The organism is Sphingomonas sp. GW821-FHT09E03 (assembly GCF_059416225.1).
On record NZ_JBWKOS010000011.1, the window covers coordinates 1 to 57,671 of the forward strand.

The 57,671-nt window shown below is 63.7% G+C and carries 50 protein-coding genes and 1 pseudogene; 21 read left to right on the forward strand and 30 right to left on the reverse strand.

Going from position 1 to position 57,671, the window contains the following annotated elements; translation table 11 throughout:
• Positions 1–28: 28 nt before the first annotated feature.
• Both AC07M8_RS16880 and AC07M8_RS16885 read right to left on the reverse strand, forming a co-directional pair.
• Entirely contained in the window at positions 29–271 is a 243-nt protein-coding gene (locus AC07M8_RS16880; protein ID WP_495175393.1) for a hypothetical protein, read from the reverse strand.
• A 257-nt stretch (positions 272–528) separates the two neighbouring features.
• Positions 529–1,527: a GDP-mannose 4,6-dehydratase gene (locus AC07M8_RS16885; protein WP_495175394.1), complete on the reverse strand. Its 999-nt coding sequence runs from the start codon at positions 1,525–1,527 to the stop codon at positions 529–531.
• A 119-nt stretch (positions 1,528–1,646) separates the two neighbouring features.
• On the opposite strand from AC07M8_RS16885, the gene AC07M8_RS16890 reads away from it, so the two are divergent.
• The 5 genes from AC07M8_RS16890 to AC07M8_RS16910 are packed head-to-tail and all read left to right on the forward strand — an operon-like array spanning position 1,647 to position 7,150.
• Positions 1,647–2,783: an EpsG family protein gene (locus AC07M8_RS16890; protein ID WP_495175395.1), complete on the forward strand. Its 1,137-nt coding sequence runs from the start codon at positions 1,647–1,649 to the stop codon at positions 2,781–2,783.
• Positions 2,780–4,015, forward strand: coding sequence for a glycosyltransferase (locus AC07M8_RS16895; protein WP_495175396.1), 1,236 nt, complete (start codon positions 2,780–2,782; stop codon positions 4,013–4,015). Before AC07M8_RS16890 ends, AC07M8_RS16895 begins: the two co-directional genes overlap by 4 nt.
• A complete protein-coding gene (locus AC07M8_RS16900) occupies positions 4,015–5,094 on the forward strand; it encodes a glycosyltransferase family 4 protein (protein ID WP_495175397.1) in 1,080 nt (359 codons plus the stop codon). Before AC07M8_RS16895 ends, AC07M8_RS16900 begins: the two co-directional genes overlap by 1 nt.
• Positions 5,095–5,135: 41 nt before the next feature.
• Positions 5,136–6,206, forward strand: coding sequence for a glycosyltransferase (locus AC07M8_RS16905; protein ID WP_495175398.1), 1,071 nt, complete (start codon positions 5,136–5,138; stop codon positions 6,204–6,206).
• Entirely contained in the window at positions 6,203–7,150 is a 948-nt protein-coding gene (locus AC07M8_RS16910; protein WP_495175399.1) for a glycosyltransferase family 2 protein, read from the forward strand. The genes AC07M8_RS16905 and AC07M8_RS16910 overlap by 4 nt, the downstream gene beginning before the upstream one ends.
• 10 nt (positions 7,151–7,160) lie before the next feature.
• Here AC07M8_RS16910 and AC07M8_RS16915 read toward each other — a convergent pair whose 3' ends face one another.
• The 6 genes from AC07M8_RS16915 to AC07M8_RS16940 all read right to left on the reverse strand — a co-directional run bounded on the left by AC07M8_RS16915 (position 7,161) and on the right by AC07M8_RS16940 (position 13,187).
• Positions 7,161–8,174 carry a glycosyltransferase gene (locus tag AC07M8_RS16915; RefSeq protein WP_495175400.1) on the reverse strand — a complete coding sequence of 338 codons (1,014 nt, stop codon included), beginning with the start codon at positions 8,172–8,174 and terminating at the stop codon, positions 7,161–7,163.
• A 51-nt stretch (positions 8,175–8,225) separates the two neighbouring features.
• Complete coding sequence (locus AC07M8_RS16920) at positions 8,226–9,665, reverse strand: O-antigen translocase (protein WP_495175401.1); 1,440 nt, start codon at positions 9,663–9,665, stop codon at positions 8,226–8,228.
• Positions 9,666–9,682: 17 nt separating this feature from the next.
• Entirely contained in the window at positions 9,683–10,147 is a 465-nt protein-coding gene (locus tag AC07M8_RS16925; RefSeq protein ID WP_495175402.1) for an acyltransferase, read from the reverse strand.
• Positions 10,144–11,253: a DegT/DnrJ/EryC1/StrS family aminotransferase gene (locus tag AC07M8_RS16930; protein WP_495175403.1), complete on the reverse strand. Its 1,110-nt coding sequence runs from the start codon at positions 11,251–11,253 to the stop codon at positions 10,144–10,146. The genes AC07M8_RS16925 and AC07M8_RS16930 overlap by 4 nt, the downstream gene beginning before the upstream one ends.
• Positions 11,250–11,666 carry a sugar 3,4-ketoisomerase gene (locus AC07M8_RS16935; protein ID WP_495175404.1) on the reverse strand — a complete coding sequence of 139 codons (417 nt, stop codon included), beginning with the start codon at positions 11,664–11,666 and terminating at the stop codon, positions 11,250–11,252. The genes AC07M8_RS16930 and AC07M8_RS16935 overlap by 4 nt, the downstream gene beginning before the upstream one ends.
• A gap of 198 nt (positions 11,667–11,864) precedes the next feature.
• A complete protein-coding gene (locus AC07M8_RS16940) occupies positions 11,865–13,187 on the reverse strand; it encodes a glycoside hydrolase family protein (RefSeq protein WP_495175405.1) in 1,323 nt (440 codons plus the stop codon).
• 241 nt (positions 13,188–13,428) lie between these two features.
• Here AC07M8_RS16940 and asnB point away from each other — a divergent pair, with 241 nt between their 5' ends.
• Genes asnB through AC07M8_RS16955 form a run of 3 tightly spaced genes read left to right on the forward strand, consistent with a single transcriptional unit; the run spans position 13,429 to position 16,972 of the window.
• Positions 13,429–15,414 carry an asparagine synthase (glutamine-hydrolyzing) gene (asnB, locus tag AC07M8_RS16945; protein ID WP_495175406.1) on the forward strand — a complete coding sequence of 662 codons (1,986 nt, stop codon included), beginning with the start codon at positions 13,429–13,431 and terminating at the stop codon, positions 15,412–15,414.
• A gap of 19 nt (positions 15,415–15,433) precedes the next feature.
• On the forward strand, positions 15,434–16,555 hold the full coding sequence (locus tag AC07M8_RS16950; RefSeq protein WP_495175407.1) for a glycosyltransferase family 4 protein: 1,122 nt from the start codon (positions 15,434–15,436) through the stop codon (positions 16,553–16,555).
• 39 nt (positions 16,556–16,594) lie between these two features.
• Entirely contained in the window at positions 16,595–16,972 is a 378-nt protein-coding gene (locus AC07M8_RS16955; RefSeq protein ID WP_495175408.1) for a hypothetical protein, read from the forward strand.
• A 6-nt stretch (positions 16,973–16,978) separates the two neighbouring features.
• Here the strand turns inward: AC07M8_RS16955 and AC07M8_RS16960 are convergent, their stop codons facing one another.
• From AC07M8_RS16960 to AC07M8_RS16990, 7 genes are all read right to left on the reverse strand, one after another.
• Positions 16,979–18,328, reverse strand: a complete 1,350-nt coding sequence (locus AC07M8_RS16960) for an O-antigen ligase family protein (protein WP_495175409.1) — start codon at positions 18,326–18,328, stop codon at positions 16,979–16,981.
• Entirely contained in the window at positions 18,325–19,548 is a 1,224-nt protein-coding gene (locus AC07M8_RS16965) for a hypothetical protein (protein WP_495175410.1), read from the reverse strand. Before AC07M8_RS16965 ends, AC07M8_RS16960 begins: the two co-directional genes overlap by 4 nt.
• A complete protein-coding gene (locus AC07M8_RS16970) occupies positions 19,538–21,772 on the reverse strand; it encodes a GumC family protein (RefSeq protein WP_495175411.1) in 2,235 nt (744 codons plus the stop codon). The genes AC07M8_RS16965 and AC07M8_RS16970 overlap by 11 nt, the downstream gene beginning before the upstream one ends.
• Positions 21,773–21,808: 36 nt before the next feature.
• Positions 21,809–22,507, reverse strand: coding sequence for a polysaccharide biosynthesis/export family protein (locus AC07M8_RS16975; protein ID WP_495175412.1), 699 nt, complete (start codon positions 22,505–22,507; stop codon positions 21,809–21,811).
• An 82-nt stretch (positions 22,508–22,589) separates the two neighbouring features.
• Positions 22,590–23,360: a metallophosphoesterase gene (locus tag AC07M8_RS16980; protein ID WP_495175413.1), complete on the reverse strand. Its 771-nt coding sequence runs from the start codon at positions 23,358–23,360 to the stop codon at positions 22,590–22,592.
• Between the two features lie 60 nt (positions 23,361–23,420).
• Positions 23,421–24,707, reverse strand: coding sequence for a nucleotide sugar dehydrogenase (locus tag AC07M8_RS16985; RefSeq protein ID WP_495175414.1), 1,287 nt, complete (start codon positions 24,705–24,707; stop codon positions 23,421–23,423).
• Between the two features lie 804 nt (positions 24,708–25,511).
• A complete protein-coding gene (locus AC07M8_RS16990) occupies positions 25,512–25,742 on the reverse strand; it encodes an antitoxin VbhA family protein (protein WP_495175415.1) in 231 nt (76 codons plus the stop codon).
• Positions 25,743–26,121: 379 nt separating this feature from the next.
• On the opposite strand from AC07M8_RS16990, the gene AC07M8_RS16995 reads away from it, so the two are divergent.
• From AC07M8_RS16995 to AC07M8_RS17010, 4 genes and pseudogenes are all read left to right on the forward strand, one after another.
• Positions 26,122–26,703: a ribbon-helix-helix domain-containing protein gene (locus AC07M8_RS16995; RefSeq protein ID WP_495175416.1), complete on the forward strand. Its 582-nt coding sequence runs from the start codon at positions 26,122–26,124 to the stop codon at positions 26,701–26,703.
• A 284-nt stretch (positions 26,704–26,987) separates the two neighbouring features.
• Entirely contained in the window at positions 26,988–28,817 is a 1,830-nt protein-coding gene (locus tag AC07M8_RS17000) for a relaxase/mobilization nuclease domain-containing protein (protein ID WP_495175417.1), read from the forward strand.
• On the forward strand, positions 28,774–29,367 hold the full coding sequence (locus tag AC07M8_RS17005; protein ID WP_495175418.1) for a hypothetical protein: 594 nt from the start codon (positions 28,774–28,776) through the stop codon (positions 29,365–29,367). Before AC07M8_RS17000 ends, AC07M8_RS17005 begins: the two co-directional genes overlap by 44 nt.
• Positions 29,368–29,470: 103 nt before the next feature.
• Positions 29,471–29,680, forward strand: a pseudogene (locus AC07M8_RS17010) (TonB-dependent receptor plug domain-containing protein); the annotation flags it as partial.
• Between the two features lie 201 nt (positions 29,681–29,881).
• Here AC07M8_RS17010 and AC07M8_RS17015 read toward each other — a convergent pair.
• Positions 29,882–30,334, reverse strand: coding sequence for a hypothetical protein (locus AC07M8_RS17015; protein ID WP_495175419.1), 453 nt, complete (start codon positions 30,332–30,334; stop codon positions 29,882–29,884).
• Between the two features lie 103 nt (positions 30,335–30,437).
• Positions 30,438–31,190, reverse strand: a complete 753-nt coding sequence (locus AC07M8_RS17020) for a metallophosphoesterase family protein (protein WP_495175420.1) — start codon at positions 31,188–31,190, stop codon at positions 30,438–30,440.
• Positions 31,191–31,412: 222 nt separating this feature from the next.
• Between AC07M8_RS17020 and AC07M8_RS17025 the strand changes: the two genes are divergently transcribed.
• Positions 31,413–31,544, forward strand: a complete 132-nt coding sequence (locus AC07M8_RS17025) for a hypothetical protein (RefSeq protein ID WP_495175421.1) — start codon at positions 31,413–31,415, stop codon at positions 31,542–31,544.
• Positions 31,545–31,585: 41 nt separating this feature from the next.
• Here the strand turns inward: AC07M8_RS17025 and AC07M8_RS17030 are convergent, their stop codons facing one another.
• Complete coding sequence (locus AC07M8_RS17030; RefSeq protein ID WP_495175422.1) at positions 31,586–34,219, reverse strand: AMP-binding protein; 2,634 nt, start codon at positions 34,217–34,219, stop codon at positions 31,586–31,588.
• Positions 34,220–34,463: 244 nt separating this feature from the next.
• Between AC07M8_RS17030 and AC07M8_RS17035 the strand changes: the two genes are divergently transcribed.
• On the forward strand, positions 34,464–36,326 hold the full coding sequence (locus AC07M8_RS17035) for a lipopolysaccharide biosynthesis protein (RefSeq protein WP_495175423.1): 1,863 nt from the start codon (positions 34,464–34,466) through the stop codon (positions 36,324–36,326).
• A 27-nt stretch (positions 36,327–36,353) separates the two neighbouring features.
• On the opposite strand, the gene AC07M8_RS17040 is transcribed toward AC07M8_RS17035, so the two are convergent.
• The 4 genes from AC07M8_RS17040 to AC07M8_RS17055 form a co-directional block, all read right to left on the reverse strand.
• Positions 36,354–37,295: a beta-1,6-N-acetylglucosaminyltransferase gene (locus AC07M8_RS17040; protein WP_495175424.1), complete on the reverse strand. Its 942-nt coding sequence runs from the start codon at positions 37,293–37,295 to the stop codon at positions 36,354–36,356.
• A gap of 104 nt (positions 37,296–37,399) precedes the next feature.
• Positions 37,400–38,950, reverse strand: a complete 1,551-nt coding sequence (locus AC07M8_RS17045) for an oligosaccharide flippase family protein (protein ID WP_495175425.1) — start codon at positions 38,948–38,950, stop codon at positions 37,400–37,402.
• Between the two features lie 131 nt (positions 38,951–39,081).
• Positions 39,082–39,891: a glycoside hydrolase family 16 protein gene (locus AC07M8_RS17050; protein ID WP_495175426.1), complete on the reverse strand. Its 810-nt coding sequence runs from the start codon at positions 39,889–39,891 to the stop codon at positions 39,082–39,084.
• 22 nt (positions 39,892–39,913) lie between these two features.
• On the reverse strand, positions 39,914–41,194 hold the full coding sequence (locus AC07M8_RS17055; RefSeq protein ID WP_495175427.1) for a hypothetical protein: 1,281 nt from the start codon (positions 41,192–41,194) through the stop codon (positions 39,914–39,916).
• Between the two features lie 392 nt (positions 41,195–41,586).
• Between AC07M8_RS17055 and AC07M8_RS17060 the strand changes: the two genes are divergently transcribed.
• From AC07M8_RS17060 to AC07M8_RS17080, 5 genes are all read left to right on the forward strand, one after another.
• Positions 41,587–42,624: a cell wall hydrolase gene (locus AC07M8_RS17060; RefSeq protein ID WP_495175428.1), complete on the forward strand. Its 1,038-nt coding sequence runs from the start codon at positions 41,587–41,589 to the stop codon at positions 42,622–42,624.
• Positions 42,625–42,801: 177 nt separating this feature from the next.
• On the forward strand, positions 42,802–43,458 hold the full coding sequence (locus AC07M8_RS17065) for a sugar transferase (RefSeq protein WP_495175488.1): 657 nt from the start codon (positions 42,802–42,804) through the stop codon (positions 43,456–43,458).
• An 8-nt stretch (positions 43,459–43,466) separates the two neighbouring features.
• Positions 43,467–44,624, forward strand: a complete 1,158-nt coding sequence (locus AC07M8_RS17070) for a glycosyltransferase (protein WP_495175429.1) — start codon at positions 43,467–43,469, stop codon at positions 44,622–44,624.
• A 157-nt stretch (positions 44,625–44,781) separates the two neighbouring features.
• Positions 44,782–45,654, forward strand: coding sequence for a glycosyltransferase family 2 protein (locus AC07M8_RS17075; protein WP_495175430.1), 873 nt, complete (start codon positions 44,782–44,784; stop codon positions 45,652–45,654).
• 110 nt (positions 45,655–45,764) lie between these two features.
• Entirely contained in the window at positions 45,765–46,823 is a 1,059-nt protein-coding gene (locus AC07M8_RS17080; RefSeq protein ID WP_495175431.1) for a glycosyltransferase family 4 protein, read from the forward strand.
• Between the two features lie 29 nt (positions 46,824–46,852).
• Here the strand turns inward: AC07M8_RS17080 and AC07M8_RS17085 are convergent, their stop codons facing one another.
• Positions 46,853–47,452 (reverse strand): acyltransferase, encoded by a 600-nt coding sequence (locus tag AC07M8_RS17085; protein ID WP_495175432.1) that lies wholly within the window; start codon positions 47,450–47,452, stop codon positions 46,853–46,855.
• Positions 47,453–48,206: 754 nt separating this feature from the next.
• Between AC07M8_RS17085 and AC07M8_RS17090 the strand changes: the two genes are divergently transcribed.
• Positions 48,207–49,322 (forward strand): glycosyltransferase family 4 protein, encoded by a 1,116-nt coding sequence (locus AC07M8_RS17090; RefSeq protein ID WP_495175433.1) that lies wholly within the window; start codon positions 48,207–48,209, stop codon positions 49,320–49,322.
• 4 nt (positions 49,323–49,326) lie between these two features.
• Positions 49,327–50,673, forward strand: coding sequence for an O-antigen ligase family protein (locus AC07M8_RS17095; RefSeq protein ID WP_495175434.1), 1,347 nt, complete (start codon positions 49,327–49,329; stop codon positions 50,671–50,673).
• On the opposite strand, the gene AC07M8_RS17100 is transcribed toward AC07M8_RS17095, so the two are convergent.
• From AC07M8_RS17100 to AC07M8_RS17130, 7 genes are all read right to left on the reverse strand, one after another.
• Entirely contained in the window at positions 50,616–51,248 is a 633-nt protein-coding gene (locus AC07M8_RS17100) for a hypothetical protein (RefSeq protein WP_495175435.1), read from the reverse strand. The genes AC07M8_RS17095 and AC07M8_RS17100 overlap by 58 nt on opposite strands.
• Positions 51,249–51,264: 16 nt before the next feature.
• Positions 51,265–53,424, reverse strand: a complete 2,160-nt coding sequence (locus AC07M8_RS17105; protein ID WP_495175436.1) for a GumC family protein — start codon at positions 53,422–53,424, stop codon at positions 51,265–51,267.
• A 25-nt stretch (positions 53,425–53,449) separates the two neighbouring features.
• Complete coding sequence (locus AC07M8_RS17110) at positions 53,450–54,760, reverse strand: outer membrane beta-barrel protein (protein WP_495175437.1); 1,311 nt, start codon at positions 54,758–54,760, stop codon at positions 53,450–53,452.
• 33 nt (positions 54,761–54,793) lie between these two features.
• Positions 54,794–55,273 (reverse strand): hypothetical protein, encoded by a 480-nt coding sequence (locus AC07M8_RS17115; protein ID WP_495175438.1) that lies wholly within the window; start codon positions 55,271–55,273, stop codon positions 54,794–54,796.
• A gap of 155 nt (positions 55,274–55,428) precedes the next feature.
• Entirely contained in the window at positions 55,429–56,031 is a 603-nt protein-coding gene (locus AC07M8_RS17120; RefSeq protein WP_495175439.1) for a polysaccharide biosynthesis/export family protein, read from the reverse strand.
• Between the two features lie 108 nt (positions 56,032–56,139).
• Complete coding sequence (locus tag AC07M8_RS17125; RefSeq protein ID WP_495175440.1) at positions 56,140–56,745, reverse strand: transglutaminase-like cysteine peptidase; 606 nt, start codon at positions 56,743–56,745, stop codon at positions 56,140–56,142.
• Between the two features lie 160 nt (positions 56,746–56,905).
• Positions 56,906–57,373, reverse strand: a complete 468-nt coding sequence (locus AC07M8_RS17130) for a PilZ domain-containing protein (RefSeq protein WP_495175441.1) — start codon at positions 57,371–57,373, stop codon at positions 56,906–56,908.
• Positions 57,374–57,671 lie beyond the last annotated feature (298 nt).

A 57,671-nucleotide genomic window follows, 5' to 3' on the forward strand; every position in this document is an offset into this window, starting at 1 on the left:
CCCTTTTCCCGAAACTTTGACGATCAGCTTACGGGCTGACGGAGCTATCCGCATCGTCGTCGCTGTCGGCAACAACAACGATGCCCGCGGCGACGGCAGCCGCTGCGAGAACCGCGATGAGAATGCCACCGCCAGCAAGAGCGTTGTCACCCTTGACCGACTCGGTAGCCGGCGCGGTGAGCGGCGTGGCGATCGGCGCAGCCGCTGCCACGGTCGGGGCAGCGACGAGCGACAGCGCCGTCATTGCCATAGTGATACCCTTGAACTTCACGTGTGTTCCTCCTTGCAGAGCCGTCCGGTCTCGAACACTTGGTCTGCCTTAAGACGTTTTGCGTCAAAAAGTCTACCATAATCGTTCGGCGACCGCCGGCGCTACCGACTGGGTGTTGCAGAACCGCTAACCCAAGCGGCCTTTTAAGGTTCCCGTTGTAGGCGCCAAGGCCCTAAAAAGGGCAACTTCTACATGAATCGCGCAATAAACTTCCGATATGTGGCACTTATGCCACAGTTGTCGCACCCTGTTTGCTGTCAAAGCCGATGGTAGTCGCGGTACCATTGCACGAATCGCGGCACGCCCTCCGCGATCGTGGTGCGTGGTGTATAGCCAAGATCGCGCTGGATCGCGCTGATGTCGGCAAAGGTGTCGCGGACGTCACCGGGCTGCATCGGCAGCAGGCGGCGCTCGGCTGGCCGGCCGCATGCCTGCTCGATCAGCGAGATCATCTCGCCCAGATCTTCTGAGCGGCTGTTGCCGATGTTGTAGAGCCGGTGCGGGCTGATGCTGCCCCCCGCCTTGATATCGCCGTCGTCGGGCGGCGGATTGTCGAGACAGGCGACGATCCCCGCAACGATGTCGTCGATATAGGTGAAGTCGCGCCGCATCCGGCCTTCGCCGAACACGTCGATCGGGCGACCTTCGTAGATCGCCTTAGTGAACAGCCACATCGCCATGTCGGGGCGGCCCCAAGGGCCGTAGACGGTGAAGAAGCGCAGGCCGGTCTGCGGCAGCCGATAGAGATGGGCATAGGTCTCGCTCATCAGCTCGTCCGCCTTCTTGGTGGCGGCGTAGAGCGATAGCGGCTGATCGACCCGGTCCTCGACCCGGAAGGGTAGATTGGTGTTGCCGCCATAGACGGATGACGACGAGGCGTAGACGAGATGCTCGACCCGGCGGTGCCGCGCGACCTCGAGCAGGTTGAGGTGGCCAGCGAGGTTCGCCTGGAGATAGGCGCGCGGATTCTCAATCGAATAGCGCACGCCCGCCTGCGCGCCGAGATGGACGATGCGCTGGAACTCCTTGCCCGCCAGCGCCCCGTCGAGCGCCTGGTGGTCCGCGAAATCGACCTGCTCGAAGGCGAAGCGCTCGCCGCCGGCCTCGGCGATGCGCGCCAGCCGATCGCGCTTCAATTGCGGGTCGTAATAATCGTTGATGCTGTCGATGCCGACCACATGGTCGCCGCGCGCCAGCAGGCGAAGCACGACGGTGGAACCGATGAACCCGGCGACGCCGGTGACGAGAACGCGCATGGAGTTGCTCCGGATGGGATCGTCTGCGGGGGTGCTGCCTCACAGGAGTGACGCCCCTGTAGAAAAGGATGGCCCTCTGCGGCAAGCGCCTTCGCTTTGCCGCAGAGGCCATGCCTCGCATGCGTTGCACCGGCGTCGTTCCTTGCCTAAGCGGTGCGGCATCCTCTGGTTGGGAATTCGTCCTGCTTCCGTACTGGCTTATTTTCATCATGTGGATGGCGGCCGCGTTGGGATACAATCGCAGGGTCGCGATCGCCAATACGGCCCTGCGACCTCAGTGGCGCGCGACTACGGGGGTCTATATCCTGGCGCTCGCGACCGCGCTGATGGTCGGAATGCGCTACGAGATAGGTGCAGACTGGTTCACCTATCTTAACAATTACAACATGGTCCAGCTGCTGGACTATTCGCAGGCGTTGCAAACCTTTGACGTAGGATATGCGACGTTCGTATTTATAGCCGGTCGCCTTGATGCCGGCGTATGGCTGGCGAACCTAGCCTGTGGCGTCGTCATGACGCTGGGCATCCTGCGGTTCTGTCTACGGCAGGAAAATCCGGCGCTCACCTTCCTGGTTGCGGTGCCTTATCTCGTGATCGTCGTCGGCATGGGCTATACCCGCCAGGGGGTCGCTATCGGGATTGTTCTCGCCGGTCTGGCGGATATCGATGGCCGATCGCCATTCAAGCTGATCGCCTTTGTGCTGGCCGCAGCCCTGTTTCACCGCACCGCGCTGCTGGTACTGCCACTCGCGCTTGCGCCGCTTGCCCGGCGGAATCTGCTGCAAACCATTCTGGGTGGGATCGCGTTCTTGGTCTTGGCGTTCATTCTGCTGAGCCGGCAATCCGATGAGCTGGTGAACACATATATCACGCAGGATTATGAATCGGGCGGTGCGGTGGTTCGCGTGGCAATGAACCTCGTACCTGCCGTGCTAGCTTTGCTGTTGCGCAATCGGCTCGGCTTCAACAGCTATCAACGCGACATGTGGAGCGTGTTTGCATGTGTCGCGCTGGCGACGTTCCCCTTGGTGGTGGCCACTAACTTCACCACGGCCATCGACCGCTTGGCACTATTTCTGATCCCGCTTCAACTCGCGATCCTGCCGCGGCTGCCCTATGCCATGAGCCGCACGAGGCAGACCAACGCCCAGTTGTTCATCGCGGTGTGTGCCTATTCGGCCGCAATCCAGCTGGTCTGGTTGGTGTTCGCAACCCATGCCAGCTACTGGGTGCCTTATAAAATCGGTTTCGCATGACAGTCGCGCGGATGAAGGAGGCCGATCGACCCGCCATGCCGGCGGTCGTCTACATGAGCTACGACGGCATTCTCGAGCCGCTCGGGGAAAGTCAGGTCGTCGCCTATCTCGAGATGCTTGCGGATGAATACGCCATCCATCTCATCAGCTTCGAGAAGCCGGCGGATGTCGCGCAACGGGAACGGGTTGATCGCATGAAGGCGCGCCTCGATGCGGCCGGGATCATTTGGCACTCCCGACACTATCACAAGCATCCCAAGATCGTGTCGACCCTGTGGGACATGGGCACAGCAATGCTACTGGTGGTGTGGCTGGCGTTGCGTTACCGTGCGCGCGTGCTTCATGCGCGCAGCGTGCTGTGTGCGGCGATGCTGTATCCCGCACGGCTGATCGGTCGCGGCAGGTTCCTGGTCGATATCCGCGGCTTCTGGGCCGACGAACGGGTCGATGGCGGCATGATCCGCTCGGGTGGCATCGTCTATCGCGTGCTCAAGATTATCGAAAAGGCGATGCTGCGCGACGCCGATCATATCGTGACGCTTACCCGCGCCTCCGTACCTTTTCTGCGCGACGACCCCCGGCTGGGGCGCACCCAAGCACCGATCAGTGTTATTCCCACCTGTGCCGACCTGGCGCTGTTCTCGCGGGCACCGCGCGAATGCTCAGGTCCGCTGACGATCGGCTACGCCGGACAGATCGGCACGTGGTACATGTTCGACGAAATGCTGGCTTTCTTTCGGGCGGTGCAGCACCATCGGCCCGATGCACGACTCCTGATCGTCAACCAGAATCAGCAGGATGCGGCCCGGGCGGCCGTTGCCAGGGCGGGCATTGATATGGCCTATGTGGACATCGCCGGCACCAATCGGGCAGGAATGCCGGATCAGATGCGCCGCATGGATGCCGGGCTGGCGCTGATCCACCCGTTTTTCTCCAAGATTGCCAGCGCCCCCACCAAGCTCGCCGAATATCTCGGGTGCGGCGTGCCGGTGGTCGGCAATGCCGGCTGCGGCGACATGGTGCAGATCATCGCCGATGACCGCGTCGGCGTGGCGATGGCCGACACCAGCGCGGACGCGATCGAGGCCGCGGCGCTGGCGCTGCTGGAACGGCTGGAGGATCCGGATCTGTCCGCACGCTGCGTCGCCTCGGCGCATCGCCATTTCTCGCTGGCGGATGGCGTGAACGGCTATCGTGCAATCTATCGCTCGCTGACGGAAAAGGCCGCCTAATGCCGAGAATCCTGGTCCTCTGTCCCTATCCGCAGGGCGTGGCCGCGGGGCAGCGGCTCAAATACGAGCAGTATCTTGACGACTGGCGCGCCGCCGGGTTTGAGGTCACCGTCTCCTCGTTCATGGACACGGCGTTGTGGGACCGTGCCTATGTGCCTGGACACCGGCTGGCCAAGGCAATCGGTACGGTACAAGGGCATCTTCGCCGGCTGCGTGACCTGATCCGGCTGCGCAACTACGACCTCGTTTATATCTCGATGTGGGTGACGCCGTTCGGCACCACTTGGATGGAGCGGCTAACGCGCCGTTGGGCACGGCGCATCGTCTATGACATCGAGGACAATCTACTGGCGGAGGACGGCGCGCCTAGTGGTTTGCGCCAACGTCTGAAGGGGCGCGGCAAGCCACGCTTCCTGCTGGAGCAGGCTGACCATGTCATCACCGCCTCGCCCTTCATGGTCGATCGCTACCGGACGCTGAACGCCAAGGGCGGCGTGACGCTGATCTACCCTTCGGTGGATACCGACAGCTTCCTTCCGCGCGCAAATCAGTCGGACGAGACCAGGCCGGTGATCGGCTGGACTGGCACGTTCAGCTCGGCACCTTATCTCGACCTGCTCCGACCAGTGTTTCAAAAGCTGGCGCGGCGCGTTGATTTCAAGCTGATCGTGGTCGGCAATTTTTCCTATGCGCTGCCCGGCGTAGACCTAGAGGTACTGACCTGGTCGCGCGCGGAGGAGGTCGCGCAGATGCAGCGGCTCGACATCGGCGTCTATCCACTGCCCAATGACGATTGGGTGCTGGGCAAGGCCGGCCTCAAGGTGATCCAGTACATGGCGTTCGGCCTGCCGAGCGTGTCCAGCAACATCGGCACCGCGATTCAACAGGTAACGGACGGTGTGAACGGCTTTCTGGTCGATACCGAAGCCGAGTGGCTAGAGGTTTTGGAACGCCTCTGTCGCGATTCCGAACTGCGCCGGAGGGTTGGTGAGGCTGGGCGGAAGGAAGCCGTGGCCCATTATTCGCGACAAGCAACCAGCGCGCGATATCTGACCGTGCTGAATACCACGGTCGGGTAATGTTTATGACGGGCACGCCTGCTGCAACGGAGCGTCTAGCCTTGTTCCTGCCCGATCTTGGAGGGGGCGGAGCCGAACGGGTGGCCTTGGCGCTGCTGCAGGGGTTCATCGACAAGGGCCATCCGGTCGATCTGGTCCTGGCTCGGGCTCAGGGCGCGCTACTGCCGCTGGTGCCTGCCGAGGTGAATATCGTCGATCTTGGCGTGAACAAGCTGCGTCAGATCGTGCTGCCGCTTGCCCGTTACCTGCGTGGACGACGGCCCTATGCGATGCACGCCATGATGTGGCCGCTGCCGTTGCTGGCGATCGCCGCGCGTGCGATCGCGCGGGTCGATACGCGGATAGTCGGCAGCGAGCATACTACCTTGTCGACGATGCCGCACGGTTTGGGCAAGTCGTGGGTCCGGGCGCTCACGCGGCGCGCATACCTGCGAGCGGATGGGCTGATCGCCGTATCGGCCGGGGTAGCCGACGACCTGTCCACATTCGTCGGTTTGCCGCGGGGGCGCATAGCGGTGATCCACAATCCGTTGTTGTTGCCTGCCACCCTGCCCGATCCCGCTGCCGCGGCCGCGCGCTGGCCGGCAAACACGAAGCGTATGCTGGCGGTGGGCGCGCTCAAGGTGGAAAAGAACTATCCGCTGCTGCTGCGCACGCTGGCACGGGTGCGCCAGCGGATGCCGGCGTCGCTGCTGATCCTAGGTGACGGACCGTTGCGTGAAACGCTGGAACGGCAGGTGGCAGACATGGGGCTGGTGGATGCGGTGGTGTTTGCTGGGTTCGAAACCGACCCCTGGGCCTTTTACGCTGCGGCGGATCTTTTCGTGCTGTCGTCGGATTGCGAGGGGTTCGGCAACGTACTGGTGGAGGCCATGCACGCCAGATTGCCGATTGTTAGCACGGATTGTCCCAACGGCCCGCGCGAGGTCCTGGACGGCGGGGCCTATGGAGCATTGGTGCCCTGCGGCGATGAAACAGCTCTTGCACAGGCGCTGGTGGCCGCATGTGGCATGGTGGTTGATCCCGTTCATCTCCGGCGTCGCGCGGCCATGCTGTCCAGCGGGTCGGCCCTCGACGCTCATGTCCAGCTGTTGACGGGAAGGGCGGAATGACCCTCCCAGATGTATCGATTGTCATTTCCTGCTATAATCGTGAGTTCTTCGTCAGCAAGGCAATAGCGAGTGCCCTGGCGCAACAGGGCGTTGCTTTCGAGGTCGTGGTTGTCGACGATGGATCATCGGACGGATCATGGAGCAGCATATGCGCCTTTGGTAGCGCCGTGCGAGCAGTACGCCAACCAAATGGAGGTGTCAGTGCCGCGCGCAATGAAGGTATTAACCAATCCTGCGGTCGTTACATTAAATTCCTAGACTCGGACGATCTTCTTCCGGCCAATGCCGTCACGAACTTGCTCGCTGCAACTGCAAGTGTAGGTCCGCGTGACATCGTCTTCGGCAATGCCGCACTGATCGGGCCCGATGACCTGCCGGCGCAAGGCCCGGATTACGGTTTTCCTGCCACGCCATCGGGGACGGCGCTGGCTTGGCCGGTGCTTCTCTCCGGGACCATGTCCCCATGGTTGCCGTTGTTTCCCCGTAAGGCACTGTTGGATATCGGCGGATTTGACGAGGCGATGAGCGTCGGCGAGGATCAGGAACTTGCCGTTCGCCTAAAAAAGCACGGTTATCAATTCGTCAGAATAAACCCGATCGTGGCGCTAGTCCGCGAACATGATGGCACAAGGCTCAGTCGTGGCATCGACGCGCAGCGCTATGCAAGGGAAATCCTTTTCTTTGAACGGGTCGCGACACAGCTACGCGATGTCACACCCGCACTGTCAACCACCGACTGGCAGGCATTGGGCAGGCTGGCGTGGATCAGAGGCAGGGATGCGGCACGCAGTGGGTTGAGGGATGCGGCCGACAGCCTTTTTGCCTTTGCCTTGGAAGTTGGTGGTCGAAGCGTCCGATCGAATAGTCTCCGGATGTTGTATGCGCTAATGTCCCCCTATGACGTCGAGCAATGGACCGGCAGGATCAAGCGCTTGGTGAAATGACGAATTGCCGTCAGTGACGGCCCAGGACTTTAGTTAGTTTTGACGACAATGCCTTGGAATGGCCAAAGACGGCCAATCCGGGAATGCGCACCAGAGCCGCTTTGGCTTCCCGCCAGCTTCTTGAGGTCAACAGAAGTCCGACGCGTGCGCGTAAATCCGCATCGGCGTATCGTTCGACGCGCGAAAGCGATCGTTTGGCCCTTTCGATGGCGTCAATGTCGATCCTACCAAGGATGTCCGCCCTGTTAGGCGCATGAGGCAGCCATTGGGTCGTGAAATAATTAAGATAGGCATACGAACTTCCCGCAAACCGTGCCAAGCGCCGCTCCATTTCACTGAACTCGGCGGCCATCGTGGGGGAAAATCGATTGTTGCTGAACGATGAATTATGGACTCGATAGTCCAGGGTGACGGTTGGAACCAAATGAACCTCACGTCCAAGCGCGTGAACAATCAACGTCAGCAGCGCATCCTCGTGGAACACTTTTCCGCGCGAGACAGGAACCGATCTCAACAAATCGCCGGTATAGGCCGCCGTGGCGCCGTTGACGAATCTGCTTTCCGACTTGTCCTTGATGTAATCAAAGACGGGATGAAGCGCGGCATTGGGCGTTTGACATCGGTCAACCACCGCTCCATTTTCGTCGATGATATCATAAGCAGAATGCAGGGCATCGGCCTTGGTGTCACGCCACGCCTTTACCATGACGGATACCCTGTCAGGCTTCAACAGGTCGTCACCCCCCCCACACAGAATGACGTCGCCCGTCGCAACCGCTATGCCACTTTGAAAGTTGGCCAAGGTCCCCTGGTTGACGTCATTAAGGACGGTCTTGAAGTGATGCGGGCCGGTGTAAGTGCACGCGATGTCATTGATGATCGATCTGGTGTCATCGGTAGAATTATCGTCAGCGACAATGACTTCGAGTGGCGAATAATCCTGCGCCAGAGCCGATTCAAGCGCGGATCTGATGTACTCCTCCTGGTTATAGCTGAGGATCACAAGACTTGCTGAAATCGTCATAGATGAAATCTTTTCTGTCGATGTCCAATTAATAATGAAGTTAGTTAATAGTTATGTCGCACCGTCTGCGGCGGTATGTTTGCCCATCCACATCTTTGCAAGCGTTATTCCGGAATAGGTTGTGGCTGTAATAGCGAAAACTGCTCCCAGAAGTAATGCTACATTTCCTTCAACATGGTCTAATATCGCAATTGCTGAGGTAGCGATGAAGCCCGCAAGGAACAGCATAATGTATCGGAGGCGGGGTATAAAGCCGATTCGCTTGTAAGCCATGTATCCAACCAGAATGATATATAGCGAATAGCTAATGAGATAACTGATCCCAACCGCCTGCAAGCCGCTCTTGTCTATCAAAATGCTTACAAGCGCCAGGGTCATCAACAGATGAAATGTCTCTACCGCAAGAAACGTCTTGGCGCGAGCTTCGGCGACGATGACGTAGCCCAAAGGCCAGCTTGCGATCTTCACCACATCGGCGAGTATAAGCCATCGAAGAACAAGGGCGGTGCCGCTGAACGCATCAGAGTAGAGGAGCTTGATGATCCAGGGTAACGCCGACTGGGTGAAGATCATGACGGGCAACGCCAGCAGCAGCGCGATCTCCGCCTGGTCATTGACGCTTTCGCAAGCAGCGACCTTGTCTTTGATGACGGCGGTCAACCGGGGCAGGTAATCCGTGCCCATCGCTTGCAGGATGAAGCCTACATAAGTGATCGACAACGTCCATGCCGCCGTGAATTCGCCCAGCGCGACGGGACCTATCCGGGTGCCGATGATCGAGCGGATCATGAGCGCACCCGCTGTTAACGAAATGCCGCTCAACATCATGGGGATGCCCAGGCGCAGGATCGGGGCGATCTCACGGTACCAGTGCGAGGTCGATCCCGTGGGCTTGGGCAGGCGGACCGTGAATATGAGGCCGACCAAAGCGATGCTCAGAGGCGCCGCGATGACGTAAGGAACGATCCCGCCCGCTCCCCAAGCGGCGAGAACGGCAATTCCGATAGTCGTGCCAAAGAACGCCCCTCCGACTTGAGTCATCGCCAGATCGCGCAGACGTCGGACGCCGTTCAGCAACGAGATTTGAATGGACGACCAGATGGTCAGCGCAACGGCCGGTGCAAGCCAGCCTACTTGGTCGGCTAGATGAACATCGCCAAGTACATGATCGGCCAAAGGCGTTCTGAAAAAATAGGTGAAGAGGGCGCCAGCGCCAGCAAGCAACACCGTCAGCCATTGGAGCGACTTGCGGATAGGCGCCAGCCGCTCCGGACAATCCGCAATTTGCCGGACCGCCGATCCTGCGGCGCCCAAGCCGAACACGCTGGCGATCGTGGTGACCAAGCTCAGCAGCAACCCGATCACCCCCAGGCCTGCCGGGCCCAGGAGCAGGGCGGCAGCTTTGTTGCGCACTAGGCCGATAACGATGTTCACTGCGGATGCACCACCGATGATGGAGGTGGCACGTACGATCTGGCGATGACTGGTCACGGTCGACGGCCGAACGATCATGAACTGGATAATGGTCGCGCGGGGTTGCCCACCCAGGTTTCGCCTGCCGGCACGTCCTTGGTCACCACTGCACCCGCGCCGATCATGGCGCTGCGGCCAATCCGAACGCCCGGCAGCAGGACCGCGCCGGCACCGATGCTGGCGCCACGCTCTACCACGGTCTTGGCCCAGGTTGACGGCATCTGGCGCGACCGGGGGTGGCGATCGTTGGTAAAGGTGGCGTTGGGGCCGCAGAACACGTCGTCCTCCAGAACGATCCCGTTCCAGACATACACGCCGCATTTCAGCGTCACCCGGTCGCCGAGCACCGCTTCGCCCTCGACCATGGTGTGCGCGTTGAGGTTGCAGTCTGCGCCGATCCGCGCGCCCGACAGCACCACTGCGAACTGCCAAACTCGCGTGCCCGACCCGATCACGGCATCGGGATGGACGACGGCAAGGGGGTCGATGTGGCCGGTCATGACCCGGCCCAGCGCCGGACCGCGGCGGTCACCCGGTCGACATCCTCAGTCGATAGGTGCGGACCGATGGGCAGGCTCAGCGTCTCCGACGTCAGGCGCTCGGCGATAGGAAAGCTACCTTCGCCCAGCCCAAGCTCGGCATAGGCCTGCTGGCGATGCGGCGGGATCGGGTAATGGATCTGCGTTGCAATCCCGTCCGCCGCCAGCGACGCTCGCAGGTCATCGCGTCGCGGCGTATGCACGGTGAACAGGTGCCATACCGGCTCCGCCCAGTCGGGCACGTACGGCAGAACGAGGCCGCAGTCGCGCAGCTCGTTCAAATAGCGGGTCGCGATGTGCGTCCGGCGGCTGTTCCAGACGTCAAGATGCGGCAGCTTGACGTCCATGATGGCGGCATGGATTGGATCCAGCCGGGAATTGACGCCTTTTTCGACGTTCACGTACCGCTCGGCCGAGCCGTAGTTGCCGAGCGTGCGGATGCGTACCGCCAGCGCCTCATCGTTGGTCGTGACCGCGCCGCCATCACCGGCCGCGCCCAGGTTTTTGGAAGGGTAAAAACTCCAGCAGGCGGCATCACTGTGGCCACCCACGCGGACGCCGCGATAGCGCGCACCATGCGCCTGCGCGGCATCCTCGACCAGTCGCAGCCCGTGCCGGCGCGTGATCGCCAGCAAGGTGTCCAAATCGGCCGGTTGGCCATAAAGATGGGTTGGCAGCACCACCTTGGTACGGTGGGTGATGGCCGCTTCGACCTTGGTGGGATCGAGGTTATAGGTCCTGGGGTCGGGTTCAACCATGACCGGAGTGGCGCCGGTCATCGACACGGCCAGCATGGTGGCGATGAATGAATTACTGGCTACGATCACCTCGTCGCCGGGGCCGACATCCATGGCGCGCAAGGTCAGGTGAAGGGCATCGAGACCATTGCCTACACCGACGGCATGAGCGGTATCGGTAAAGGCGGCGAATGCGGCCTCGAAGCGCTCGTTTTCCGGGCCCCCGACGAACCAGCCCGATTGAAGGACGCGCAGGGCGGCAGCGTCAATTTCGTCGCGCAGCTCTTCATAGATCGGCGCAAGGGCAAGAAAGGGTACAGTGGTGGTCATGAAGCGTGAACCATGGCGAGGAAAGTGTCGTAGTCGCGGATGTAATCCGCTTCGTCGTAATGCCGGTCGGCAAGCACCATCAGCACGGCGTCATCGGAAAAATCGTGCATTTCACGCCAGATCATGGGGCCGATGGTGACGCCCTTGTCGGGGCGATCAAGCACCACGCTGCGGCGTTTTTGACCGTCATCGAGCACTATGGTACAGCTGCCGCTGACGCAGATCGCCAGTTGCCGCAATGCAAGGTGAGCGTGAAATCCTCGCGCGACGCCGGCTTGCGTGCCGAAGATATAATAAACGCGAGCGATGGGAAAATCCGTGTCGCGTTCCGCCTCGATCACGCAAAGGCTACCGCGGTCGTCGCCCATCGGTGGGAGTAAAACAAGCTTTTGATTGTCGACGGAGCCGTGCATATATTTATCCTGCCGTGCAACGGGGGGCGGGCATTATCCCGATCCCAAGGTTCCGCGCGCGGCACGCGGGGCCTACCAGCCGTCCTGCGCGCACGCAAATGGCTTGCCGTGGGCCGCATGGATATTGCCGTCATTTCCCGTGCAACGGCGGCTAGGGCGGGGTTGGCGGCGAATATGCGTGTGACGGGATATCTCGTCTTATTGGTGCATCACCTTTCCGTTGACGCTCAACAGCCCACGAACCTTTGAGCCGTAGAAATCGACATCACCACCTGTTTGAAACGTGCAGGTGCCGGTGAACACCCCGCGGGTATAGGCTACTTTCTTCCCCGTCTGACGGAAGCGACAGTTGTTGTAATGCGTATCGCTGGGCGTCCACGGCAGCGCCCTGTCGGGGCTGTTTGCGACGAAATCGCAATCGTCGAACAGAACGTTGGTGCTGCCCCCGCCCAGATCGGCGAGGAACTGGTGATAGGCCTTGCCCGTAGGCGACAGTTTCGGGTCGTCGGTAAAGCGGCAATGATGGAATTGCGTGGCCTGCGCCGGATCGGTACTGGGGAAGGCGTTCACGATCGAGCCGACGAACAGGCAATCGTCGAACCGGATGCGCGGCTTGTAGCTCCACGAGGACCAGCTGGTCGTGCCGATCATCCGGCAGCGTTCAACGTGGATGTCAGCGACATCGCCCGCCGAGGCAAGAAACCCGACGCCCGTGTTGTCGGAAAAGGTGCAGTTTACAAACCAGCCGTGGCGGCAGACCGATCCCTCCGCCTCGATGTCGACGCCCGCAGCTGGGGCGGAATGGAAACGGCCACGGCCGGTGCGCGTGAAGCGGCAACCGATCGCGGTCAATTGCGTGCCGCCGACCCAGGACAGTCCCTGGCGCCCGTTGCGGTCGCAGGTCACGTTGCGCAGGGTGATCGGATAGCGCGGGCTGGCGGCGGTGAGGCCGGCATGTGCCACCATCACCCCGTCCAAGCCGTGATCGTGTGATCGGACGTTCTCCACCACCACCCCGCCGGTGTTGGCGATCAGCATGATGCCGATGGCTTCCACTTGGCGCCCCGTATCGCCCCAGCCGCCGCCCAGGACATAATGGTCGGCGTTGCCGTCCAACTCGATGCCGCGGATCGTCACTGCAGCCCGGCATTCCCGGACGTTGATCATGCGATAGGCATCGGCGCGAAAGTCGGCATCGTAAAAGGGCTGGGGTACGTCATGGGCTGCGCCGCTGACGGGATCAAATGACCCGAACCACAAACCTTCGGCCGCGACCAGCGTGGCGCCGTTGCCAGCGATCACGACCGGTCGCGTGCATTGCTCGATCAAGATGATCGTCTGGCTTTGTGCGGCAAACCCTTGCCCCCGCCGCGAGGCGAGCTGCTGAACCCCGACGCGATAGCGGCCTGGCGGGATCAGCAGCGTGCCGCCCCCGGCTTTCGACAGGGCGGCGCTGGCCTTCTGGAAGGCGCGCGTGTTCGTCGCTGCGCTGGCGCCCGGCGCCGCACCGAAATCGCGCACGTTGAACGTGCGGGGCGGAGCAGCGGCCGCGGCCGCGCGCGGCCATAGCAGTATCGAGGCGAGGCTGGCGCCGAACCCGCGGCGTGTGGGGGACCATGGCATCGGCTTCGCGATATCCCATTACCGCCACCATGGGCAAACCAAAGCGTGACGGGGCATGCCCGCACCACGCACGATTGATGGTTTCCGGCAAACCGGTTTCGGCTAGAGCGACGGGGGCTGCTGCAGGAGAGCGTTGCGCGTGTGTGGAATTGCCGGGCTTGTGAGCCGCGGGGCGGCCGATGTGGCGGCCGTCGGGCGGATGACGGATGTGATCGCCCATCGCGGGCCGGATGATCAGGGGGTGTGGACCGATACCGAGGCCGGTGTCGCCCTAGGGCACCGCCGCCTATCGATCCTGGAGCTCTCGCCTTTGGGTCACCAGCCGATGGCCTCGCGCGACGGGCGCTGGGTGCTGTGCTTCAACGGTGAAATCTACAATCACATGGACCTGCGCGCCGAGTTGGCAGCGCGGGGCGGGGTTACCGACTGGCGTGGTCATTCGGACACCGAGACGCTGGTCGAAGGTATTGCCGCCTGGGGCCTGACCGCCACGCTCGAGCGCGCTACCGGCATGTTCGCCTTCGCGCTGTGGGACCGCCGCGACCGTGCCCTCCACCTCGTCCGCGACCGCTTCGGCGAAAAGCCGCTCTATTACGGCTGGGCGGGCGGGATGTTCGCCTTCGCCTCCGAGCTCGGCGCGATCCGGACGCTGCCCAGTTTCGACAATCCTGTCGACCGCCGCGCGCTGTCGTTGCTGCTGTCGCGCACCTACATCCCGTGCCCGCGCTCGATCTACCAGGGCATTTTTAAGCTGCCGCCAGGCGCGGTGCTGACGGTGACGCCCGATGCGGTCGCCGCGCCGCGCACCGAGCCGTTCGCGGACGGCCAGCACGATGGCGCCAGGTTGGAGCGCTACTGGTCGTACCGCGACGTGGTGCGCGAGGGGCTGGCGACGCCTTATGCGAGCGAGGGCGAGGCGGTCGAGGCGGTGGAAGCTGCGCTGACCGCGGCCGTGGCGAAGCAGGCGATCGCCGACGTGCCAGTCGGCGCCTTCCTGTCGGGCGGCTTCGATTCCTCGACGGTGGTCGCGCTCTACCAGGCGGCGTCGCGCGGTACGATCCGCACCTTTTCAATCGGCTTCGAGGAGGCCGGCTTCGACGAGGCGGTCTATGCGCGCGAGGTCGCCCGTCATTTCGGCACCGAGCATCACGAACGCTATGTCGGCGTCGCCGATGGGCTGGCGGTGATCCCCAAGCTGCCGGCGATGTATGGCGAGCCGTTCGCGGATTCCTCGGCCATCCCCACCCACCTCGTCAGCGCCTTCGCCCGCGAGCAGGTCACCGTCGCGCTATCGGGTGATGGCGGCGACGAGCTGTTCGGCGGGTACAACCGCTATTTGCACGCGCCGCGGCTGTGGCGCGCGCTCGCGCCGTTGCCGCAGCCGGTGCGGCAGCTGCTGGCCGGCACGGGGGCGCGGCTCTCCGACGACCTGTGGACGACGCTCGGCTCGATCGCCGCGCGCAAGCGGCGCCCGCCGTTCTTCGGCTCCAAGGTGCGCAAGGCGCTGCGCACCGCCGCGAACGCGCGCGGGCTTGATGACGTGTTCGCGTCGCTGCTCGACGAATGGCATCTCGCCGCCACCCCGGTGCTCGGCATCGACGCACGCGAACGCCCGAGCCTGGACATGGCAATCGGCGCGGCGCCGGACGCGGCGCGGATGATGTATGCCGATGCGGTGAGCTACATGCCCGACGACATCCTCGCCAAAGTGGATCGCGCGTCGATGGCGGTAAGCCTGGAGACGCGCGTGCCGTTCCTCGACCATCATGTCGCCGCGGCCGCGGCGCGCGTGCCGATGGACCAGAAGATCGCCGGGGCCACCACCAAGCGCATCCTGCGCACGATCCTCTATCGCCACGCGCCGCGGGCGATGTTCGAACGGCCCAAGGCGGGCTTTGCCGTGCCGGTCGGCGAATGGCTGCGCGGCCCGTTGCGCGATTGGGCGGAGGATCTGCTCGATCCTTCCCGGATGCGGCAGGAGGGCTATCTCGATGCAGCCCCGATCCAGCGGCGCTGGCAGAACCATCTTGCCGGCAGGGCAGAGGACACGCAGGCTTTGTGGCCGGTGCTGATGTTCCAGGCGTGGCTGCGTCAGGGCGGCGCCGCGCCCAAGAGCCGTGGTTGACGGCAGGCGCGGCGCGGCCATGACCCAGTCGACGATCGTCATTTCCGTCAATGCGGCCTGGAATCTAGTCAATTTCCGGCAGTCGCTGCTGCGCGGCCTGGTCGCCGCGGGTTATCGCGTGGTCGCGGTCGCGCCACCCGACGGCCGCGAGAGCGAGCTGGCCGCATTTGGCGTCGACTTCGTTCCCATCCGCATCAACGGGCGGGGCATGTCGCCGGCCGCCGATGCGCGGCTGCTGGTGGACTATGTCGCGATCCTGCGCCGGCTGCGGCCGAGCGCCTATCTGGGCTTCACGATCAAGCCCAATGTCTATGGGGGCATGGCATGCCGCCTGCTTGGCATTCCGCGCATCGCCAACATCGCCGGGCTTGGCACCGCCTTCATGCGGCGGGGCGCTCTCAATATGCTGGTGCGCAAGCTGTATGCGGCCGGACTTGGCGGGAACAGGCAACGCGTCTTCTTCCAGAACCGTGATGATCGCGCTCATTTTATAGAGGAAGGGCTGGTGCAGGCCGATCGTACCGCGCTGCTGCCGGGATCGGGCGTCGACCTTCTCCGTTTTGCGCCGCGGCAGCGCACGCCCGACGGGCGAACCGTGTTCCTGCTGGTGACCAGGCTGCTTCATGCCAAGGGCGTGGCCGAATATGTCGAGGCTGCTGCGGCAATGCGCCAGCGCCATGGCAGCGCCGTCGCGTTCCGAGTCCTCGGCATTCGCGATCATTCGTCGGGCGGTATCGAGGAAGCGACGCTCGATCGCTGGCATGACGAGGGCGCCGTCGAGCTGCTGGAAGCGGTCAGCGATGTCCGCCCGATACTGGCCGAAGCGGATTGCGCCGTGTTGCCAAGTTATTACCCCGAAGGAACGCCGCGGTCGTTGCTGGAGGCCGCTTCCATGGGCAAAGCCATCATCACCACAGACACGCCGGGCTGCCGCGACGTCGTCGACCATAGCGTCAATGGCTTCCTGTGCGCTCCCAGAAGCACCGGTTCACTAGTGGAGGCGATGGAGCGATATCACCTGCTGGCTGGCAAGGATAAATTGGCCATGGCTCGGGCCAGCCGGGCAAAAGCCGAAGGCGAATATAGCGAGCAGCTTGTTATCGATCGCTACGTGAACGAGCTGGCCTCATTGAATGTTTGATGAGCCGGTGAGCGCGGCTGGTCACCGATGGACTTGGCAATGGATTACGGCGAAGGGCGCATGATGTTTGACATCGTGCTCGCCTGGGAGGCGTTCAAGAATTGGCTGTCAGGCAGCCTGGGGCTCACCCATCACGATCTCCACCTGCTGCTCGGCATGCTGCTGACGATCGGTTTTGGATGGTTGATGCGCCTGCCGCTCGGGTCGTGGCGACCATGGCTGCTCGTCCTCGGGCTTGAGCTGCTGAACGAGGTGTCGGACTTCACGCGCTATTATGTGTCGGACTGGCCATGGACACCCCAGGCCACGCTCGTTGACATTGCGCTTACCATGACGCCGCCATTGATCGTGGTGCTGGCCGCCCGCTGGCACTCTGCGCCATTTTATCGCTTCCGTCGGCGTGTACCCACGTCCTAACCGACATCACAGGCTGAGGTGGCGTGCCGTGGGAGCTTGTCGACTGCGGCGAACATAGGGACGTACGCCCCCGATCAGGGCGACGCAAACGGCAAACACGGCCGATAGCGCTGCGGTACGCAGCGGATAATCCACCAGGCTGTGCAGCAGCATGGTGGTGGCTGCGATCGCCGCTGCCTGCGCGAACGGTTCACGGTCATCGGCCGTCCAAATCATGAACACGCGCCGAACACACCAGGCGAGAAACACGATCGCCAGTGCGGGGCCGACCAGGCCGGTCTCGAGCAATAGCTCGATCCAGTCACTGTGCGCGTGGTTGATGAAGGTCGTCCCCACGCTCGCAAGCGTCTCCTGGGTATGGTAGATCGGCTGGAAGCTGCCGATCCCGGAACCCACCGGAAAATAGTCGCCCGCCGCATGCAGCGTCAGTGCGAAGGATGTCTGCCGCGACAGCTCCACATTCTGCTGCTGGCCGAACAGATTGTTGCCGAACGGACCGACAATGATGGTGACCAGCGCTGCGACCGATGCGAGCGCCGTGGCGATGATGAGCAGCCGGCGCAACGCCGGGCGCTGCCGGCCGAAGGTGAGCCAGCTGATCATCGCCACCGGCACGCTGAGGCCGATGCCTGCCAGTGAGGCGTTGATCAGCAGGCCGACGAGGATGACGGCAAAGGCCGCGCCGGCTAGCAGCCGGATCGCCGAGGCGCTGCGCGGCGATGATTTGCGCTTCAGCAGCGTCGCCTGCAGTGCGGCGAGGAACGGGATGCACACCAGCAGCAGCGTGGCATTGTGGTTGCCGTTGGCGAAGAAGCCGACCGCTACGCCGATGTTGGTCCTCCGGTAGAAATAGGCCCCGCTCCCCTCGCCGCCGATGACTTGGAGCGCGCCGATCGCGACCGAGGCCAGCGTGACGCCGAGCATGACACCGGCGATCCAGCGCGCGCGAAACGCGCCGAGCGCCACGATCACCAGAAAGATCGCGAAGGCCGGCAGCAGCCACAACAGGCTAGCCAGCGTGGCCTCGGGCGCCAGCGTGAGCGGCAGCCAGGGGAGAGGCACGCCGAGCAATCCATAGCCCGTTACCACCGGGCCGCGCCCTGGCAGCAGCGTCCATACCGCTGGTGGCAACGGCACCAGCTGGAGCAGCGCCAGCAGGACCAGCAGCGCCAGCAGGACCAGCGGGATGCGGGTCTGTGGTGCGGGCCTCGCCTGTAGCAGCTGCCATAGCGCCCAGCCGATCAGCGGCAGCGCTGTCAGCTGGAGCAGCAGATTGGCGATAAATCCTGCAGCACTGGCACCGCCAAGCAGCAGGCAGGCCAGCAGATAGGCGGGGGCGACCGCATGGCGGGTCATGGCCGGCTTTCCGTCTGGGGTTGCACCGCAAGATCGCGGATCGTGAGGTTGATCGGGACGGGAAACTCGCCGGCATTGGCGGTCAGGGTCAGCACTTGGGCCGGGCAGCCGGGCGGTACGGTGAAGCTGGTGACCGCGCGATGGCGTGCGCCCGTGGCGGCGACGCCGGCGTTCATCAGCTCGGCCTTGCTGCCGGTCGCGCAATGCAGCGACCAGGCAAGCGTCGGGCCGGTCGCGGCCTTACCGCCCTCGACCGTGAAGCCGAAGCGATAGGCGCCGGGGCGCAGCACGAGGAGCTGGGTAGCAAGATCTCCGCTGTCGCGCCCGTAGTAATCGATGTTGAGCGCGCCGTTGCGGGCATCCGCCGCGCCCAGGCTACCGGCGATCAATGTCCAGTTGAAGGGAGAAGAGCCGGGCAAATTCTGAAAGCTTGCGTCGAATAGCGATCCGGCGACCTGGGCGTCACCGAGGCCATAGACATGCTGCCATACGGCGCGGGCCTCGGAATATCGAGCCTGCGCAACGAGGCGGGTGACAAGGACCGGGCCCCAGCCGTCCTTGACGCCGGCGTTGCTCTTTGCAGCAGGGCTAGCGAGCGCGAAGATGGCCGCGGGGGGCGTGTCCGATCGGGCGAGGGCGACCAGCACATTGTTTTCAAGCGCGGGATCGGTGCTGAGTGTGCGGCGGATGACGTCGCGCGTCTCCGGCGCCACGCTCATCTGCGCCATCGCCGTGGCGATCGGGCCGCCGGCCTTGCCGACCAGTCGGGCTAGGATCGATAGCTGGGTTCCCACCTCCGCATAGCGGCCGGCCTTGAGGTAGCGATCGAGCAGCAGCAGATGGATCACGCGCTGACGGGGATCGAGCCGCTGGCCGACTTCGAGTGTCGCTAGGGCACGACCGGGCTGATCGTCGAGCAATTGCTGATGGCCGAGCACCAGATAGGCGCGTGCATCCAGCGGCGCGGCCGCGGCCGCGCGGCGGACGCTGTCGAGGGTCGCTTGTTCGAGAATGCCGTGGCGCTTGACGAGCGCCGTTGCCGCTTTCTCGAGCACGACGTCGGGATCGCGCGGCGCCCATTGCGCGAGCTGGGGTGAGCTAGCCGGCAACGCCTCGACCATGGCCACCCGCACGCATAGCAGAGCGAGCAACACGCCTGCGATCGCGAGGAGCGCCGCCGACACCAGCCCGCGCGCGCTCCGCAACCCGTCAGTCCTCATCTTGCACGGTCAACATGATGCGGCGCTTCTTGTCGTTATTGTCGGCGACGTAGCGATACTGGTCCTTGTTCTGCCCATAGCCGTAGCCATAGCCATAACCGTAGGAAGCCTGCGCCTGGTAGCGGGTGAGGATGGCGCCGACCAGGTGCGCTCCAGCGGTCCGCAAGCGGTTCTGCGCCTCGACGGCCGCCCGGGTGCGGGTGCGCCCGGATTCGACGACCATCAGCGTCGCCTGCACCATCGTCGACAGCAGCGGCGCGTCGGCAAGGCCTAGGATCGGCGGACCGTCGATCACGACCAGGTCGAACGTCGCCGCGGCGTCGGCGAGCAGCGCCGCGAAACGGGCCGAGGCGATCAGCTCGGGTGGGCTCGGCGGAATGGTGCCCGACGGCATCATCCACAGGCCCTCGACATCGGTCTTGAGGACATGCTCGCTGAGCGAACTGGCGTTGGTGAGGATGTGCGACAGGCCGACATCGTCGCGCCCGGTGACGAAGGCGGGGCGGCGCATGTCGGCATCGATCATCAGCACCGACTTGCCGAGGCGGGTGAAGTTTTGCGCGAGCGCCCAGGCCGAGGTAGACTTGCCTTCGGCGGGCCGCGTGCTGGTGACCAGCAGCGTCTTGGGAGCGCCGCCTTCGGTGACGAACTGCAGCGCCGTTGCAGTCGACAGATAGGCCTCGCTGACCGGCGACAGCATGTCCTTCAGCTCTTCAGTCGGCTTGGCCGACTTGGCAGTGGGAATGCCGCCGAGGAAGGGCAACTGCAGCTTGTCGCGGACGTCGTCTGGCGTCTTGATGGTGTCGTTGATGAACTCAAGCGCCAGCGCTGCAAGCATGCCCGTCAGGAGGCCGAGCGCGGCCCCGATCGCAAGGTTGAGGTAGAGATTGGGCGAATAGGCGCCCCCGGGCGCCTCGCCACGGTCCACGACCGATGCCACGGCAGTGCCGATACCACCGGCGACACCCACTTCCTTGTAGCGTTGCAGCAGCGCGTCATACAGGGCGCGGTTGGTGTCCACGTCGCGCTGGAGGATAGTATACTGGATCCTGCGCCCGCGCTGATCGAGCACAGTCTGACTGAGGCCGGCGACCTGGCTGCGCAGGCGATCTTCCTCGGCGCGTGCGGCTTGAAACTCTTGGCGGAGCGATCCGGCACGATCCGCGTTGGCTGTCCGTGTCTCCTTGACCACCGAGGCGCGCAGGGCATCGATACGTGCCTTGAGCGCGGCCATTTCCGGGTATTCTGGTCGGAACGTCTGCAGCTTCTGCTGATACTCCGCATCCAGTGCAGCAATTTGCGCGCGTAGCGGCGCGGCATTGGCACTCGCCTCTGTAGAGGCGCCGCCCAGCACTGCCTCCCGGTAACGCTGTTCGGCCGCGATGCGGCGGGCCTGGGTTGCCGCTAAAGAACTGTTGAGCGCAATAAGTGTGCTGCCGGTAAGCGAGTTGGTATCGCCGGCATCGGCACCGTTGCCGGTACTGATTAGATGCTGCTGCTGCGCATAGGCGGTCAGCTGGCGCTCGGTTCGTTCGAGATCGCGGCGGGTATTGGCGATCTGCTTTTGCAGAAAATCGCGCGCGTAGGAGGACGACTGATAGCGCCGCTCGAGGTTGGTCGAGATATAAGCATCGGCGATGCCGTTCACGACCCGCGCTGCAAGTTGCGGGTCACGGGCACTGAAGCTGACACTGATAAGGCGGCTCTGCGGCTGCAGGCGAACTTTGGTCCCCCCTTGTACAAAACCCGCTGCGGTCTGAGTGTTGGCCGCCCGATCTGTTCCCTGCCCTACAACGAAAGTGTCGCTGGCAAGATTTAGATCCTGCGCCACGCGTTCGGCGAGCGCGCGGCTTCCAAGAAGGCCGAGCTGCGTACCGATAAAGTTGGCATCGCCCATCGCAGCAGCCTGTCCGCCGCCGCCCGTCTTGTCGTTAAGAACTTCAACGTTTGGCGGGTTGAGCTCGATAGAGGCTGTTGAGCGGTATTTGAGAGGAGTCAGCAAGGTGACCAGCACGGCTGCGGCAAGGCCGGTTCCGATTGCTGCCAAGATTAGCCAGCGCCATTCTATCGCGACGCGCCACAGCAGCGACAGCGACAGTTCGCGTCGATTGGCCGTGTTGCCGTAGTTGCCATAGCCGCCAGCCAGCGGGATTGGGGCGAGCTCACGCCCACGATCCGGATTGACGGTCAGAGTTGAAGGGCCGTCAGCCCCGATGCTAGCCATAAATCGAAGTCCCAAATCGGTTAGATGGCCGCAACGTCAGATTGCCAGGAAGATAGAGGCGAGCGGCAAGGCTTGCAGGATGTCGCGCTGCGCCTTCTTTACGTTCGATCCATCGACCACCACGGTGTCGCCAGGGTAGATCGGCGGATCCTGCATCTCACCACGACGGATGCTGGTCAGGTCGAAAGCTGCCGCCATGCGCTTACCGCCGATCGTCCGGAAGATCGCCACGCGGCGGGGGTTGGCAAATTCGTCGGTGCCGCGCGCGAGCGCCACGACCTGTACCAGCGTTAGAGCACCGACAGCCGGATAGATGCCAGGATTTCGAACGGATCCGTCTACCGTCACGACGCGGCTCGCGGATTCTTTTAGCGTCACGGTGACGTTCGGGTTACGCATATACTTGGCGGCCAGCCGCTGTTCGATTGTCGTGGCCAATTCGCCCGTGCTGAGACCGACGGCGTCTAAGCGTCCAATTAGCGGCATGGTGATCCGGCCGCTCTGGTCGACGAAATAGTCGCGGCTGAGTTCCTGAACCTGATACACGTTGATGGTCAACGTATCGAGCGGCGCCAATTTATAGGCGTCAGCGACCGCTGTTACCTTGGGCGCGTCAGGCGCGCCAAAGTTGTTCACATCATAAGGGATGCTGCCGCCCCGGCCTCCTGCGCATGCCGAAAGCAACACCATCAGGCCAATGGCCAGCGCACGGCCTGCTGATTTGCTCCACGTCATGCTATCGTCCTGCAACCAAATTGCATCTGGCGATGCGGAGGTCTCACCTACAATCAACCCTGATTCATCGCAAGGCGTGCAACTAGCCGCCGGTCGCCAGGAAGCGAATCTCGGCTCCTTCGAACACACCTGCAGTCAGCACGCCAGTGCGATAGGCGCCAGTATCGATCCCCATCCGGTTTGCCCGCCGATCGACCCCGTCGGAGATGGTGTGGCCATGCACCACCATCATTCCATGGTCATGCGCGTCTGACAGGAAGGGCTGGCGGATCCAGCGCAAATCATGAGGCTGCTGCTCCTCGATCGGCACGCCGGGCCGAATGCCGGCATGAACCAAGAGGTAGTCGCCGAAGCGGAAGGTGTCGCCAAAGCTTTTCAGAAAGGCGACATGCTCGACGGGGATCGCTTTGTTGAGCACCTCGACGATGCGCTGCTCGTCCATCGCCTTGAGCGAACTCGCCGGTATGCCATAGCTCTCGACGCAGGCGTCGCCGCCGAACCCCAGCCAGTCATAGACCGTGCCCAGCTCGCCATCGAGCACCCGCAACAAGAACTCCTCATGATTGCCGAGGAGGAACAAGGCCTTGTACCGGCGGTCCGCAAGCCCGTGCAGCCGCTCGATAACGCCTGCGGAGTCCGGGCCACGATCGATCAGATCGCCGAGAAAGACGATGGCGGCAGTGTCTATCGGACGATCGTCAAGGTCGGCCTCGATCAGGGTAAGAAGATCGTTCAGCAAATCCAGGCGACCGTGAATATCGCCGACCGCATAGAGCCGCTTACCGGCTGGACCACTAAAGGCTCGATCGGCGGTAATATTGGCCGAAACACGTTTGAAGAAATTCAGGATCACGCAAACCTCAAACGCACGCGAGCGGGACGATCGCTAATGCCCTTACTGTAAGCGCCTTGGCTACATCGTCCATAGCCTGATGTCAGCCGGCACCTCGCCCGCCGACGCCAGAGCGTTCTTGAGGTCCGCTACGCCGCCCTCGGCGACCAGCAGCCCGGCGAAGCGGGCGAAATCCTGCACCAGCTGGCGGTGGGGAACAGCCAACACGATCAGGTCGTAGCGGTGCACGCTCGGATCCGGCACCAGCTCGAGCGCATATTCGTGGCGAGCTTCGTCGACCGAGACTAGCGGATCGTGAACATCGACCTGATGTCCAAGCGTGGTGAACGCGGCGACCAAGTCGGCCACCTTTGAATTGCGCAGATCGGGGACATCCTGCTTGAACGCAAGGCCGAGGACGAGCACCCGCCCGGCGCCGGCGCCGGCGCCGGCGCCGTGCCAGTCGTGGATCGATCGGGCTACCCATTGCGCCATGCCGTCGTTCATGTCGCGCCCCGACAGGATGATCCTGGGATCGCAGCCGAGCTCGGTCGCGCGATGGGCGAGATAATAAGGATCGACGCCGATGCAGTGGCCGCCCACCAGGCCAGGCTCGAAGCGCAGGAAGTTCCATTTGGTGCCGGCTGCGGCGAGCACGTCCCACACCGACAGGTCCATCTTGGCGAAGATCTGGGTGATCTCGTTGACGAAGGCGATGTTGATATCGCGCTGGGCGTTCTCGATGACCTTGGCGGCCTCGGCCGCCTTGATCGAGGCGGCGCGGAACACGCCGCCTGACGTCACCTGATCATAGAGGTCGGCAATTGCCTCGAGCACCTCGGGAGTCTGGCCCGAAACCACCTTGGTGATCCGATCGACGGTATGCTCGCGATCACCCGGATTGATCCGCTCGGGCGAATAGCCGAGGAAGAAGTCGATGCCGCAGACCAGGCCGCTGATCCGCTCCAGTTCGGGGCCGCACAAGTCCTCGGTGACGCCAGGATAGACGGTGCTCTCATAGACGATGATCGAGCGCCGGCCGGCCTTCAGCATGCCCGCCACCGTGCGCGTCGCGGCCATCACGATCGACAGATCGGGCCGGTTGTCGTCGTCCACAGGGGTCGGTACCGTGACGATGTAGAAGTCGGCGTCCGGGCAGGCGGCAGGATCGGTGGTCAGGCGCAGCGACGAGGCCGCGAGGCGGTCCGGCTCGATCTCGCCGGTGCGGTCATGATGGCGCTCCAGCTCGGCAATGCGGCCGGTATCGACATCGAGGCCCCAGGTCTCGACCGACTTGGCTAACACCACCGCGAGCGGCAGCCCGACATAGCCGAGCCCGACCACCACAACGCGTTTGTCACCGGCCATGTTCGCCGTCCTTGTTACTGCGGGAAGTCGGCTCCTTTAACGCGCGCAGGCATTCGGGCAATGCTGGCTTTTGTTCGGAAGAGGCGGCGCTCTACGGTCGCATGGCCCTGCTCCATTTACCTCCAAGGATGATCTCCCTGTACGAACGTCGTGAACAACGATCAGCAACAAGCCTCGGTACCGTATCTCGAGACAAGGTGAAAGGAGCATTGGCGGCGCTAGGCGGGAAGGCATGAACGCCGGTGCAAAAGCGAAAGCGCAATGTGATGGACGCCTGCGGACGCGGTCATGCCGATGCCGCAACAGGTCTTAGCCGACGGCTGCGGACCCGCAACCTCATGCTCTTTTCGTCGGCACTGAAGCGATCCTGCTGGCGCTGTTACGAATTGCGGGTTGCAGCTGATGACATCTCGCCGCAGTCGGAACTGCCGCCGTTCCGGTGTCGCATTGCGGTACGCACGCACGGTGCGTCGGAGCCACAATCATCGTGGCAGGGTGATCCGTTATGAGCATCGTGCCGATCGTATCCGGCTCCTCGCCGGCCAACTTGGTCAACGATCAACACGGCAGTTAGGTGTTGTTGTCAGCCCCGCGCGGCTGGCTGAGTTGCGGGCAATCATAACTGCGATGGAATTACGGACACGATCACAGGCAAGGCGGAGTTGCCCTTCAGCGGATACATACGAGGTCGACTTCAACGGCGCGATTCTGGTTGCGATCCATGATCGGTGAAGGTGATCCATCGCGATTTTTGCTTCCGAATGGGCCGCGTCCGCGCTGCAGCCAACACCCATGCGGTGACGATCAGGGTGTTCGTGGCCGCGCAGTATCGGACACCAGGATGGCTGCGGTCAGCTCGTCGCTGCCGATTTCACCGGCGACGTAACGGGCGTTAAGGCGCTCAATCTCGCTAGGCAGAATGCCTCCTTCATAGCGGACAGACCCGCGTGCAAAATCCACCTCATGCTGTCGACGAACGCGTTCGACTTCGCTGAGCGAGATCCCGGCAGGTGAGGGGGATGCGGTGTTGTTCAAGGTTCTATCCTTCCGCCAAAGCCTTCTTCAGCCGTAGCCTGAAGAAGGCTTTGGAGCTTTGCCGCAGATGCGATCGGTCGCCGAAATCTTATGGCAGGAAAACGACGAAAAGCTACAGACGCATGATCGATCGCACGCGCTGTTGCTCGAGTAAGGCGGGTCGTTTTGTACGTATCTGCATAAGCGCAAGCGCCCCGCCCCGCGGAAGGGACGCAGGCTTACCACAATTACGCCGGCCCTCCGCGTCCATGAGATCGTGTTGATTGCGACGAGTTTCTCGAAAGTGTATAAGGCAAGTATTTAGGGATGGCAGGATATGACAGAAATCACCAATGTCGGACATTCTTGATTTCTGTTTCCGCTGCGCGGGGCTTCTAAGATGAAGGTCACGGTTCGACTGAAGGACGAGCTGATCGAGGAGATCGATCGCGTAGCCGCAGCGAACGGCCAGACCCGCAGTAGCTGGATCGCGAACGCTCTCACTCGCAGCGTGCTTGCGCCGGAGACCAAGGATATGCCGACCTTGCCGGTACAGGGGAGGGGTCACCCCGACGACTACATCCGCCTGACCGTTCGGCTTAACCGGAGCGAGATTGAAGGCATCGACACCGTAGCCGCCCCGATGCGGCTGACGCGGAGCGAGTGGGTCAAACGGACGATCCGCTGGCAACTCTGGGACAAGGCTGCGCTCCTCCGACTGGCTCCGTCCACTCAGGCCGAGATCACGAAGGTGCGAAAGCAGATCCAGAAAATTGGGGTGAACATCAACCAGGCCGTCCACGCGATGAATGCGGCGAACATGCCGGAAAGCTCACTAGACATCGCGCGGATCGCCGTTCCCTTCATGGAGACATGCGGCGATTTGAAAACGCTTTTGACTGAAGCTCGCCGCTCGTTGGCTTCCTCGATCGGCGGTGAGATCAGCTACTGGACCGGCGCAGCGTCGTCTCCGCTCGAGTGAGTTTTCGCTTTTCCTCTGGTACGATGGACTCGATGGCAGGCGTCTTCGCGCCGCCCAAAAAGCATCGGCATGGCTCCGGAGGGGGAAGCGCCAAAGGGCCTAAGGTTGGCGGCACGATGCTCGGCATGGCCGTCGCATCGATGTTGCCAAAGCCGGCCTCGTCTTCTGCGGCATCTCGGCCGAGCGCCCAAGCCAAGCACGCGTTCGGGGGAGGTTCTCGCGACCGAATGAGCGGCCGTGCAGTCGGGGCGGTCGATCGGACATCACGTCGCGTTTGCGAGGTCATGGTCCGCATCACTGGACGCCAGCATGGGGACGGACACGTCCTAGCCAACTTCAGCTACATCTCCCGTCTGGGTCACGGCGCGGAGAACGAGCTGGGACTCGAAACCAGTGAGGGGGAAGTCGTTCGAGACGGTCGTGAGATGCAATTGCTCGCCAAGGAGTGGCATGAAGCGGAGATGGACGGAGACGCGCGACGGAAGGGCGCTACCTCCATTTCCATGATCATGTCGATGCCATCAGGGACCGACCCGGAGCGCCTCAAGAGCGCGGCGTTGGACTTCGCACGCGACGAGTTCGCGAACCGCCAGTGGGTCGCTTCGCTCCACGTCGATCGCGATCACCCCCATGTTCATATCACTATCGCACGCCGCGATCTCGACGGCCGGCGCTTCCATCCCAACCGCGATGACCTGTTCCGCTACCGTCAACGCTTCGCCGAGAAGCTCCGGGCACGCGGCATCGAAGCCAACGCAACGCCGACCAAGGCCCGCGGTATTGACCCCACCCATGAGCACATCGCGGTACAGAAGATGCGCGACAAAGGACAGGTGCCTCGGCTCGACGTGAGCCGAGCCCAGCGCGTCCAGCGACTTCGCGAGCAGAGTATTGCCGACCCTGTTCAGGCGTTTCTCAGCGCGCGCCAGGAGGCGGTGTACGCTACCTATCAGCGCTCGATCGCGGAGCTGTCAGGTTCATCTTCGTTCGTCGATCAGGTGGTCGCGCAGGGCTTGCAAAAGTTCGTCACGACGATGCTTGCGCCCGAGCCAAATTCGGCCAAGGTCGTCCGCGAGGCGGCATTTGATCGAACAGTTCCTCCTTCAGCGCCGGAAGTTGGTGCACGCCAGGTAGCCGCAGATAACGGCCCTGACCGCCTCGCAGCGGCGGTTGAGCGCTCGAGCGCAATGCGAGAGAAAGTTAAAGCCGACAAGGCGCTCCGGGCGGATCTCGACCTGGCCCGCGCCGACGAAGTCGTTCGCGGGATGAAAGAACGGGCTCGGAAGCGGCGCGAACGTGATCCAGACTCTAATCGACAATCTGCCTTGCCTCCTGAGCCTGACCGTCTTGGATCAGTGCCCAAGCGTCGGTGGGCATTGGAAGCAGCCGCCAAGGCTGCTGCTGAACAAGCGAAGGCGCCGATCACTCCTCTCGACAAGCGTGCGCCGGATGAGCATTCCAGCATTCCAAGCGATCTCCTTCGCGCTCCAGGCGAAGAGAGGATCGCGTCTCTCAAATCACAAGATCCGGTTGAGGCAAAACGGACATCACGTCTCGACGATCTACCCAAAAGCACGAACCGGCTCGACCTGCCTGGCGCGCTCCAGCGCTATGCCCGTGCCGTGGTTGATACCGCCGGCACGAAGGAGAAGGGGCTGGCGGTGCTGCCGCATCAGCGGACCGAGCTCACCCAAGCCGGTGAAGCGTTGGACAAGATACGGTACCATGGCCTGCGTCACTTCGTGACCGCGATCACACGCGATCCAGGTCTTGTGCATGATGCTGCGGCTGGCAACCTCCGCGGTTCTCTTGAGGCGATGGCTGTGGAGGCGCAGGTCGACATGGATCCCCAGCTTCGTGCGGAACGGTTCATGGAACGCTGGTGGACGGTGGAGAACGAGCGCCGATTAGGCGACCCTATGGTTGCGGTCGTCAGAGGAGAGATGATCGACGGGCTACATCATGACCCAGCCTTGCGTGAGGAGCTTGAGCGCTGTGCACCCGAACTAGGGCTGGTTCGGCAGCAAACGCCCGGGGAGATTCTCCAGCGAATGCAGATCGAGATGGATCGTGAACGCGATCGGCAGCAGGATCGTGATGGACCAAGTCGTTGACGGGCAAAACCGTATGCGAGCGAGCAGAGTAGGTTTGATGATGAAGACACAGGGCCGACTTCTCACCGCGTTGATGGCCGCTGGCCTTGCGGCCTCGCCCGGGCTTACGGCTCCGGCAGACGCTGCAACCAGCCCGGCGCTGGCACAACCAACCCCCGCACAGGCCCAGGCGGTCGATAAGGCGCTTGGTTCGGCGCCGGTAGCGCTGAAGGCAGATGTGACGGCCGCTATGCCCACGCTTCGTCCCTACATCGTCACGCTGATGTGCGTGCAGGACGATACCGCCACGCGCGGGTTGATCCAGAAATTCGTCGGGTCACGCGGCACCACTATGTTCAATGGCTGGTCGGGTTCGATGTCGCCAGGCAAGCGTATCCAGCATCACGATATGGTCGGATGCCTAACCCCGACTCGCATCCAGAACTGGAAGCGGGTTGCGACCAACGAGTTTTCCTTCGACATCGTGTTCACCGCTGAGGACAGCGGCGAAAGCTATTTGTGGAAGAACGTCGTTCACAAAGAGCCGGATGGCACCTGGCTGATCGCGTAGTCCAGAGAGGGGCCGGCCTCGAGCGAGGGTAGATCAGGACGCAGTATGGACGACAAAGCTGTCCCCGCTAGCTCCACCAACTTACTTTCGGGAGGCAGCGCCCGTGACCTCGCTCTCGTCCGATCAGCTGTTGTCGCGCGGCGACCTGTCGATCGGTGACGCGCTCAACGAACTGCCGTCCTTGCGCTCGACGTTCAGCCAGGCGAATTCGACCCGCTTCATCGGCACCACCGGCCTGAACCTGCTCGATTTGCGTGGTCTCGGTACCAGCCGGACGCTGGTGCTGGTCAATGGCAAGCGCAACGTCGCATCGTTCGAAGGCAAATTCTCACGCGTTTGGTGGGAGGGTACTCGATGACGAGTGCCCTCCTATTTCCAGGAGGTAAATTGGCAGGGCTGATCATCCCACGACATCGGTTTATGGCGCCGCGCCAGCGCTGCTTGTCATGCAGCCGCACCGGTTCCAGCGACTGCCGATCTGACGGCATCGGCTGCCAGCCAGTTGCGGAGGCCCCTACAGAGGAATGATCCCATCCGCCCCACGCCAGGGATAAGGCCCCTCGAACAGATCCCCCAGCGCACGCCGGTAATGCGCGTTCAGCCATCGCCGGCGCCGGTGTTCCGGCGCGTCGTGGATCATGTGGCAACGCTGGCATAAGGCAGCCAGGTTGTGGGGCCGATTATTGGTTGGGTCGTGGTTGAGGTGCGCGCAGGCGAGCACCACGCGCGTCCAGCCACCCGCGGTGAGGACATCGCCCACCGGGCGCCGCGCCGCGCGGCCGCGGCCGTCGCGCCAGCGCAGCCGTCGGCGATCCCACCAGCGACCGTCCCCTAGACGGAACACCCGCTCGCCATGCGGGCGCGCGCAATGCTCGCAGCGACCGGCCGCGCGACTAAAGCGGACAACTCGGGACAGCTGCGCCCAGTCGATGGGATAAAGGAAGAGATGTTCGGCGCGGATCGGCATGATGAATCATCACTGTGAATCAGCCGATTCGCGAACAAAAGAGCAAAAACGCTGCGGGCGAGAGATTGTTGAGCAGGGGCGCGGAAGGGGCGTTGCAGGCGGCCTAGCCCAGCGTCTCCGACCAGCGAGTGGCGCGCCCGTCCGACGACTGGATGAGCCATTGCGCGTCATCCTCCAGCCCCAGCGCGGTGAGGCAGCCATGTTCGTGCGCGCCGGTGTCGATGCCGATGCGGTTGCCGCCGAGGCACGGCAGCCCGGGCTCGACGGTGTGGCCGTGGATGATCACCTTTTCGTGGCGGCGTTTGCTGGTGAGGAACGGCTTTCGGATCCAGAGCAGATCATCCTGATCCTGCCGGCTCAGCCGCACCCCCGGCTTGATCCCGGCATGAACGAAGAAATAATCGCCGAGCGTCCAGGAGTGCGGCAGCTCGGCGAGCCAGTCGACGATGTCGCAGTGCAGCGAGGTCTGGAGCTTGGGAAAGATCGATGCGGTTGACGCCGTAGCGAGCAGGCTCTCCTCGATGCCGAGCCCTGCCATCGTCGCCTGGCCGCCGAATTTGAGCCAGAAGGACAGGGCCTCCTGATCGCCGCGATAAACCTCGACCAACGCGGCTTCATGATTGCCCTTGAGCACGATCACATTGGGGTCGCGTAGGTCGGCAAACATCCGCAGCAACCGCGCCGCGCCGACGCCGCGATCGATGAAATCGCCGAGGAACACGAGGGTGGTCCGCGCCGGACCGCGCTGGCGGCTGTCGGCCGCTACCTGATCGAGCAGATGCTGCAGCAGCGCGACCTCGCCATGGACGTCGCCGATCGCATAGACCCGATGCCCTTGGGGGAGGGACGGCCGCACGGGCCGCTGGCTTTTGCGGGCGAACATGCTTCCGCGCTTATCGCGACCATTAACCAAACAATAGTCGTTAATCGTGGGCGGCGCGCTGGTTGGACGTTGCGACGGGCCGAACGGCTAAGCCTGAGACCATCGGCCCTTATTACGGCATTAGGCTGCTCGCTATGGGATGGACGCTGTTGCGCTGCACCATCTATGATAAACGCGAATTACCCGGGAATTTGCATGCGCCACGAGCACCTGTCCATCATTGCCGTCGGCCTGTTGCTGGTCGTGCTGTTTGCGCTTGGCCTGGTCCTGCTCGGGCGCCATCGTCGCAAGAAGCGCAACCGCTGGCGGCGCTACTTCAAGTCCTGAGGGCGGGGGTCCGACGGCAGAATGACCGCCGTCGGGCCTGATCAGGCGCCGATCACCCAGCGGCTGCGCCCGCCGAACACCAGCTTGACCACCATCACCGCGAGCACCGAGACTGCCGCCACCGCGAGCGACGCCGCGGCGAATTCGCCAAAGCCGTGCGGCGCGAGGTGGAATTTCTTGACCAGGATCAGCAGCACGCCGACGACATAGCCGTGGACGAAATAGATGCCGAAGCTCATCTCACCGATATGGTCGAACCAGCGCGGTACGCGCTTGGCGATGCGCGCCACGCCGCCGAGCAACCCGAAGCAGAACACCACCTTGGAGAGCAGGGTGACGGCCTCATAGGGGCTGCTCTTGAGCGTTAGCGCATCGGGGATGAAGATCGCGAGCAGCAGCACCGGCCACCAGCGTGACAGTACCGGCATCAGCCGGTTGCGATAGCGGCAGGCGGCCATGCCGATCAGATAGGCCGGTAGGTAGAAGATCAGCGCCTGCACGGGATTGCTGTCGTCCGCCGAGCGCCCGACAAAATAGGATAGCACGAGCAGCAGCGGCGCGGCCCAATAGAGCACCGGCCGCTGATCGATCGCCTTGAACAGCGGCGCCAGCAGATAGATCAGCACGATCATCGGAATGAACCACAAGGGCCCGAGGTGCGTGCCGGTCAGTAGCATGTAGAGTGTCAGGCCGACGCGGCCATGCACCCAGGCCGGCGCATCGAGCGATGCGGGATCCTTGAAGCCGATCAGATAGAGGATGATCGCCGGGATCGAGATGATCAGATAGGGCAGGATCACGGTCTGCGCCTTGACCCGCAGGTATGAGCGATACTCGAAGCCGTTGAGCAGATATTGGAACAGGAAGCCGGCGACGACGATGAACACCGCGTTGACATGGCGGAGCGGGAAATAGCTGATCGGGTCGTTGTCCGCGGCCGCGGTGGCCGAGACCACGAACACGGTCGCGGTATGCGCCATCACCACCAGCAGAATCGCGATCGAGCGCAGGATCTGGATGTAGCGGGTGTCGAGGCTGGGCTTGACCACCGGCCGGGTGAGATCATCGATGCTGCCGGCGAGTTCGCCGAGCTGGTGCAGGCTCATGCCCTCCCAGCCGGGCGGAATGTCGCCGAAGGTCTGCTCGAGCAGGATCGAGGCTTCGATGTAATTGAGCGAATCCCCGCCAACCGCGGCGAAGCTGGTCTGCTCGTCGACTTGCGGCTTGCGCGCGAGGCGTGCGAGCAGCGTCGCATAGGCCTCGAGCGGATCCTGGCCGGGGTCGACTGCCGCGGCCGGTGCCGGCGCTGCCGCGGCGATCGCAGGAAAATCGACCTTGCCGTTGGCGAGCCGCGGGATTGCGGCAAAGCGAACGATAATGAGGCGGCTTGCAGGCAGCCCGAACCGCTCGGCGAGGCCCGACGCTAGCGCGTCATGATCACCGTCGCCCGCGACCGCAACGACCACCCGGGTATCGTCACCGGTCGCAGCCGCAGTCCAGCCGCGGCGCAGCGCCTCATGTTCGATCTCGTCGAGTGCCAGGCGCAGGCCGAAGATCTTGAGGAAGCGGCTCTTTCGTCCGGTGATGCGGTAGATGCCCGGCGCGGCGAGCTCGGCAAGGTCGCCGGTGACCAACCGGGCGAGCTGCGGCCCGTGGCGCAGGTCGTCGCGGCTCTCCGCATAGCCCATCATGATGTTGGCGCCGTGATAGACGAGCTCGCCGGCCTGCTCGGTCGGCGCGCCGCTGTCGGGGTCGCACAATTCGAAGCGCCCGCCGGGGATCGGCTGGCCGATGCAATCGGGGAAGCGCGCCAGTTGCTCGGGCGGCACATAGGCCATCCGCGCCGTGGCCTCGGTCTGTCCGTACATGACGAAGAAGCGCACGCCCTGGCGCTCCGCCGCGAGCCTCACCCGCTTGATCCGCTCGGGCGCCAGCCGTCCGCCAGCCTGGGTCAGGGTCCGCATCGAGGCGGGCAGGGCCTCAAGCAGGCCCGAGGCTTCGATCAGCTCATAGGTATAGGGCACGCCCGCCATGCTGGTGGCCCGCTCGCGCGCCATCAGCTGGGCAAAGGCCGCCTCGCTGACAGACAGATCGGTGAGGATAATCGCCGCGCCGCTCGCCAGGTGCGAGTTGATCACTGACAGACCATAGGAATAAGCGGGCGGCAGCGAGGTGATCGCCCGATCGTCGGCGACGATGCCGAGATAGTCGGCGATGCTGCGCGCATTAGCCTCGACCGCGCCTATCGACAACTTGACCAGCTTGGCGCTGCCCGTCGAGCCCGAAGTCGAGAGCATGATCGCGAGCTCGTCGTGGAGCGGCCGAATCGAAGCGTTGGCTTGCCGGGCGATACCCCCGTCGGTGGGCCACAGCAGATCGGGCCGGTAGCGATCCGCCAGTCCCGTCAGCGTATCGGCCTTGCCGGCGTTAGTCAGGATCACGGCATGGCCAGCGCGCAACGCACCCAGATAGGCGATGAGCGAGGGCGTATCGTTGCTCATCGCCATCAGCACCAGGCCGCGGAGATGGTCGCGGAAGCCGACGCCATCGGCGAGGGCAGCGAGCGTGGCATAATCGATCGTGGTTCCGGCGTGATCAATCAGCGCGGGGCGATCGCCAAATCGTTCAAGATCGTTCCAGAACATTACCACCGTCCAGCCAAGGAGGATACGCATGCTGGTGACACGGGGCCTGCGACGTTCATTATGGCACCCTGCAATCGATAGCGCCCTATCATATACTCAAGGCGTCTGGTCGAGAAGATAAGTGAGCAGGGCTGCCCCGCTTTCGTCGGATCAAGTCCCCCCTCACGCGAAAAGCCGCCAATGCCAATAGGATAAGCGCGATCAATCAAATCGGTCACTATCGGATTGGTACCATTCGCTAGGCAAGCAGGGGATCGTCATGTAACCTTAACAGGTGAACAGCGGCACGGACGGCCAGATCGGGAAACGCACCGCAGCCGCGGCGATATGGCTCGTTTCCGTTCGCCTGCTGACCAAATCAATCGATTTCATTGCCTTGCTCGTTCTCGCGCGCTTGCTGACACCGGCTGATTTCGGGCTGGTCGCGATCGCGATGACGCTGATCTTCATCGTCGAGGCGGTGCTCGAGCTGCCGATCAACCAGGCACTGGTCCGCCAGCCGGCGATCACCCAGTCGCAGCTCGATACAGCTTTCACTCTGGCGGTGCTGCGTGGACTGATATTGGCCGCCTTGCTGGCGCTTGCTGCTTATCCCTTCTCGTTCATCTACGGTGATCGCCGGCTGGTCGGCCTCGTCCTGGCGCTCGGTTGGGCGCCGGTGCTGCGCGGGCTGATGAGCCCCAAGCTCGCCGTCTATGCGCGGCAGATCGATTTTCGCCGCGACTTCATTATCGATCTCTCGGGCAAGGTCGTGTCGCTGGCCTTTTCGATCCTCCTTGCGTGGCAGACCCACAGCTATTGGGCGCTGGTGCTGGGTACGGTGGTGACCCCGCTGGTGATGATGATCACCTCCTATCTGGTCGCGCCCTACATGCCGCGGCTGAACCTGCGCGACTGGCCGATCTTCGCCGGTTTCGCCGGCTGGTCGACGGTGACGCAGATGCTCTCGGCCTTGAGCTGGCAGGCGGATCGACTGATCCTTGGGCGGTTCGCTACCCGGCAGCAGCTCGGCACCTTCACGCTCGCCAACGATTTGTCCTACATTCCCGAGCTCGCGCTGATCAAACCGATCATGCGGCCGCTGATGTCGGCGTTCGCCCATGTCGGCGACAGCCCGGAACGGCTGCGCCACGCCTATGAGCGCGCCAGCGTCGCGCTGCTCGCGGTCGGCAGCCCGGTGATGCTCGGTCTGTGCCTGCTCGCCGATCCGGTCGTCCGGCTGATGCTGGGTGGCAAGTGGCTGCTGGCGATTCCGATCCTGCAGATCCTGCCGCTGTCGCTGATCCCGCCGTTGCTCTCCGCGCCCTTCTGGTCGCTGGCGATGGCGGCAGGGCGCCCGCGGCTGTACACCTGGCAGACGCTCGTCGACCTGGTGGTGCGCAGCGCCTTGCTGCTCGCCGGTGCGATGACCGCCGGGGTGAGCGGCGTCATTGTCGGCCGCATCCTTGCCTCGCTGCTATCGGCGATTTCTGCTGCTTGGTGCGTCCGCTCGATCACTGGCGCTTCCGTGATCCGCCAGTTTAGCGCGGCATGGCGGGTGGCGCTCGCCGGTGCGGCATTGAGTGGCGGGATTTACCTGGTGCGGCCACTGGCAGAGGACCGGACGGGGATCACGCTAGCACTGGTGGTGGCGTTGGCGGCGGCAATGGGCGGGCTGCTTTATCTTGCGACGCTGTTTGCCAGTTGGCGGCTGGCAGGCGCGCCCGAGGGAATCGAATCCTGGTGCGTCGATCGGGTGCGGCAGCGCGTAGGGCCGCGGCTGGGCCGGTATCTAGGACCGGTGCGCGATCAGCCGTCGCCCGCCTTCGGTTATCTGCTCCTTGCCGGCGAGCGCTGGCGGGAGTGGCACCAATCGGGCGAACTGGTGCCGCTGGCGAATGGCACGGTGGAGCAGGGCCTGCTGATGTCGGCTGCGCAGATCCTGGTCGCGATGGGCGGCATGACCGGTCGCCTACAGGCCGCGGTCCTAGTGCAAGTCGATATCGCGGCGGTGAGTCCGCTGCTCGGCGAGCAGCCGCCGCGCGCGCTGCCGCTGTCGAGCGTCCGCCGCTTCTATTATCTGCGCGACCTGACCGCCGCGGTGGTGAACCATTCCGACGAGGCGAAGGTGGTGCCGTTGCGTCGACGTCAGGCGTAAAGACCACACCTCACGACATGGACGCGCTCAGCGTTCCAAGGCCGCCTGATCGAAGACGGCGAGCGCGGCCTCGGACTGATCGGATGACAGTTTGCGGGTGAATAGTTTTTCCCCTCGTGAAGCGAGTATCGCCTCCGCCTCGGCCGCTGTGGTGATCGGCACCTTGGGGGTCAGCGCATGGACGTTGCCATAGGCGAAGGGCCCACCGATGTCGGTGATATCGACATAGGGTTCGATCGGATCGGCTTGCTCGACGAAGCGTGAGTTCTGGACAAGCGTGTGGAGAAAGATTTCGTCGGGCGCAAAGCTGGGCCGGAAGAAATTGACCAGCTGACGATTGGTTCGCATCGTCTCGACACAATAGGCTGCACATTCCCGGGTGAGGGCCACCCACTGCGAGCCGACCGCAAAACGCACGTTCTTGGGCAGTCGCCGGGGAAACAAGCGCCACAGCCGTTCGACAACGAACAACGGTTTGCGTTTCCAGGTAAAGCGGTCTGCCGCCTCACGAAAGAATCGCCCGCGAATGCGCCAGGTCTGGTGAGCGTCACCCGATTCCATTAACGAAAAACGACGGATGAATTGTCGATCACGGTGACGGCTGAAGAAATCCAGGATTTCTTGGTTGGACGCGATCGGATAGTCCGCCCCCGATATCAGCACGAAGTGGGTGCAGTTGTCATCCGTTCCAGCCAGTGCCGCTTCGAAGGTTCGGATGGTTGCTTCGACCAGACTGAACCCTGCCCAGCGTGCCCGGATTCGATTAGTCACGAAGTGCACATGCGACAGGTCAGCGACTTGCTGTTCGAACGGCGCCAGCGGCATCTTTTCGTCTAGATGCACGAACACAGCTGCCTCGGGATGGTCAAGGCGGTGCATCAACCGGCCAAAGAAGCGTGGGTCCGAATGGGCCAGCACCACATAAGCGATGCGGATCGCAGGCGATACTGCCGGCGCCGGATTTCTCAAGGGTGTATCAGGTGTCAAGGATAGCCCTTCCAAACAACATCTAACGCCATATTCTACTTAAACCTTGCGCCTTATCGACGAAACAATCTTCTCGCGCCACATCGTCACCGGCGCTTGCGTGCCAGCTTCATCAAGAAGTCGTAGATGAGCGCCTCGCCGCCAGCAGGGGAGCCCGCCACCTTCCACATCGCACCGACGCTAATAGCATAGATGAGTGCGCCCATACCGGCCGCGCAGATCATGAATAGGACCAAAGCCGGCAGGGCTGCTCCCATGAACCAATGGCTGACGGGCCAATAGAGCAGCGCGACCATCATTCCCGACCCGAACGCGGGGCGGACGATTGCCTGCAACTGATCGCGAATGCGCACCGCGATGATCTTACGCGCGGCGAGGAGGCTGGCGACGCCGATAACGGTGGTGGCAATGCCGCGCGCCATGCAGGCGCCGATCAGGCCAAAGGCAAGGATCAGACCAATCGCAGTCGGCACCTTCACGACGAAATCTAGCAACTGGCGGCTGAAGATCAACCAGGAGCGCTTGGTCGCCAGCGCCAGCGTGTTGAACGGCGTCCACAGCAGCGCCGGAATGCTCGCCAGCGCCAGCCAGCGCAGAATTTCGCCTGCATTGCCCCAAGCCGGGCCAAGTGCGACGCGAACAAACGGTTCGGCAAGCAAGGCAAGACCGGTCAGTGATGGGAAGCCGACCAGCGCGACCATTCCCATCAGCTTGAGATAGGCACCCTGGAGCCGCTTCTCATCGTCACGGACGCTGCTCAGCGAGACCGACAGCGGTCCGATGATCGGGGTCAACAGGATCTGGTTAGGTAGTGCAGAGAGATTATCGGCGATGGTGAAGCGGCCCACCGCCGGCTTGTTCATCGCCCAGCCGAGCACTAGTCGATCGACCTGCCAAGTCAGCGCAGCGAACACCTGACCGGCGCTTAACCAGCCAAGGAAACTGCTGAACAACCGCCACTCCACCAGCGTCAGCCGCGGTCGATAAGGCACCAGCGTGAACGACATCAGCAGCAGCAATAGCGGGGTGAGCACGGTACCCACCGCCAGCGCCCAATAGCTGCCGGTGAGATAGGCGAGCAGGCTGGAGATGACACAGGAGGCGAGCTTGCTAACGACGTCGATCGAAATCTGACGTTTAAAGTTGAGTGCTCGATCGTACAGGATCATGCCGGGGTTCTGGATGCCGCGCACTGCGGGCGCCAAGGCAAGCGTGCAGATTAGTGGCAGCAGCCGCATGTCTTGATAAAAGATCGCGAACGGCCAAGCCGCCGCGCCGACCAGTGCCGCCAGCACTGCCCCGCGGGCGATGCTGAGCGTGAAAGCGGTATCGAGCAGGCCGCGATTGACCGTTTTCTCCACCAACAGCACCTGGCCGACGGGGAGCTCGAACACCGCCTCGACGATCAGGATCAGGCTCATCGCTACGGCAACGACGCCAAAATCGGCCGGCGTCAGTAATCGTGCGAGCACCAGCAGAGACACGAAATCGATGCCGCGTCCAGCTAGGCGCGCCGCGATCAGCGAGGCAGACGCCAGCGCGGTGCGCTGGGCCGCAGGCGCGGTCTCCATCACCGCGGCAGCATTCTCCTCCAGATCGAAGGGGCCTGTAGGGGGGGCGCTCGACATGCCGTACATCCGTTAGGCAGCAGTTCGCACGAACAATGATCCAGCGCGCCGGAGGCTCGAGACGATCGTCGAATACGGTAACTGGGGGAAAAGAAGATTATACCGGGGGAATTGGTCGCCGTCCAAGCTCATTCTACCGCTCAAGGTACACGCTGATAGGCGCGGACGTAATCGACCTGCATTACCGACGGGTCGGGCATACCATTGATCGGCCATCCCCCGCCGGCGGTAAGATTGAGCAACACCGCCTTGGGTTGGAGGTATTCGGCCCGCGGCGCAAATTGGGTAACGAGGTGGCGATCGAAATAGATGAAGACGCCGTCCTTCTCCACCCTCACGCCATAGAGATGGTAACCGGTGCTGAGGCTGCCCGGCACCACATCGACATGCTCGGCCTTGGCGAACAGATGGCCACCATTCTGCCAGACATGGGCGGTTGCCATATAACCGCGCGGCTCGTGGCCGTAGAATTCCATGGCATCGATCTCAGGCGAGGCCTGGCCGGGCTTGCCGATCGTGCTCAGCCAGAACGCCGGCCATACGCCATTGCCGCTTGGCAGCTTGGCGCGCATTTCCCAGTAACCGGTGGTCTGAGCAAATCCATGGCCCTCGCGATCGATCGAGGCGAGCAGACCGCCCGTCCATTTGCCGTCGACCCGCTTCATGGTGATCGTGAGAATGCCATTGTCGATCGAAAAGGGTGATTGCGGCCCAGGATCGGTGAAGCGGGCGTCGCCGAAATCGCCCGCCCAAGGAGTATGGGCAATCCAGCGGGTGCCCGGCCCCCATGGCGAGACATCGAGTTGATTGAACGGCTCGTCGAAGGTGAGCTTGTAGCCGCGGAGGTCGAGCCGCGTCGTCGGCACCTTTTGCGGCGATTGACCCCCTAGGGCAAACCAGCCGGCGACCAGTGCCAGTGCCATCACCGCACGCGTGGTAGGGGTTAGCATCGATGCCATCTGTGATTGTCCATCATAGAGTCGACGTTGCGGCAGTGCGCAACGGGGCGCGGCGCCGTGTGCGACCACGGGCAGCCGGGGCGGCTATAGCAGGGCGAGGAAGGCTCAGCACCTTGGGTGCCGCAGCCATGATCGCAAACAGAAGGGCGTTGAATACGCCGAAGTCGACCAGCGTTCCCGCCACCGACGCCGGCACCAAGATGATCAAAAACGCATAGCGCGTGCCGACCGCAGCATAGCGCATCCGTGCATCACTGTGAGGGAGATAGGCGAAAAATCCGCGCGCCAGAAAGGCCAGGAACAACAGCGCGCCAAGCACGCCGGTGCTGCTGATCACGGCAACGATCCAGCTCGAGGTGCGGGTGGAGCCGACGCCGACGCCATAGCCGCCGCTGGCGCTGAACCCTTCCATGCTCACTCGATTCCACGAGGCGCGCTCGTCGGCTGAATCGCTGCCGCTCTTCTTCACCAGCGTGTTGTCGACGATTTCGATGGCGCCGTTCAGCACGGCCGGGCGGACGACCAGATAGGTAGTGGCGAGGAGCAGCGTCATCATCAACGCCAAGATCGACAAGGTCGATTGACGCCGGTCGAGGCCGTTGCGCGGGGTCACCACCAGCAGAGCCAAGCGGAATAGGTAGAGCAACACCAGCAACACCAGGCCAAGGTAAGCCGAAGAACTGGTCGACAGCACCGACATCGCCAGCACGATCAGGATCAGCGCCCGCTCGTACAATTTTGCCTTGCCGTCCAGCCAGGCGGCGGGAGACATGAAGATGAGGATGGCAGCAAAGGACAGGGTGAGCGCGCCGAATGTCGAGGCTTCGGTGTTAAACCCGATCACGCGGCGGGTGTTGGCGACCTCCGCGGTCTCGAGGATCGCATAAGTAGCGGTCCGCAGTGGCGCCAGCGCCGACGTGCCTGCGGTAGCCATGTCGAGCAGACCCGACAGGACAGACATCGATGCTCCCGCGAGCAGGGCAATGGCGAGGGTAGCAGGGCCGCTCGGCGTGAGCATCAACACGTATAAGGCGATGCACAGCAGGTAAGACATGGTCAGGTACAAAGGCTGGGTGATGTTGCCCCCCCCAAAACCAAGCGGCATCGGCCGCAACGTGGTGAGTCCCATCACCCGTGCGCCGGGGAACAAGAACGGTGCTGAATAGGTCACGAACATCGCCACCACCATGAAGGCGGTGAGCAGGCCTAGGCGCCGCCAGTTGAACATGCCGTCCCACAAGGCGGTAGGATTATGCGTGGTCATCAGCACCTTGACGACCACCAGCGGCGACAAGGCGACATAAGGCAGGATGGTGATCGATCCTGGCACCACCGTCATCGAGCCGAACGGCAATGCCGCGAACAGCATGACAACGCTCCAGCGCAGCGGCATGATCGCGGCGATGGCGAATAGGAACCAGAAGACGCCAATGGCAATCACGGCAGTACCATCGTCATGCTTGACCGATCTCAACAATTTAACTTGCAGGAACATAGCCCAACTTGGGCGGCCAAGCGAGGCGTCCTGTCACGGAGGGTAAGCCGCGTTTTCACGCCGGGATCAAGCTTGGTGTGCGCTGCATAATCCCGCGACTGGACACGATCGCGCCGGGACAGGGTGGCCGCGATTGGCTATGAACGCCGCTGGAGGCAGGGCGAGTGAGTTTGTCGCAGGCGCAAAAATCGATGCTATGGATCGCGATCGCCGCACTGGTGCTTGCCGGCGCCGCTGTGGCGCTGACGCTGATCCTGCGTGATGGCCCCGGCGTGATGGGCACGATCCAGCCGCAGCCGCGCATCACCCTGCGCGAGGATGCGGCGGGTGGCGACGATCCCGCGGCCGATCTGCCGATTGAGCAATTCTTGCCCAACGAGGTCCTCAACCTCGACGCCCAGGATGCGATGGCGCGCAATCTCGCGCTGCCGGTCAGCACCGGGCCGAACCCGGTCGCACCCGCCTTCGTCGCGCAATGGCTGGGGGGCGATCTCGCCGAGGCGACCAAATGCCTCGCCACCGCGGTCTATTATGAATCGGCCGGCGAGCCGATGGCAGGCCAGCGCGCGGTCGCCCAGGTGGTGCTCAATCGGCTGCGCAACCCGCGCTACCCAAAGACGGTCTGCGAGGTGGTCTATCAAGGCGCCGAGCGGCCAACAGGGTGCCAATTCAGCTTCGCCTGCGATGGTTCGACCCGCCGGGTGCCGGGTGCCGCGGCCTGGGCGGTCGCCACCGCGGTCGCGACCTCGGTGCTCAACGGCGTGACCTCGGCCGAGGCCGGGCAGGCGACGCATTACCATACTCTGGCGGTGTTCCCGGCCTGGGCGGCGCAGCTCGCCAAAATCGGCATTATCGGCCACCATGTGTTCTATCGCCCGCCCGGGCGCGCGACCTATGGCTATGATGCCATTCCCAAGGCACCGCCGGTCGATCCGCTGCTCGCCGCGGTGCCCGTCGTCGTGCCGCTGCCGGACGCCGCGCAGCCGCCGTTGGCGACGATCAATGCCCCAGCCGTGGCCGCAGCAGCGGACCCCGGTCGCGCCGGCGCAGCGCCCTCGTCGGGGCAGTCCGCCGCGGCCACGGCAGGAGGCGGCAATGCCCGTCAGTCGGCAAGCGCCGTGGATGATCGGTCGATCGATACGGCGCCGCCCGCCGCCAAGCCACGCCGCTCGATGTTTCCGACCCGGCAGACCCGCGGCCCCAACTTACCGCTCGCATCGGACCATTGATCGCGAATACCGCTAAAACCCGGGGTTTTTATTGCATCAGCGAAGTGTCCAAATTAGGGATATTTATATCTTTTTGGGGCTATCCGCGTATATCGGTTCTGCTATCCGCGAGCCGATGTCGTAGCGCAGCATTTGCTGATACGTGGCGGATGAAGAGAAAGGGCTTGTATGGCGGTTGTGCAACCCTTTGCGCAAAATTCTACTGCTGATAACCGTAGCGGCAGGAGCGAGCCTCTGTTTCGTCTGCTTGATCTGACGATTGGCATCATTGCCGTGGTGGTCTTCGGGCCGTTGCTGATCGCACTGGCGATCTTGATCTATGTATCCAATCCTGGCCCGATCTTCTTCGTGCAGCAGCGGATCGGCTTCAACGGCAAGAGCTTCGCCTGCTTCAAGTTCCGCACCATGGTGGTGGACGCACAGGACCGGCTTGCCCGCTTGCTCGAGGAGGATCCTGCCGCCCGCCTCGAATGGGAGCGCGATCACAAGTTGCGCAACGACCCGCGCATCACCCCGCTCGGCCGCTTCCTGCGCAAGAGCAGCTTCGACGAGCTGCCGCAGTTCTTCAACCTGATCAACGGCACGATGAGCGCGGTCGGCCCGCGGCCGATCGTGGTCGCCGAGATCACCCGCTACGGGCGCTGGTTCGGCGATTATTGCCGGGTGAAGCCCGGGATCACCGGCCTGTGGCAGGTCAGCGGCCGCAGCGACACCACCTATCGGCGGCGGGTCGCGCTCGACGTCGCTTATTCGCGCCATCGCTCGATCGGATTGAATCTCAAGATCATGTTCATGACCATCCCGGCGGTGCTTGCCGCCCGCGGCTCGCGCTGATCCCCCCGATGGCTGACAACGCTGCACCGTCTCTAGCGGCCTCGCCGCGGGTCGCGATTATCCATTATTGGCTGGTCACCATGCGGGGCGGCGAGCGCGTGCTCGAGCGCATCTGCGAGCTGTATCCGAACGCCGACATCTACACCCATGTCGTCGATCATGACGCGCTGTCGCAGGTGCTCCAGCGGCACCGCATCTTCACCACCAGCATCGCCAAGCTGCCGGGCGCCAAGAAGCATTATCAGAAGTATCTGGCCCTGATGCCGCGCGCGCTCGAGGAGCTCGACCTCAGCGCCTATGATCTGGTGATCTCCTGCGAAGCCGGCCCTGCCAAGGGTGTGATCACCCGCCCCGATGCGGTGCATGTCACCTATTGTCACTCGCCGATGCGCTACATCTGGGATCAGTATCACGCCTATGTCGGCGCCGGCGGACGCGGCGCCAAGCTGTTCCTGTCCAAGGTCGCGCCGCGGCTGCGGATCTGGGACCAGTCGAGCGCGACCCGCCCGGACCTGATCATGGCCAACAGCCATTTCGTGCGCCGGCGTATCCGCAAATTCTGGGGTCGCGAGGCGACGGTGGTCTATCCGCCGGTCGACGTCGAGCAGTTCCACCAGAGCGATGCCGTCACCGACGAGTTCATCTGGGTCGGGCAGCTGGTGCCTTACAAGCGCCCGGACATTGCGGTCGATGCCTTCACCCGCTCGGGCCGCAAGCTCCATGTGATTGGCGACGGCTCGATGCTCGCCGAACTCAAGAAGCGTGCCGGGCCGAACGTGCGGTTCACGACGCGGATGAAGTTCGACCAGTTGCGCGAGGCTTACGCCACAGCGCGCGCGCTGGTGTTCACCGCCGAGGAGGATTTTGGGATCATCCCCGTCGAATCCCAGGCGGCCGGGCGCCCGGTGCTGGTCTACGGCCGTGGCGGGGGGACGGAAACCGTCGTCGACGGCGTCACCGGCCTCTACATCGGCGAGCAGACTGCTGAATCCGTGATGGCGACGTTGGACAGGTTCGATGCCTGGCTGCCAGGCTTTGATCCTGCTGCAGCAATCCTTCAGGCGCAGAATTTTACGCGAGCACGCTTCCTCGCGGGGTTCGCAGCACAGGTAACAATCGCTCACGAGCGGGTGTTCGGCAACGCTGCATCGGCCGTGGCTGGCTGACTGCTGGCAATGGCGCAAAGTTCAGCAATGACAATGATGGGGCATGCGTGTCGGTAATCATGCTAACGAACCGACACGGCTGGGGGAGGATGGCTTGCTCGCGTCCAGGGACCGATGCGCATGGGGTAAGTAACGGTATGATTTTAAAGGGCGGGGTATGAAAGTCGCTGTCATCATCGCTACGGTTGGTCGCGCTGTGGAAGCCGCGCGGTGGGTGGAGCATTGCGCTCAGCAGACCGTGCCGCCAAGCGAGTTGATCTATTCGATTGCCCGTCCCGGTGATCTGCCCGAGGGATTTTCCGATCCCTCCGCCAAGGTCGTGATCGGGCCCGGCGGGCTTACCATCCAACGTAACGCCGGCATGGCGGCGCTGACCAGCGCACCGGACATCGTCGCCTTCTTCGACGATGATTATGTGCCCTCGCGCTATTGCCTCGAGGGTATCGCCAAGGCGTTCGCCGAACAGCCCGATCTGGTGGTCGCAAGCGGCACCTTACTCGCCGACGGCATCAATTCGCCCGGCCTCCCTTATGAAGACGCGCGACGGATGGTCGACGCGTTTGACGGCAGCCATGAATGGCATGCGCCGCGGCTGAAGCGTGTGTCGGGCGCCTATGGCTGCAACATGGCTTATCGCGCCTCGGCGATCACCGGCGAAGCATTTGACGAGCGGCTGCCCCTCTACGGCTGGCAGGAAGACATCGACTTTTCGCGCCGGATCGCGCGCCGTGGGCGGATGGGCAAGAGCAACCTGTTCACCGGGGTGCATCAAGGTGCCAAGGGCGGTCGTACCTCCGGGCGCAAGCTCGGCTATTCGCAGGTCGTCAATATCGTCTATCTGATGCGCAAGGGCACGATGCCGGCCGGCAAGGGCGCGCTGCTGCTGGTGCGCAATTTCGTCGCCAATCACATCCGGGCATTGCTGCCCGAGCCGTGGGTGGATCGAAAAGGACGGATCGTGGGTAATTGGCAGGCCCTGGCCGACTGCCTGAAGGGTGAAGTGAAGCCCGAGCGCATTCTCGAGATGTAGCTCGCGTCGTTAGCGTATTTGCCGAGAGGAGTAGTGGAAATGCCCGATACCCATGCGCCTCGATGGCATGGTGACGTGATACCGGCGCTGCGGCGTTGCGGAGCCCTGACTTGAAGATCATCCATTACCTAAACCACACGCAGAAGGCGAACGGGCACGTTGCGGTCGCGGTCGATCTGGCCTGCGCGCACGCGGCGTTGGGCCATGACGTCTATATGGTCTCGGGTAACGGCGATTTTGACGATGTGCTGGCGCGCAACGGCGTCACCAAGGTCCATGTCCCCGACGTAGGCGGCTTCTTTCCGATCCGATTGGTGCGGATGGCAATGTCGCTGTTGCCGGTGATGCGGCGTCTGCGTCCCGATATCGTCAACGCGCATATGGTTGCGGCTGCGCTGGCCGCGCGCTTCGTCGCCCGCCGGAGTGGCTTCAAACTCGTCACCACGGTGCACAACTCGTTCGATAAGCAGGCGCCGCTGATGCGAGTCGGTGATCGGGTGATCGCGGTCAGCAAATCGGTTTATGACGAGATGCGCGGTTTTGGTACTGCCGAGAGCAAGCTGCGTATCGTCCGCAATGGCACGATCGGTGGGGCCAGGCGCCCGGCTGTACCGGCCCGGCGCCGCGAATTGGCGCACCCGGCAATCGCCACGGTTTGCGGCCTGCACCCGCGCAAGGGCGTCGATCACCTGATCGATGCTTTTGCCATGGTCCACCGGCAATGCCCGGCCGCGCATCTCTATATCGTCGGCGAAGGTCCCTATCGCGCGGCGTACGAGCAGCGCGCGGCCAACAGCGGGGCGGGCGATGCGATCCACTTCACCGGCCATCTCGATGATCCCCGTGAGGTGCTGGCGACCGCCGACATCTTCGCGTTGGCGTCACTGCGCGAGCCGTTTGGCCTGGTCGTCTCGGAGGCCCGCGAGATGGGCTGCGCGTTGGTTACCACCAATGTCGATGGCCTGCCCGAAGCGGTGGGCGGCAGCGAGCATGGCCTGTTGGTGCCCCCAGCCGATCCCGTCGCCATGGCAGAGGCACTGCTGTCTTTGGTTAACACGCCAGCAAGACTTCAGCGCTACCGCGACGCCGCCAGTGCCGATATCGATGACCTCACGGTGTCGGTCATGGCGGAGCTGACGCTAGACGTCTATCGCGAACTGGTCGGCTGACATCATCACAGCGCTGCGATGACTGTAGACTAAAGGTTTTTGGTACGATGCCCGTAGATGGTGCCCGACGGCCCCGCCGCGTTGAGGTACAGCCCGTCCGGGCCGGTGGAATGGAGCAGCGTCGTCGTTGCGCCGACGACGCAGCCGGGCGCGATCGTCACCCCGGGCATCACCGTGACGCGCGCACCGAGCCAGCAGCCGGCGCCAACGAACACCTCGCCCCATAGATCGGGCGAGGCGGGGTTCCGGCGCGTTGAGGATCGCTCGATCGGGTGGGTACGGGTGATCGCCATGAACTCCATGCCAATTTGCGTATCCTGCCCGATCGTGATCCAGGCGGAGCAATCAAGCCGGGCGCCGACGTTGAGCAGCGAATTAGCTTCCATGCGCAACAAGGGGCCGCTCAGCCAGCAGCTATGCTCGATGACGGCAGTGCGGTGGATCGACGCGCCCGCCATGTTGAGCAGGCGCCGGCGCAGCCGCGGGCGGATGAACGGCGACCCTTGGATCCGCAGCACCATCGCGACCAGAAAGCGATGCGATTTGTTCGGGGCTTTGGCGGACAATAGGACGGGGCGCCCGCCGGGTGACTGACTCGGGCTGCCGTGGCTGGAGATGAACGGCTGCATCAGCATCGGCGACCTTGAGGATCGGGCATGGCAAAGGCGAGCAAGATCATGGCAGGGAATACCATCATGGCGTCACCGGCCGGGGCTTTATGCTAAGCCCCATAATCAGCCGCGGTATCCGAGAATCTGTCGTGGCATCGCGATCTGCCCCTAGGCTCTGTGGCAACTATCCGGATCATTGAGCCGTTTCTGTGTCTGCTGGTGCGACAGGGGGAAAACGGGATCATCAATGGTCTGCATGTCCGGCTATAATCCAGATAGGTCGTGTCAAAAGGTAGTGAGGAGCCCCGTATTTTTCCGGTATCCAACTTCCCTACGCTTTTCCTACGCACACTCGCCGATGATCGAAGACCGGGCAGCGGCCTCGTCATTTGCACAACCAAAAACGCACCCTTTCCCAACGGGATCGTCAGCGCCGAATTCGAAATCGGTCGCCTGCTCCACGCAGTCATTGTCATGAACGAATTATTAAAATCAGCATAGCAATATGCGCTGTTAGGTCGTCGAGATGCGATGGTTTGCGCTCGAACCGTGTCGACGCCGGCACCACAGCCGATGGCCGAGGGTAATGCCGCGGCGGTTGTTGGATGGGAAATTGCCGCGCACATGGTAGCAGGAGACGATTGCGGGCGAGCGTTGCTGTCCGCAATGGCTCGGGCTGCTGGGTTCTGGCGACTAGGGGCGCTGATTGTCGGGGATGATAGATGCTTAGGTACAAGCGACGTGGATCGAGCCGCCCTGCAGGCAAGCCGCAGTGAGGAGTGCCCGCCATTACCGTCAGTTGGTGATCAACGGCCGGTTCCTCGGCGCCAAGCCGACCGGCGTGCAGCGGGTCGCGCGGCAGTTGCTGCTCGCACTGCAACATCACCAGCATGAGCTTGACGCGCTGTTCGCCGATGGTGTGACGGTGTGCGCACCGCATAACGTCACCGCAGTCGGGGAGGGCAATACCCTACGTCTGGACGCCGAGGGCAAGCTCACCGGGCAGCCTTGGGAACAGATCGAGTTGCCACGCCGAGCCTCCGGCAAGCTGCTACTCAGCCTTTGCAACCTTGCGCCGATCGCATCGAGGAACGCGATCACCATGATCCATGATGCGCAGGTCTACACCATGCCGTCATCCTATTCGCGTGCCTTCCGGCAATGGTATCGGCTGGTGCTGCCGCGGATCGGTCATCGTCACCTGCAGATCCTGACCGTGTCGGAGTTTTCCGCGCGCCAACTGGTCGAGTTCGGCGTTGCGCCCGCGGACCAGATCACCGTGATCCACAATGGCGTCGACCATGTTCTCGCGTTCACGGCCGATCCATCAATCAACCAGGCGCATGGGCTCGCCCGGCACGGCTATGTGGTCGCGCTGGCGAGTACCCAGCATCACAAGAACATCGGCGTTCTGCTCCGCGCCTTCGAACAGGGACTGATGGGCGATACCCGGCTGGTGCTGATCGGCGGAACCGGGGCAGCGGAGTTCGCCACCGCGGGACTGGCGGTGCCGCCCGGCACCGTGTTCGCCGGCAAGGTCAGCGATGGCCAAATGCGCGCGCTGATGGAGGACGCCTTGTGCTTCGCGATGCCGTCGCTGACCGAAGGCTTCGGCCTGCCTCCATTGGAGGCGATGATGCTCGGCTGCCCCGCGGTGCTCGCGCCCTGCGGCGCGTTGCCCGAGGTGTGCGGGGAAGCGGCGCTTTATGCCGATCCACACGATCCTGCCGCCTGGGCGGAGGCGATGCGTCGCCTGCGCGACGCGGCGGACGTGCGCGAGCGGCTCGTCGACGCCGGGCGTGTGCAGAGCGGGCAGTTTACCTGGGCGGCTGCAGGGCGCCGGCTGGTCGAAACGCTCAAGCGTTTCGCTGCGCCGCACGCCGCCTGACGACATGACATCCGGCGCAGCAGGGTCCGGGTCGCCGGCGATCGTCTATTGGCGGAGCCTGCGCTGGGCACCGGCGCTGATCGCGACGGTCATCACTCTCGAGGTCGCGATCGGCGGGGCCAATGGCTGGGCGACGCGGCCGGCCGCGGCTTTGGCGAACGCCGTCGTGGCGGCGCTGGTCCTGCTCGCGACCGACCGTGGCTCGCGGGTCTGGGTGCGCATGCGCGTGCCGTTTCTGCTATTCGTGGCCGCCTTGCTGTGGGCGCTGCTGCCGCGCCTGTTGCCGATAGCGATCGCCGCGTGGATCGGGGTTCCCGCCGATCCCGCACCGGACCGGCTGTGGCCCGAGCTTGCCGAAGCAATCAGCCGGCTCGCCATGGTAATAGCCGCGGCCGCGGCGAGTTACCGGCTGGGGGCTGCGCGGCCGTTCGTCTTGGCGCTGGCGCTCGCGGGCGCGCTGTATGCTGGCTGGATGATCTGCACCCCATTGCCGTGGCGCTTCCTCACCGCTGCCGGCCAAGGGCGGTTTGCCGCGACGATCGGCAATTGGAACGCTGCCGGCGCTTATTTCGGCATGATCGCGGCGTTGTGCCTCGCCGCCATCCTGGCCCGGGGCCGCGCCCGCCATTGGGGCTGGCATGCGCTGTTCGCGCTGCCGCTGCTCGCGACGCTGCTGCTGTGCATAGCCACCCAGTCGCGCTCGGCCTTCACCCTCACCGCGATGGCGTTGGCGATCGGGCTAGTATGGCATGGCCGCGCTGCCTCGCTGCTGGCAAGCAAGCGGCAGGCACTGACGCTGATCGTGCCGATCACCCTGGCAGCGATGATGGTCGCCTATCTCGGTGCCGGCGTGCTATTTCCCCGCTATCTTGCACTGTCGGCGGATGGGCTGTCACGCTGGGACATCATCACCACCTATATCGGCTACACGCTGGAGTCGCCGCTGTGGGGGTTCGGCCCGGGCAGCTTCTTCGAGGTCAACCAGGCACGGCTGACCACCGCCACCGCATTGCGCTTCTGGAACTTCGGCGCCGCGCACAATGCCGCCCTCCAGATTGCCCTTGAGGCGGGGTGGCCGGCGCTGCTGTTGCTGGCGGCGGGCGTGATCGCCATCGGCCGCGACGTTGCGCGGCGGTCATGGGGCGCAGAGGATATCGGGCTGATCGGCGCGCTCGGCATCGTGGCGGGTGCGTCGATGGTCGACATCGCCTGGAACGTGCCGGCAATCGGCGCTTTCAGCTGTGTGCTGTTGGGCGTGCTCTGGGGTGCTCGGCCAGCGCATGCTTCCACTGCTCAGCTGAGGAGGCGCAGCTCGACGGGCAGGGCAAGGGGCGTGCCAGTTACCAGCTGATCGACCGCAGTGCGTAGCCGCCCGTCGATGCGCGCGAGCCAGACCGCCTCGTTCACAGCGGCGATGCGGGTCTTTTCCGGCAGCGCGCGCCAGTATACCGCGGCAAAGGCGAGCCGCCACATGCCCTCGTCGCGCAGGAAACCGGCCTGGTCGTAGCTGCGCGCGAAGGCTGCCACCGTGGCGGGGCGCGGGCTGCCATGGCGGACCAGATCGGCGCGGACGGCGAGCAGCGAGGCACCCGGCGTCCCGGGCCTGACCCGCCGCACCACGGCAAGCAGGGCGTCGGCATGGGCGAGCGCGCGCGGCTGGAGCGGCCGCGGCAAGGCGGCCGCCTGGTCTATCCACAAGGCGGCGAGCGGGAGCGCCTCGGGCGGGGCGGTGCCCGCCAGCGCGGTCGATGCATCGCCGCCGCGATGCTCCCAGCCGGCGAGCAATTGATCACGACCGACCTGCGACGGATTGGCGAGGACCATGCGGGCCGCCTCGATCCGCCTGCCTCGGACGAGGTCGAGGGTCGATCCAACGGCTGCGATCCCCAGCAGTGCCAGACCGGCATATTTAATCCCGCCGGTCATGCGCGGGGGCTCGCGATCAATCCTGGTAATAAGCGGCGTAATGCGACGAGTAGTAATGCGCGCCCATTGCCTCGGAATTGGGGTCGACCATAGTCAGCACCGCGCCGATCACCGCGGCACCGTCCTGCTCGAGGCCCGACAGCGCAGCATCGATCACCGGGATCGGGGTGGAGCTCCACTTGATCAGCAGCAGTACGCCGTCTGCCTTGGTCGCGAGCGTCCGGGCGTCGGCAATGCCCAGCATCGGCGGGGTGTCGAGCAGGATATAGTCGAACTGGCCCTTGAGCCGGGTCAGCAGATCGTCGACCGCGCCGCCGCCGAACAGATCTGCGGCCGAGAAGGTCGGCTGGCGGACGGGGAGCAGCTTGAGGCCCGGCACCTGATCGTCAACGAGCGCCTCGTCGACCGTCGCCGTGCCGGTCAGCACCTCGACGAGGCCTGCCGCGGGCTCAAGCCGCAGCGTGCGGGCGAGGCCGGCGCGGCGGACGTCCATGTCGACCAGCAGCACCTTGTCGCCGCTTAGCGCCATGACCCGGGCGAGCGACAGCGAAGAGGTGGTCTTGCCTTCGCCCGGCAGCGTCGAGGCGAGCGCGATGACGCGCAGGGCCTCACGCTGGCCGTTGCCGGTAAGGTGGCCGCGGATCGTGCGGAAGGCCTCGGCATAGACGGTCATCGGCTTGGATAGCAACGTGCTCGCCGGGTTGAGCGCCTTGCGCGAGAAATAGCGCTTCTTCTTGCGCAGCCGCGGCACCGCCGTGATGAACGGCACGCCGAGCAGCATCTCGACGTCCTCGGGCTTGCGGATGGTCGACTGCAGCCCTTCGACCAGCAGCACGCCGCCAAGGCCCAGTGCGAGGCCGAGCAGCAGCCCCGCGGCGCCGGCCGCCTTGATGTTGGGGAAAGTCGGCTGGCTGGGGATGGTCGCATTCTCGACGATGTCTGCCTGAGGCTGCGACAAACGCGCCGCCTGGCTGTTCTGCTGCGCGGCCTGGGCAAGACGGGTGTAGGCGGTGCGCTTGGCCTCGGCGTTGCGCTCCAGGCTGCTGGCGGCGACCGAGGCACGGTCGTCGCGGGCGATCGCGCCCTTCAGCACGTTGAGCTGACCGCGCAGGCTGCCGGCGCGGGCACGCGCCGCGGCAGCCTCGCTGCGCAGGCCGCCGATGATGCGCTGGGCTTCCTGGCGGATCTGGCCGTCGAGCGAGTCGATCTGCTGGCTGACCTGAAGTACCAGCGGGTAGCGCGGGCCATATTTGGCGCTGAGCTCGGCGCTGCGCTTTTCGGCTTCGGCGCGCTGGCGGCGAAGGTCGGCGATTACGGTCGAGGAGAGCACCGCAGACACCGCCTCGGTGCCACCGGTAGCAATCTGGCGCTCGGCGACCGAGACGTTGGACTGGGCGGCCGCGGCCTCGGAATCGGCAGTGGCAAGCTGCGAGGAAAGCGGCCCGATCTGCTGATCGGTGATGGTGCCGCCGGTGCCGCCCTGCGAAATGCCGCTCTGGACGCGATATTGGGCGAGCTGGCGATCGGCGGTTTCTACTTCGCCGCCGAGTTCGCGCAGCCGACCCTCGATCGAGGCCGACTGGCGCGCAGCGGTGCCGGCGAGCGCATCGGCGGTGCCGGCGACGTAGGTCTGGGCGACGGCATTGGCGATACGCGCGGCCTTGACCGGATCGACCGAGCGGAAGCCGATCGTAACCACATAGCTCTTCTCATTGCGGTCGATGTTGAGCGTGTTGACCAGGCTGGTGGTCGCGGCCTCGGTCGCCTCCTCGCGCGACGGCGCGACGCCGCCGTCCTTGGCAGGCACGAACTCCGGATCGCGGTAGAGACCGAGATCGGTGACGACCTTGCGAGCGACGTTGCGCGAGCCGATCACCGCCACCTCGGTGTTCACCGCGGTGGTGTCGAGTGGCCGATCGCTACCCTCGGTATCGAGCGCGGATTGTCCGTTGGGCGTAATCCGCACCTTGGTAAAGGCGTCGTACTTGGGCGTCAGCAGCAGGCTGATCGCGATTGCCAGGATGAACAGGGTGACGGCGCTCGCCACCACGACCCACCAGCGGCGTCGGATCGCGTCGCCCAGCGAGCGCAGGGTGACGGGACGGCGTTCCATGTGCCGCGACTGGTCGAAGCGGCTGACCGGCGCGGTATCACCGGCCATTGGCTGTACGTTCATGCGATGGAGACGCCCTTAGGTGAAGTTATCGCTGGACGATGACAGAAATCAGCGCCCGCGTCTCGTTGAACGTGTTGGTGGCAACGCTGCCGGTGCCCGAGCGCTTGTCGTGGCCGACGACGAAGCCGAGGCCGAACTCGCGGTTGAGGAGGTAACGCCCGCCACCGCTCACCCGGAAGATTTTGATGGTACCGGCATTCTCGGTGAAATCGTCGACCTCATAGGCGACTTGGGTGTTGAGCAGCAGGTTGCGCAGCAACTCGTGATCGACGCGGAACGCAGCCGCGGTCGCAAAATAGCCGCTGCTGTTGAAGAAGTAGCTGTCCTGTACGGTGCGGCGCACCGTCACGCCGACGGTGGTTAGCTGCGACGGGAAATATTCGATCTTGGCCTCGGCCGCCACGCCTGAAAGATCCTTGTAGATCGGCGCATCGTAGCGCCGGTCGACATAGCCGACGCCGACCGCGCCGCGGATCAGCGCCGACAGATCGAAGGTCGCCCCGCCCAGCACGTTGATCTCGTTCGAATCGCGGTTGGCGACGCCGGGGAGAAGCTGCTGATCATAGCTGGTATCGGTATAGCCGACCTGGGCGAACAGCGAGGTATCGGGCGATATCGCGAACTCGCCGCGGCCGGTGGTGCGCAGCACCGTTTGATCGCGATTGCCGAGATCGAGCGTGCCGCCCGCAAAATTCTTCACATTATCGAACGACAACGTATCGAAATTGGCGGTGAGCTGGCCACGCACGCGGGCGCCGCTGAAGGTGGTACCGATGCCGCCGCTGGTCTGCTGATACTGGACGGTATCTGCGGCATCCTGCGGCGAGGCGGCCGACGCGCGCGGCTCGGTATTGCGCGCGGTGCGCAGCTGGGTGTCGAGCGTCCAGCTGCGGGTGATGTCGAGCCGGCCGTTGGCGCCAACGCTGTAATTGTTCTCGTTGCGCGGGGTCTCGCTGAAATAGCGCTTGGCACGATAGGTGGCGTCGAGCGTGAGCTGGTTGACCGCCCAATTGCTGCTTGCCGTCACCGACGGCGCGAGCATCACGAAGCCGTCGCTGACCGAGCCACCGCTGATCTGATAGGCGTTGTCGGTGAAGCCTACCCCGGCCTCGACCTTGGGATAGAGGGTGAAGCTCGACAAGGGGATGCCGACTGCCTGATACTCCGGGCGCTCGCGCTGGAGCACGCCGATGTTGCGGCCACGATCGAACTCGAGCGGCAGGTTGGGCGTGATTAGATTCTCGTCAACGGTCTGCGCCGCAGCCTCGCCCGATCCCAATCCGGTCCACAGCCCCGCCAGAAGCGCCCCTGCTGCCCATGTCGCGTTGCGCTTCATGATTATTCTATTCCCCCTTCGAACCGGCGCCGATCAGCTGCCGTAATTGGAGCTGCCGCCCCCAAAGCCCGTGCCGGGCCCGTTACCGAGTAGCAGGCCTGCCGGGCCACCGTCGATCCCGGCAATGCCATTGCCGCCGCACCGTGCCGCTGCCGTGATGACATCGCGCAGGGCGCCATAGGTCGCCCGCGCGAAACCGGGCTGGCGCGACGCCATGTCGAGCGCCGCCAGCGTGGTCGGGCAGTCGAGCTGGGTCTGGTCGAGCGCGTAGGCGATCTGCGCCTGATATTGCGCGCGCTGGCCGGTCTGCGCCGGCACCAGGGCGATTGCGGCGAGGATGGCCTCATAGCCGCGGCGAACCTCAGGATTTTCCAGCCCGTAGGTCATCGCTGCCTTGCCATCCAGGGCAACCGCCGCGCGCGTGCGCGCCTGCGGCGCCGCGTCGGCCGCGATGGAAAACGACCCTGCCCACAGGGCGATCAGGCCCAATCCCCGTAAAAGGTTAACGCTCATATCAGGCACCTCTCTCTGGCCAATGCTATCGCACGGGTCAAAAACGCAAGCAATGCAGGAAGGTACCCGAAAATCAGGTGTCCAAGGACGGTACGATCGGGCTGCTCGTTAAAGTCGAGCGTTAACCTCGATGCCGTAATGGCCCTGTGGCGGGGTTAGAACAGCCGCTCCTGGATGCGGATGGTGTCGCCGGGGCGGACCTGGAGGTCGGGGGTGAGCTTTTCCTTGCTCTCGTCGGTCGCGCCGGCGTGCTTGATCACGACCTTCTTCTTGTTGGCGCGATAGGTGAAGCCCTCGGCGGTCGCGACCGCGTTGAACACGGTAAGGCCACTCGAATAGGGATATTCGCCGGGCTTGTTGACCTCGCCGAGAATATAGAAGGGGCGGAAGGTGAGAATATCGATGCTGACCTGCGGCTCTTTGAGGAAGCCGTCGGACAGGCGCTTGCGGATCGCCTCCGTCACCACCGAGGCGGTCGAGCCCGCCACCGGTACGTCGCCGATCAGCGGCATCGACAGGCTGCCATTGGCGTTGACCAGGAACTCGCCCGACAGCGACGGCTCGTCGAACACGATGATCCGCACCTTGTCGGCGACGCCGAGACGATAATCGCTGTCGACCTTGGCAAGGCCAGCAACCGGCGAGGCGGCGCCGGTTGTCACGGGCGCGCTCTGCCGCGCGGGCGCCTGCTGGGCTGCAGCCCCGGTCGCGACCGGGGCGAGGGCCAGGCAGAGGAGAGGCAGCAGGAAAGTCTTCAAAGCATCGCCTCGGGTTGTTTCGGCCATAATACAGAACCGCTTATCCAGCGGCAATGCTCGATGATGGCCAAGGTTGATCATCGCACCGGCCTAGCCGGCGGTGGATGATCAGACGCTGAACCAGGCGTCGGGGCGATTGGCCGACTGCATCGCGATCCAGGTGTAAGGCGCGTTTGACCACGGCGTGATCGACGAGGAGCGGCTGTCGAGCACGACGTCGCCCTTGTCGGTGCGCGCGATCAGCACCAAGTGGAGCCCGATCCCGGCGCGGCCATAGGCCACCGCTAGGAACAGGCGGTCGGCGGGCACCCCGGCATCGACCAGCAGCTTGCGCTTCTCGAGCGCGATATCCTCGCAATCGCCCGCGGCGCCGCGACCTATGCCGCTTGCCCGCCACAGATCATGCCGGCCGAAGCGGGCCTCGTCCGACATCTGGCGGACATGACGATTGACGCGGCGGTTGACGCGGCGGAGCAAGGTTTCCCAGCGCTTGGGGTTGGCGGCCGCCACGGCGTCACCGACGCCGGCGTCGGCGCAAGCATCGGGCTGGGCGCTGCACATCGCGACAAAGCCGTTGGGCGCCGCGATCGGCTGCTGCGGCGTCAGGAAGGGATCGATCGCCGCTGCCGCAGCGGGCAGGGGCGCGGCCAGCGCCGCCACGGCGATCAGCCAGGTACCGTTCAATCGCCCGTTCAGCCGCCCAATCATCCGCATCGTCACGCTCCGTCATGCTGCGGGTGCGAGCTTTGCCGACAGGGTCTTGAGAAATGCTAAACGGCGTACAAAATCATCTTGTCGCACGCAAAAGCAACGAGAAACGCCGACCCACACGTGGCGTGGATCGGCGTTGTGCATCGCATCGAGGGAGCGATGCTTAACTCGCCCAATAGATGCCGGCGATGACAGCCCAGAGCGTTGCCGGAACGATGATCGCCAGCGCCAGCTTGGTCTGCGGCGAATAAGGCTCGACATGCGGCTCGGGCGCATCCGCCAGCCACGCCTGGGTCGGCAGCGTCGGGAAGGCGATCGGCGCGACCGGGGCGGCGTTGAGCGCGGCGGACAGTTCGGCGGGGGTCAGCGGTTTAACGAATTCGCAACCATAACTGTCGTTATTAAGCCGCGTCAGCCGGGCCGGTTGAACGCCGATGCCGGCGAAGCCGATTGAGACCGCCGAGCCGATCGGCATGTCCGGTCCGCCGACCATGCGGAAGCCGGTGGAAGAGAGATCCTCGAGCACCACGTCATAGGGCCGCGCGGCCGCATTGCGGACGGTGGCGTCGAGTTCGACCGGAAAGCGCTCTGCGGTGCGGTTATCGTCGATCAGTTTTGCGGTTATTGCCATGTCGCTACCTGAAGCTGTTTGCGCTGTTTTGACGAGATGGCGTGAAGATCGCGTAAATGGCGGAAGATAAGACAGTTAACGAAAATCTCGATGCGATGGACCGGGCAAAAGCCGTGGCATTGCCTCTTGCCACGCCGGGATGCGGGTGCGAGTTGTGATGGCATGACCGGGTTGAACAAGCATCGGTGCGCGTCGTCTCTCCTCGGCCGCTCCTGATTCATCAGTGGCTACAAGGAGGGGCTCATGGCACCAAGTGATCGCTTGATGATCGCCGGCATTCTGCTCGGCCTGTGCCTGG

Bases quoted from the DNA above. Each gene is read 5' to 3' on its own strand.
- AC07M8_RS16935 (WP_495175404.1), bottom strand. From the start codon at position 11,666: ATGCACGGCTCCGTCGACAATCAAAAGCTTGTTTTACTCCCACCGATG.
- AC07M8_RS16975 (WP_495175412.1), bottom strand. From the start codon at position 22,507: ATGACGTGGAGCAAATCAGCAGGCCGTGCGCTGGCCATTGGCCTGATG.
- AC07M8_RS16985 (WP_495175414.1), bottom strand. From the start codon at position 24,707: ATGGCCGGTGACAAACGCGTTGTGGTGGTCGGGCTCGGCTATGTCGGG.
- AC07M8_RS17000 (WP_495175417.1), top strand. From the start codon at position 26,988: ATGGTCCGCATCACTGGACGCCAGCATGGGGACGGACACGTCCTAGCC.
- AC07M8_RS16890 (WP_495175395.1), top strand. From the start codon at position 1,647: ATGCGTTGCACCGGCGTCGTTCCTTGCCTAAGCGGTGCGGCATCCTCT.
- AC07M8_RS17015 (WP_495175419.1), bottom strand. From the start codon at position 30,334: ATGCCGATCCGCGCCGAACATCTCTTCCTTTATCCCATCGACTGGGCG.
- AC07M8_RS17030 (WP_495175422.1), bottom strand. From the start codon at position 34,219: ATGCGTATCCTCCTTGGCTGGACGGTGGTAATGTTCTGGAACGATCTT.
- AC07M8_RS16930 (WP_495175403.1), bottom strand. From the start codon at position 11,253: ATGACCACCACTGTACCCTTTCTTGCCCTTGCGCCGATCTATGAAGAG.
- AC07M8_RS17025 (WP_495175421.1), top strand. From the start codon at position 31,413: ATGCGCCACGAGCACCTGTCCATCATTGCCGTCGGCCTGTTGCTGGTC.
- AC07M8_RS17115 (WP_495175438.1), bottom strand. From the start codon at position 55,273: ATGAGCGTTAACCTTTTACGGGGATTGGGCCTGATCGCCCTGTGGGCA.
- AC07M8_RS16915 (WP_495175400.1), bottom strand. From the start codon at position 8,174: ATGACGATTTCAGCAAGTCTTGTGATCCTCAGCTATAACCAGGAGGAG.
- AC07M8_RS17085 (WP_495175432.1), bottom strand. From the start codon at position 47,452: ATGCAGCCGTTCATCTCCAGCCACGGCAGCCCGAGTCAGTCACCCGGC.
- AC07M8_RS17110 (WP_495175437.1), bottom strand. From the start codon at position 54,760: ATGAAGCGCAACGCGACATGGGCAGCAGGGGCGCTTCTGGCGGGGCTG.
- AC07M8_RS16910 (WP_495175399.1), top strand. From the start codon at position 6,203: ATGACCCTCCCAGATGTATCGATTGTCATTTCCTGCTATAATCGTGAG.
- AC07M8_RS17095 (WP_495175434.1), top strand. From the start codon at position 49,327: ATGACATCCGGCGCAGCAGGGTCCGGGTCGCCGGCGATCGTCTATTGG.
- AC07M8_RS17075 (WP_495175430.1), top strand. From the start codon at position 44,782: ATGAAAGTCGCTGTCATCATCGCTACGGTTGGTCGCGCTGTGGAAGCC.
- AC07M8_RS16900 (WP_495175397.1), top strand. From the start codon at position 4,015: ATGCCGAGAATCCTGGTCCTCTGTCCCTATCCGCAGGGCGTGGCCGCG.
- AC07M8_RS16925 (WP_495175402.1), bottom strand. From the start codon at position 10,147: ATGACCGGCCACATCGACCCCCTTGCCGTCGTCCATCCCGATGCCGTG.
- AC07M8_RS16960 (WP_495175409.1), bottom strand. From the start codon at position 18,328: ATGACCCGCCATGCGGTCGCCCCCGCCTATCTGCTGGCCTGCCTGCTG.
- AC07M8_RS16995 (WP_495175416.1), top strand. From the start codon at position 26,122: ATGAAGGTCACGGTTCGACTGAAGGACGAGCTGATCGAGGAGATCGAT.
- AC07M8_RS16965 (WP_495175410.1), bottom strand. From the start codon at position 19,548: ATGAGGACTGACGGGTTGCGGAGCGCGCGCGGGCTGGTGTCGGCGGCG.
- AC07M8_RS17060 (WP_495175428.1), top strand. From the start codon at position 41,587: ATGCTATGGATCGCGATCGCCGCACTGGTGCTTGCCGGCGCCGCTGTG.
- AC07M8_RS17100 (WP_495175435.1), bottom strand. From the start codon at position 51,248: ATGACCGGCGGGATTAAATATGCCGGTCTGGCACTGCTGGGGATCGCA.
- AC07M8_RS17045 (WP_495175425.1), bottom strand. From the start codon at position 38,950: ATGTACGGCATGTCGAGCGCCCCCCCTACAGGCCCCTTCGATCTGGAG.
- AC07M8_RS17050 (WP_495175426.1), bottom strand. From the start codon at position 39,891: ATGCTAACCCCTACCACGCGTGCGGTGATGGCACTGGCACTGGTCGCC.
- AC07M8_RS17125 (WP_495175440.1), bottom strand. From the start codon at position 56,745: ATGCGGATGATTGGGCGGCTGAACGGGCGATTGAACGGTACCTGGCTG.
- AC07M8_RS17070 (WP_495175429.1), top strand. From the start codon at position 43,467: ATGGCTGACAACGCTGCACCGTCTCTAGCGGCCTCGCCGCGGGTCGCG.
- AC07M8_RS17105 (WP_495175436.1), bottom strand. From the start codon at position 53,424: ATGAACGTACAGCCAATGGCCGGTGATACCGCGCCGGTCAGCCGCTTC.
- AC07M8_RS16885 (WP_495175394.1), bottom strand. From the start codon at position 1,527: ATGCGCGTTCTCGTCACCGGCGTCGCCGGGTTCATCGGTTCCACCGTC.
- AC07M8_RS17130 (WP_495175441.1), bottom strand. From the start codon at position 57,373: ATGGCAATAACCGCAAAACTGATCGACGATAACCGCACCGCAGAGCGC.
- AC07M8_RS16950 (WP_495175407.1), top strand. From the start codon at position 15,434: ATGACCCAGTCGACGATCGTCATTTCCGTCAATGCGGCCTGGAATCTA.
- AC07M8_RS16955 (WP_495175408.1), top strand. From the start codon at position 16,595: ATGGATTACGGCGAAGGGCGCATGATGTTTGACATCGTGCTCGCCTGG.
- AC07M8_RS16970 (WP_495175411.1), bottom strand. From the start codon at position 21,772: ATGGCTAGCATCGGGGCTGACGGCCCTTCAACTCTGACCGTCAATCCG.
- AC07M8_RS16895 (WP_495175396.1), top strand. From the start codon at position 2,780: ATGACAGTCGCGCGGATGAAGGAGGCCGATCGACCCGCCATGCCGGCG.